Source organism: Nocardia sp. NPDC127579 (assembly GCF_042672005.1).
Taxonomy (GTDB): domain Bacteria; phylum Actinomycetota; class Actinomycetes; order Mycobacteriales; family Mycobacteriaceae; genus Nocardia.
Genome location: NZ_JBHXVZ010000006.1, coordinates 339,659 through 397,329 on the forward strand (window position 1 = coordinate 339,659; position 57,671 = coordinate 397,329).

A 57,671-nucleotide genomic window follows, 5' to 3' on the forward strand; every position below is an offset into this window, starting at 1 on the left:
TTCGACCGGGCTCCGGACGTGGGGGGTGTGTGGAGCGCCACCCGGCGCTACCCGGGGCTGCGGACGCAGAACAGCCGCAACAGCTACCACTTCTCGGACTTCCCCATGCCCGAGGACTATCCGCGCGTCCCCGACGGCGCGCAGATGCAGGCCTACCTCGAACGGTATGTGCAGCAGTTCGGCCTGCGCGCGAACCTGCGCCTGAACACCGAGGTCGTCGCCGCCGATCCGGTCGACAGCGGCTGGCTGCTCGAGGTCCGCGACGAGACCGGAATCCACCGCACCTCCTGCGATCACCTGGTGATCGCCAACGGCGTGTTCAGCGAGCCCGCCATGCCCGATATCCGGGGCGCCGACAAATTCCAGGCGGCCGGCGGATATCTGTGTCACTCCAGCGAGTTCCAGGACGTCGAGTGGGCGCGGGGCCGCAATGTGGTGATCGTCGGCTACGGGCAGTCGGCCTGCGATCTCGCCGAGGCCGTCAGTCATGTGGCCGCGTCGACCACCGTGGTCGCGCGCCGGCTGCTGTGGAAACTGCCGCGCAAGGTGGCGCCCGGGTTCGACTACGAGCGCCTGGTGCTCACCCGGCTGGGTGAAGCGCATTTCCGCTATCACACGCTGGGCTGGTTCGAACGGTTCCTGCATGGGCGTGGAGTTTCGTTCCGGGACAGCAACTTCGATCTGCTGCGTGAGCTCGCCACCAAGAAGACGTTGCTGCGTGAGCTGGACCTGGTGCCCGACACCCGGTTCGAGGAGATCGCGCAGAGCACGTTCGGCCTGGCTACCGAGGGTTTCTACGAGCAGGTCCGCGACGGCCGCATCTACGTCGCGCGCGACACCTCGATCGCCGAAATGTACGGGACGCCGCAGGGGCCGGTGGTGCGGTTGGAGTCCGGTGATCAGTTCGCCGCCGATATCGTGGTGTGCGCCACCGGTTTCCAGCAGCGCGTTCCCTTCCTGACGCCCTACGTGCAGCGGCAGCTGGCCGACGAGGCCGGCAATTTCCGCCTCTACCGGCATATCCTGCCCGTCACCGTGCCGAACCTGACCTTCGCCGGCTACAACTCCTCCACTGTAGCCACCCTCAATGCCGAGGTCGCGGCGCACTGGACTGCCGCCCACTTGAAGGGCGCCGTCCGGCTGCCCGCCCCCGAGGACATGGCCGCTCAGGTCGACGAGCGCCTGCGCTGGATGGATGCGGGCACCGCCGGTCACCACGCCCACGGCACCACCATCACCCCCTTCGCGCTGCACAATATCGACGAACTCCTCGCCGACCTCCATTTCCGTCTTCCCCTGCGCACCCGGCTATCCCAGTGGCTGCGCCCCGTCCGCCCCACCGCCTACCGCGGCCTCGCCGATCACAAACCGAGCCAGGGCAAGCACCCCCGCCCGCCCCGCCCGGCGCAACCCGACCGCCACCACGCCGACCACCACTAGCCGCGCAGTGCTACGGCGTCGACTGTCGCTGGCTGCGTAGCGCTACGGCGTCGACTGTCGCTGGCTGCGTAGCGCCACGATGTCGACCGTCGCTGGCTGCGCAGTGCCACGGCGTCGACTGTCGCTGGCTGCGTAGTGCTACGGCGTCGACTGTCGCTGGCTGCGTAGTGCTACGGCGTCGACTGTCGCTGGCTGCGCAGTGCTACGGCGTCGACTGTCGCTGGCTGCGCAGTGCTACGACGCCGACTATCACTGGCCGCGACCACACGATGCCGACCACCACCGGCCGCGGCTGCCAGCACGCTGACTACTGCTGGTCGGACGGCCGCCAGCGTGCTGACTGCCAGTGGTCGGACGGCGGTGACCGCGCTGACTGCGATGGTCGCCCGGTTGCCGGCGCGCTGACTACTGTGGTCGCCCAGGTGCCACCGCTAGCCGCGCAGCCGCCACCACGCGGTGTCGCACTGGCCGTTGTCGTTCGTGCCGGTCGCGAGGACTATTCCGTCGCCGCGTAATCCGAGGGTGTGCGTGGATCCGGCGGCGACGGCGACGATGTCACGCCACGACGTGACATCGCACTGTCCACGGCTGTTGTCACCGGCGGCGAGGACACGGCCGTGCGCGTCGACGGCGACCGTGTGATAGCTGCCCGCCGATACCGCGACCACGTCGCGCCAACCTGATGTCTCCGCACCGCCGGATGCCGGGTCCCCAGCGGCGAGGACCTGTCCGTCGCCGGTGACGGCGACGGTGTGCAGGTAGCCCGCCGCGACCGCGCGCACGTCGCGCCAGTCCGTGACTCGGCACTGTCCCTTGCGGTCGCTGCCCGTCGCGGTGACCGTGCCGTCCGCGCGCAGCCCGACCGAATGCCAATCCCCGGCGGCGACCGCGGTGATCGCGCTCCAACCGCCGACCTCGCACGCGCCTTCCCGGGCCCGGCCGGCGGCCCGGACCGTGCCCCCCGCGCGGACCGCCAGTGTGCGACGCCATCCGGCGGCGATGCCCGTAACATCGGTCCAGTCGGCGACCTCGCACTGACCATCCCCGTTCCAGCCCACAGCGACGACCGTGCCGTCGCCCCGCAGCCCCACCGTGTGCGAGCAGCCCGTGTTCGAGAAGGTGTGCACGTTCCCCGCGGCCACGGCGATGATGTCGCGCCAGTCGCCGACGCGGCATTCCGGTGCCGTGGGAATCCCAGCCGTCACGACCGATCCGTCGGCGCGCAGGCCAACCGAATGGCGACGGCCCGCGGCGATCACCGAGGCAGCCATCGGTGGTGTCGTGTGGTGATTGTCGAGGCGGCTGGTGGGTGGTGTCGTGTGGTGATTGTCGAGGCGGCTGGTGGGTGGTGTCGCGTGACGATCATCGCGGCGACCCGTGGGTGGTGTCGTGTGGTGATTGCCGCGGCGACCACTGGGCGGCGTCCTGTGGTGATCGCTCAGGCAGCCACGGTTGTCGTTCTCGAAGACACGCGTCGAGTTCACCCATCACCGCGGCGACTTCCCGTCGGCGGTGGCCGACGCGTGGGTACCGCAGCAGCACTCGGATCACCTCTGGGCTGACGGTGTTGAGCACAGCCGCCATCGCCTGCGGATAGGTCAGAGGTTCCACTGCCCGTTGTCGCAGGGCGAGTACGCAATGGGCGGGTCCGCGCAGAATGTGGCCGACCTGCTCGGCGTCGGCGAGCGGGTGCAGATACGCCGAGGCCGCCGCATCACCGGCGGCCACGGCCGCGTGCGCTGCCGGCGGTTCGGCCGTTCTGGCCGCTCGGTGCGCGGCCACTGCGGTGACCCGCAGTTCCTTGGTCCGGCGGCCGCCGTCGGCGAATACCCGTGCCGCGTTCAGCGCGGCGCGCGGTCGGATGTCGGTGGGATGCGCTGCCTCGAACAGCCCGATGACCTGTTCGGCGCAGGCGACGGCGAAGGCGCTGACTGCTCTGAGTTCGTCCGAGGTCAGGACGAAGTCCGGCGGGCGGGGATTCGATGCCATGCCTTGTTATCGTAACGTTGAATCATCGGTGGAAGGTTTGTCGCAAAATGCCCAGTAAAGTTCGATCGGACCTTCAAACCGCTGCGCGATGAGACCGGTCGATCTGGCGCGGGCCGCGGGCGTCTCTCAGCAGGCGGTGCGCAACTACGAGGGCCAGGGCATGATCGCTCCGGCTGCTCGTACCGTCCACGGCTACCGCGTCTACGACCAGCGCCATCTCGATCAGCTACTCGCGTTCGTCGCGCTGTCCCGAGCGGTCGGCCATGCCACCGGCGGTTCGATCATGACGGCCGTGGTCGACGGCCGCACCGACGAGGCACTCGCAGCCCTCGACCGTGCGCACACGCAACTCGTCGCCGACCGGGAAATCCTCGGCCAACTCGACGGCGTCCTACGTACCGCCGCCAACCTGCCACCCGGCCCGCGGCCTTCACCTGCCTCCCTGACCGTCGGTGATCTCGCCCGACACCTCGGCGTCACCACCGCCACACTCAGGAGCTGGGAGCGAGCCGGTGCGCTCCGCCCGCACCGCCACCCCAGCGGCCACCGCGAATACACACCCAGCGACATCGCGGATGCCCGCCTCGTCCATCTCCTCCGCCGAGCCCACTTCCCCCTACCTCGCATCGCCCTGGCGCTCTCCCACATTCACAGCGACGGGCACCCCACGACTGCCCTGCAACAGGTCCAGGACTGGCGCCAACGCCTGAACGACCAGTCCCTCGCGCTCCTGAAAGCCTCCGCCCGACTCGCGAACTGCATCCCGGACGCGATGCCCTGAGCCGATATCCGTCACCGCGAGCGGCGCCGCCGGGCATCGAATGTCCCGTGCCGCACCGGTGGGCCGCATCGAGCATCGATAGTCCCTGCGGCGCAGGTGAATTCGTCGCCGAACTTCATTGCTGCGAGTGTGGGAGCGCCGGGTGGGCGTATCGCGGCGAACACTGCTGGGTTGACGCTGCTCGAACTCGAACATGGATGCGCGCGGGGAGGACGTGCGGCTGCGCGCGATGTGCGGCGGACACCGCTCGGACCGAGCAGCCATGCCGAGATTCGGCGCGCCGACAGGTCGCTCGAGCGAGCCGAATGCTGCCTGGCCGCGCCAGGCATCGATAGTTCCTGCGGCGCAGGTGAATTCGTCGTCCATCGTCGTTGCCACGGAGGTGGACCCATCGGGGCGAATCGCGACAAGCGGTGCTGGGTGGACGCCGTTCGGACCCGAACATGGATGCGCCGCGGGTGGGAGTGCGGCTGCGAGGGACGCGCTAAGGCTGATCAGCCGTGCCGGGGTACCGAGAGCGCCCGAGTGGGTTGCACACCGCGCCGGACGCGTCGGGACGTCGCTTCGTGCCGCCCCCTGGAGGTCATGCAGTGGAACCGCGCAACAAGTCCGTGCTGCTGGGCGGCCGCGCCGAGATCGGCACCGCGACGCACTCCATACTCGGCCGTACGGCAGATCTGGGCGCACACGTCGTCGCGCACGCAGCTCTGGGGTGGGTTCGTCCGGTATCAGGCCGCGAGCGTTGTCACCCCGGGTGCGAAGGCTGATACCGCTTTGTCCGGAGACGACTCGTCACGCGCACAGAGCGCGTCGGATGCCGGCTTCGGCGGGACCGATGCGGTCCTGTCGTCGCGGGTGGCCGTGCCGGTCGTCAGGCAGGTAGCTCACCGGGGCCGCCGATGGGGCGGCCGAAGGGGCCGTGTGGGTTTCGTTTCAGCTCGTCGAGCATGGCTTGGAGTTTGTCGACGTGGGCATTGTCCTCGGCGGTGGGTTGGTCCAGGGCGGTAGGGGATGTGATGTCGGGCTGGGGGCGTGCGGAGGTCAGACCGGAATCGTTGCGGCCGTTGGAGTTCGAGAGTTCGTAACCGGTGTGCGCCGGGGCGAGATGGCCGCTGCCGGTGTGGGTTTGCGGGTCGTGATGGCTGGTGTGGGTTGGTGGGGTGAGGTGGCCGTTGCCGGTGTGGGTTTGCGGCTCGAGGTGGCTGGTGTGGGTTGGCGGGGTGAGGTGGCCGTTGCCCGTGTGGGTTGGCGGGGTGAGGTGGCCGTTGCCCGTGTGGGTTGGTGGGTCGAGTCGGCTGCCGCCGGTGAACTGCGCGTTCGGGGGGCGGTCGCCGGAGGAGGTGAGACTTTCGAGGCGGCCGTTGGAGTTACCGGCGGGACCGGAGATTTCGGGCGCGCCGGTGAAGGTGGTGGCGGGGCGGCCGTTGGGTTGCGCGGGCTGGCTACCGGGAGCGGCAGGCGGCTCCAAGCGCGGTGTGCGCCCGGGAAGTTCGGTGGCGGGCGGTGCGTCCGGATGTTCGGTGCGCGCGCGTAGGGCCGCGTAGTCCATGCCCTGCGGTGCCGTGGTCGGTGCGGCTTCGGTGATCCCGGTCGGCGTGAAAAGCTCACCGCGCGGGGTGATTCCGACCGAATCGAGCCGCTCACCCGTCACCGCGGGCCGCGTCTGCGTCGTCTCCGAGGCGGGTTCGACCCAGTCGTCGAGGGCGGCGGGCACGGTCGGCAGCCGCCGTTCACCCTGCAACGCGGTTTCCGCCACTTGCGCGGTACCGCGCGTGCTGGCGGGTTCGGGCCGATCGACCGCCGGCAGCCGGTTGGCCACCGCCCGCGGCAGGGGCCGCTCCCGCGGTTCCGCGTCGGCGCTCGGCGTCACCCCGCCGCGCTGCGCCACCGGACTACGTTGCGGCAATTCCCGCGGCACCGGCGTCTCGCCGTGCGCCAGTTCCCGCCGCTGGGCCCGTGTCGCGGGCTCGGGTGGCCCGGCCACCTCGCCGTCGCCGGTCAGCGAATGGCCGAATTGCTGCCGCGGACCGACAGTTTCGCGCCGCCCACCTTCCCCCTGGCTGTCCTCGGCCGCCTCCCGGTAAGCAGCCTCGCGCCGTCCGGCGATCTCACCTCGACCGACCGTTTCGCTCGGAGAGCCCCCAGCCTGGCCCTCGAGTGCGTCATGAGCGCTCAGTCCACTGTGACGTGCCACCCCGCTGCGCGCAGCGGGTCCGCCGGACAACTCGTCGTACGCGCCGGTCCAGTTGTGTTCGCCCACTTCATCGCGCGGGTCGGGTCCGTTGCGGTCGCCCGTCCGATTTCGTGGGGTGGGTCCGTTGTGCTGGGTTCGTTCGTTGCGAACGCCGGTCCCGTTGTGGACATCTGCCTCGGTCCGCGGGGCGGGTCCATCGCGCCGAGCCGATTCGTTGCGCACGTCAGGTTCGTTGCGGCGGAACGACTCGTTACGGAATCCCGGCCCGTTCTCGTCGGCAGGCTCGTCGTTTCCACTGCGGTCGCCGAAGTCGCGGTGCCCGTTCGGACTGGTTGGCTCGTTCCGCTTGCCCGTCCCGGTGGAACGGGGCTCTCGGTTGTGTGCGCTGTAGTCGGCCCCGGCTGTGTTGCGCTGCTCGGATCCTCGGCGCTCGGCGAGTTCGTTGCGTGCGCCCGGCGTGCTGTCGTCAGCGACCTTGCCTCGTGCGCCGGTTCCGTCGGGGCCGATCAGTTCATCGTCCTCCCGCTGACCGGGCCCGGTCGACCGGCCGTTCGCGACCGAACCGACCAGCTCGGCGCTGCGTGCGGACGCACCGCGAGCCGATTCACCGTGCTCGGTCGCCCCGCCGCCCCCCAGCGTCTCGTCTCGTACACCGTCGATCCGTGCCCCCAGCTTCGAAATGTCATGGTCGGTACGGAAAGCCCAGGCTTCGAGCTTGGCCAATCGGGTGGCGACCGAGCGTTCGTCGCGTGTGTCCTCGACCCGGGCCGCCACGGCGTCCAATTTGTCGCTGACTTCCCGCAAAATCTCCGCGATGCCCGATATGATCACGCCGATCGATTCGCCGTCACCCTGCTGGCCGTGCTCCATCCGTACCTTCTTCCCCGTCGAGTGCGCGATCATGCCCGTGGCCGGGGCGATTCTATCCGCGAACGCATGCGACTGCGGGGCGAGAGCCCAACCTTGCCTGCCTGCTGGCACTTTCGCGTGCGCGAAGGTTGGTCCGCCGCGTGCCGAGGTCGATTGCGCCGCTGGACTGGGCGATCATCGCTTACCCTCGAGAGACCGAGCGGTTTTGTCTCGGAATCATCACTTCGCCGTTTCGTGCGATTGGCGGCAAGTGTCAATCGGCACGAATTCTGTGGCGATCGTCTCGCATGTCGCTACGAAACCCCTTGTGATGCACCACACATCGGCTGGTTGAGCCGGTTTCCTTGCTTGTGGCGCACCCGGGCGCGGGGTATAGGGGGCTGGCGAGTGCCGAATATCTGACGCACTCTTGATCTATGGATTAGGTCGCAAAGACCAAGCGGTGGTTATGGGCAGGGGTGAGATCGCGTGCGTACCAAGCAGCGTGCGGACAAGGCTTGCGGGCGCCGAGCGGTGCTCGCCGAACTCGGTATCGGCGATGCGCCGGAGGATACCGGCGGACGGTCCGTGGAAACCTCCCGTTACAGCTGCCGCTGCGCGGAATGCGCTGATGCCCAGTGGGATATCCAGCGCCTCAAATACTGGCTGTGTGGCCGGTTGCTCGCCCTGGGCGCCGACGAGGCCGAGGTCGACCGCCGCGTCGGCGATCTCCCGGTGGATGTCTACTACCGGGTCGGCGCTCGCCGATATGCCGTGGAGGTGCGTTCGGGTTCGCTGGATCGCGCCAAGGCGATCGACCACACCCAGCGGTTGCGTGCCGCCGGAATCGACAGCGTCCTGTGGTTGTGTCAGCCCGGTTACTGGGTGGCGCATCTGCCCGCCCTGGGTATCGCGAACTTCGCCCCACCGGCCTGCGATTATCTGATCGAATCCGGCATGCTGACCTGTGACGGCAGTGCTTTGGCCGCGCCGCGTCCGGCTCCGTTCGAGCTGCGTGACTTCCTGGAGGGTTTCCTGTCCGGCAAGATCGTGTGGGGTTACCGCGACGAACTGACCGGAGGCTGGGGGACTGTGACGGACTGGACGCACCATACGCACGCGCAAGCGATGGTGATCGCCCGGCAGCGCCAGGAGTTGGTGAACCAGCGCACGGCACTGGCGCTGTCCCGGAAGTCGGTGCGGGACAAGCAGAAGCAGATCATGAAGCTGACCAGTCGTCTGGAGCGCGCCGAACTCGACGCCGAGGGCCGAGCCGACGCGTTGGCCCAGGTGAATCGCCGGCTGGCCGATCATCACCGGATCGATGCCTCGTTGCGCGCCACCATCAAAGGGCTTCAGGACACCCTGAGCCACTGGCAGCTGGTGACCTATTGCTCGATGATCCTGGTCGTTACCTTTCTGGCGGGTGCGATGGTGGTGCGCTGAGCAGGAACGGCGCTCGTTCCCACCGCCACTCGTTGCGCAGCACGAGGGCGGTGAAATCGAGCGGGTCGAATTCGAGTTCGTCCCGTAGGTGAGCGACAGTGGGCCAGAACACCGGCCCACTGTCGAGTAGGCGCTGTAGTCGTTCCTCGAGCCGCCCGGAGATCTTGCGGTGCAGCAGTTCCGGTATGCCGATATGGCTACCTGTCCACACCAGCCAGCCCCACCCGTGGTCGTGGGCGTAGGCGCGCGCCGCCGCGGCCGCAGCCCGGTTGACCTGGAATCCGACGTGCCCCAGCGGCTGTACGTCGATCAGCGCGACCCGTCCGTCGGTGCAGCGCGCGGCGACGGTGGGGTAGTAGTCCCCGTCGACGGTGATCGGGTGTTCCTGGAAGGTGTCGACCAGGTCGCTGGCGTTCAGCATCTGCAACAGCCGGGCCTGCAACGCCGAATCGAATCGCACGTCCCGCCCCACCTTGCTCAGGTAGAAGCGCCCGCGCCCGTCGTCGTCACCGTCGACGGTGCGTGCCGACCGCGCCGGGAGGGGGGCGGGTTTTCCCGCGCTCCAATCCGCTTGCTCCAGCAGGGTTTTCAACTGACCGGTGGCAGGCTCGGCATCCTGGAGTTTCCCCAGCCGCCGATTCGTCTTCTTCTGCCACGCCATGATCCGCTGCATCACGTAGCCCGCGACCCGTTTCGCGTCCTCGGGCGGATGGCCCGCCAACCGCAGTTTCAGATACGACAGTTCGTTGCCCACCAGATCGGTCTCGGTCGCATACGTTTCCACCAGCAGCGCTCGGGTCAAGGCCGGGTCCCGCGCGTCGAGCGGGTAGCGGCGGGTGAACGCAGCCAGCCGGGACCCGCTCAGGCGCGTCTCGCGCAGCATCTGCCCGACAGTGCGAGTGTGCAACTGCCGCACTCGATCTCGGGCCAGGTCGAAGCGTGCCCCGATGCGGGCGAGTGTTTCCGGGCGGGCGCCGCCGACCCCGAGCCGCAGCGCCACGATGTCGGCGTCGCGTCTGCTGCGTTCGGCCTGGGCTTCGATCACCTCGGCCAGGACCTCGTTGATCTCCTCCAGCCCGAACGACACGTCGAGTTCGAGGTCGTCGGCGAATTCGGGTTCGGCACCCGTCGCGGGTGCTGCCTCAGCCGTCACCGGTGCCCCTTCCTCGATTCCGCCGTTTCTCCGGCAAAGCCTAGTCGCGACCACCGACATGTCCGGTGCGCTACACCATGGCCGCGGGAATCACCGTCGTCAGCCCGCCGTCGACGAGCAACTCGTGTCCGTTGACGTAGCGCGCGTCGCCGGAGGCGAGGAAGGCGACCGCCGCCGCGACCTCCTCCGCCGTGCCGACTCGTCCCAGCGCGACGCTCGATCCGGCCGCCATCCGGATCTCGGGTGAGGTCTCGGCGCGGAACGCGGGTGTGTCGATGTAGCCGGGGCTCACCGCGTTGACCCGGATGCCGCGCGGTGCCAGCTCGGCCGCGAGCGTCCGCGCCAGATTCCCCACCGCCGCTTTGCTCGCGGAATACAGTGCGGCGCCGGGTGATCCGCGATGGTGCGCGAACGATGCGTTGATGATGACGGTCCCGCCGTCGGCCAGTAGCGGCAGCGCCCGCTGGATGGTGAAGAACACCGTCTTGAAGTTGCTGTCGACGACCCGGTAGAACTCGTCCTCGGTCACGGCGCCGACCGGCTGGAACGCTCCGATTCCGGCATTGGCGAACACGATGTCCAGGCGGCCGAATCGTGCGCGGACGATGCTGAACAGGTCGTCCAGGTCGTCGAGGTTCGCGGCGTCGCCCGCCACGCCGACGGCTCGGTCGCCGAGTTCGGCGACCGCCGTCTCGAGTCGCGCCTTGTCTCGGCCGGTGACGATCACCTGCGCGCCGCCGTCGAGCAGCCGGCGCGCGGTGGCCAGGCCCATACCGCTGGTGCCGCCGGTGATCAATGCGATGCGGCCGTCGAAGTCGTTGTGTGTCATGGCTTCAGCGTGCCGAGCCGCGCGGCGGGTAACCAGTGCGCGATTATCGTGGGTGTGCCACCACCAGGCTAGGCGGAGGCGCTGAGCCGGACGGTGTGCAGTCGTTCCAGCCGTTCGCCGGTGCCCGGTTTGGGGTTGTAGACGATCAGCGACCATTCCGTCTGGTGCGCGAGCGTCAATGTCGTTGTCTCGAAATAGAGTTCACCGACTTCGGGATGGCGCAGCGCGTTCACCGCGGGCGCGGGCACGCCCACCTCGTGCCGCTCCCAGAGTTCCGCGAATTCGCTACTGTCCATGCGGAGTTCGCTGACCACCCGATCGAATTCGTTGTCGCCGGGGAAGTGTGCCGCGTCCGCGCGGTAGGCCGCCGCCACCGCCGGGGCCGCGGCCGCCCAGATCTCGCCCATCGCCCGGTAGCGCGGATTCGTGAAGAAGGTCCGCAGGCAATTGTGCGGCCCGGCCCCGAATCCGAACACCATCCGCGCGGTGTCGTTGAACGCCACGATATTCCAGGATCGATCCCGCAGCACCGCCGGCCGCGGCCCCCACGCGTCCAGCAGATTCCGCACCTCATCGGTGAGTTCCTGGTCCGCAACCGGCTGCGTCACCGGTGGATTGAGCCCCGCCAGTAGATACAGGTGCCCCCGCTCGGCCGCACTCAACCGCAGCGCACCCGCGACCGCGTCCAGCACCTGACCCGACACCGTGATATCCCGCCCCTGCTCCAGCCACGTGTACCACGACACCCCCACCCCGGCCAGCATCGCGACCTCTTCCCGCCGCAACCCCGGCGTCCGCCGCCGCCCGGCCCCCACGATCCCGACCTCCTCGGGCGACACCCCCGCCCGCCGGGCCCGCAAAAACTCCTTCAGCTGCTCTCGCCGATGTCCGGTCATACCTGCGCCAACAACCCGCACTTCCCGAATCATCCCGCTGACCTGCGCGAAACCACCCCCGAACGCAAGTAAGGCCCCCTCGAAAGGGGGCCTTACTCGGTACTGGTGGTGCGCGATACTGGGATTGAACTAGTGCCGCACAGTCTCTCTGGCGCAGCGCGCTTGCTGCGTATACACTCTCAAAAATGCTTTTGACCTGCAAGTTTGCATTGCGACAGCGGCCGCCACGATACGACAAATGCCGACATTCAACGGGCAGAGATTGGGCATTTTCGGCCTGATTGGGCACACATTGGGCACGGCAGAGAGAGGTGGAGATGGCACGTAATGACGGTGAATCCAAACGCTCATTCGGCACGCTTCGGCAGTTGAAATCGGGGCGGTGGCAGGCTCGTTATACCGGTCCTGACATGCGGCGATACAAGGCGCCGAAGACATTCGCAACCGAAGATGTAGCGAAGACGTGGCTACGTGGAGTGCATCGCACCATCAGCGAAGGCCTGTGGACACCGCCTGCGGAAGGTGGCCCGGCGAAGCAGGGGTACACCCTGGAGGAGTATGGCAGGGGGAACCCCGAGTTACCCTCTTACGCAGGGGCATCGATCACCGCATAAGAGGGGAACAGCCAGCGGAACGGTGTCCTTCTTAAGAGGGGAGATGGCTACCGCGTAAGAGAGGATCCGGCCGGTTCTTGTCGGTGGCCGATGGTACGAATTCTGTTGTGAGTCAGCCGCACTTGGCGAGGTTGTCGAAGCAGAGCAAACGACATGCCGTGGTACGCGGCCGTGAGGGAGCGGTGCCGCTGTGGGCGTTCAGCGAGGCCGAGTGGGCGGTGATGCTTGAGAACCGGCACAACCTGCAATGCCCGAACCAGGCCGCGAGGTCCGGCTCTTCCCGCGCTCTGGTAAGCACCAGGCACGGCATCTGTGGCTCGGGTCGAAACAGCGCGGCGGATGCGATCACTGGACCGGCGGATCCGATGGCGGCGGGCCGATGACAGCCCGGCACCTGTGGGTGCAAACCAGCGGCGAGTCACATCGCCTGGGAACCGCAGTCGGCCTCTGCGGCGTCAGCAGTTGCTTGGAGCATGATTCGATCGACCGCCAAGCGCTTCTTGGATGCTGGCCTGGACCCTGAGGATCCGGCGGTGTGGGCGGGGCAGCGCCGCATCCAAGATCTTCTGATCTGCCACGGCCTGTGGCTGAAAGGCTGGAACAACCCGCCGCCCTCCTGGCAATCTGGCCCTCACGACTGATTGTCGGCGATTCCGTGTCATTGGTTTGACGACACGTCCCGCTCGACATTTCGGTACTCGGCAGTAGCTAACTAGTCTGGCCTGGTGGACACATTCGCGGGGTACGGGATCAAAGGATTCAGAAGCTTTGGCGGAGAGTCGGTTCAGATCTTCGGTCCGATGAGCCAGATTCACCTGCTAGTAGGAAGAAATAACGTCGGTAAATCCAATGCGCTGTTGGCGATGCGCGAGGTCGTTACTCAGCTAAAAATCGGAACTAATAACCGCCGCAATTCCACGTTAACCGGCATACTTCAAGATGACACCAATTTGCCACGTGGATGGAATCGCGACCAGGACTGCATTGTCACTTTAGGGGTGAGGTCTAGCGACGAGATGCTCAAGCCTGTCGCGCAAAGTCTTCTGTCGCGGAAACAGCGCTCCACCCGAGCCGATATAATTGACATCTTTGAGACGCCTGAATTCTCCCGCGGTTGCGATGGCGTAATTTGGTTCGATTTCGTCGTTAAAAAGAATCCCCAGGGTGAGACGGTCGTCGTGTTATCAGAGGAGCAGTTCTATTCCGCCTTCGACCGGATCGAGGCTAGTCGCGGTTTGACCGATTGGCTTCACAATACCGCGCGTGCGATTACGCATTCTGCAGGCGATCAGGTTCTAAACTATCGAAACATAGTCGGCTTGCTGAAAATTGAACAATACATCCCGGGAGTGGAATGGATAGACGCCATCAGAGAGATAACAGCCAACGACCAGACTGGTGCCGATACGGCATTTCGTAACGGAAGGGGGCTAATTGACGAGTTGGCAAAGTTGCAGAATCCGGAAAATGATGTCTATGATATCAGTAAAGGCCGTTGGTTAGCCTTGACCGCTCTCGTCCGGTCAGTACTTGACGATTCCTCCGCTGAGATCGAGATTCCTAACTCGCGGTCAGATATTTTCGTGAGACTTGACGGAGAACGTCGATCTGTTAGATACCTGGGGACTGGGATTAGCGAATTGATAATTATCGCGGCTATAACCGCGACCAAGAGCGGGAATCTGATATGCATTGAAGAACCCGAGGTTCACCTGCACCCTACGCTCCAGCGAAAACTGCTTGAGTATCTAGCGACGGACACGCAGAATCGATACCTCGTTTCCACGCACTCCGCTGCGCTGCTGAACTCAGAGCTAGCGTCCATCTCTCACGTTCAGACTAAAAGTGGCTGGACCGAGGTCAGCAACATCACAACCCGCACGGGACTCGTTCAAGCAGTCGCCGACCTCGGGAATCGAGCCTCCGATATCGTTCAGTCAAACTACATTATTTGGGTAGAAGGTCCTTCCGATCGGATTTACATCGCACACTGGCTAAAGCTGCATGATCCCCGACTTATCGAGGGCGTCCACTATTCGATCATGTTCTATGGCGGGGCGCTACTCAGCCATCTGACCACTGAAAACGACTCTTCCGTTAGCGACTTTATTGATCTCGCAATGATCAATCGAAATCTCTGTATTGTAATCGATTCAGATAAGGCTTCGGCGAACGCCGCGCTCAATGCTACCAAGCAACGCGTTCTCGCCGAACTAAAGAGCGTCGGCGGCATCGGTTGGGTTACGCATGGATATACGATTGAGAACTATATACCTCGCAAACACCTGGAAGATGCGATCGAATACTCGTATCCTGGCTGCGAGTACACAATTCCTTCCGGGAGCTATAGGTCGCCACTCGGGGCCAAGTTTAGGAATAAGTCGTATAAACCACATAAGGTTACGATTGCGCGAAAGGTGGTCGAATTGAATATATCGCTCGATGATTTGCCGAGCTCCGTTTACGAAAAAGTCCGGAGCATCGCTTATGCGATATGTGTCGCCAACCATGTGCCAACCCTGGAACTCGTCCCACCTGCCCCTTGAGTTCGGTGACGGTCGAGTTCTACCGCACTCGACAGAGCCTGGGGCACAAATCGGTACCAGAAAGGATGCAACCGGTTCGACTCAGCCCGCCGAACGTCGTTCGGGAGCTATCACCTGTGGCGTTCCCGTCTAGTTGCCTGCCGGTGGCATCATGACTGGGCGGTGCCGACCACTGCGTATAGAACAATCTGCGACCAATAGATTATGGTCGATTGCTCGTCGCTGACCGGCCGTTTCGGCTGGTCAGCGCAGCGCTAACGATGATTGATCTCATAATCTGTTGATGTACAGGATTCAAAGCACCCGAACCTGTCGGTTGTGGCCGCCGTGAAACCGCTAGCCCGAGTCGTTCTCGATCAAAGTCAGTCACGACACCGGATACGGGCGCTCGCACCCGGCGGCCCGTCGACTTGCTTGACCAACCAACCTGATGGACAGCACAGCTAGGGCGTTGACTCGACAGCGGGTGGCCAATCCTGTGGTTCAACGTTGACGGGTTTCTGGCTAAGGTCCTGGTCCCAGTCGAATGTCGGTGCCGGAGGCCCCCACTGCTTCGGAGCAGCAAACGAAATGGTGGCGTGACCGAAATCCACTCTATGGAACGACACGTCGCCGGTGAAGGTCGCACCGCCGAATCCTGCGTCGCCGGTTGTCACCGGCGAAGATCGTCTCCCCGAACCAAGCCTTATCGTTGAAGGTCGCGCCGCGGAACTCGGCGGAGTCGGAGAAGGTGGCGCCGCGGAAAGCGGCGGAACCCGAGAAGTCCGCGTGGTTGAAATCGGCGTCGCCGGAGAAATCTGCGCCGTTGAAATCCGTGTCACCGACGAAGGTCGCGCTCCGGAACACGGCTTCGCCGGTGATGGTCGAGTTACGGAACGCGGCGTCGCCGGAGAAATTGGCGCCGCCGAACGCGGCGTCGCCAGAGAAAGTTGTTTTGCTGAAATCTGCGTCGATGGCGAAGGTCGCATCGCCGAACCAGGTGGTGCGGGCGAAGGTTGCGCTTTTGAACCAGGCGGTGCGGGCGAAGGTTGCGCTCCCGAACCAACCGGTGCTGGCGAAGGTCGCGTCGCTGAACCCTGTGTTACCGGAGAACGTCGCGTCATTGAACCAGGCCATGTCGGAGAAAGTCGTGCTACGAAACCAGCCGGTGCGGGTGAAGGTCACGCTGCCGAACCCGGCATGGCCACCGAAGGTGGCGTCGCTGAAATCGGCGTCGCCGGTGAAAGTCGCTTTGCCGAACCCTGCCGTGCTGGTGAAGGTCGAGCCGCAGAACGTGGCCTTGTCGGAGAAGGTCGCGTCGCTGAAATCGGCGTCGCCGGAGAAAATTGCCCCATCGAATCGCGCGGTGCGAGAGAAGGTCACTCCGCTGAAATCGACATTCTGGAGATGTGCACCGCGCAAGTCGTAGTCGTTCGTCGACCAGCTGTACACGGCGCTGGGGCGAAGGCGGTCAACGATGACGCGGACGATGGTGGAGCGGACTTCGCGGTCGTTCTGTCGGTACTCAAGGTGGCGCTCCTCATCGTCAGCGCGGGTGCCGTCCGCGGTCGCTCGATGGTGCTTGAGGACCAGCTTGCTTTCGTGGCTGGCGCCGTGCTCGGGGTGATAGGGGAGTCGGAGATACCCGCACAGCACGTCGACGCACTGCTGGCGACGCAGGCCATCGGATTCGTCGGCCACGCCGGCCATGGCGTAAACCCCGGCAATACGGATCGCAACGTCGGTAGCGCCCAATTGAGCGGCAGCGGCCCCGAAACGTTCGACGAACCGGGATTGTTCGAGATCGCGTTGGCGGCGGTAGGCAATCACCAGGGCCACCACGCCGCCCACGCCAGCGACGACGGTCAACGCGACGCGGGTTACATCGATCTCTGCAGCGGCCTTGGCGGTATCAACGGGGGTGATCCAGCGCAGAAACCCGTAGGCCGCTGCCGCGACGGCAAGGCCAGCCAGCAGCGCGAGCGTGACAGCGAAGAACAAGCCGATCCGGCCCACGCGGCGCCCCAGCATTGCCCTGGAGTCCTCGCTCAGCCGCGCTCGAAGCGCCGCGGTTCTCGAACGTGCCTGTGCGCCAGCGGCGCTCACCCTCCCGGACATCGTTCAGATTCTGCTCGATGCCACGGACCAGCGCGCTGCGGTTGAGAGAATTCCCGGGAAAGCGCTGGGATTCAAGGGATCACCGAGCTGTACGTCATCTCCTGTGGTTGTGGGAGGGCTCAAGCTGGCACGTTGCGCCAAGCGGCCCTCTCAGCATTGGGCACGCGTTGGGCACAAACAAAATCAGCCCCGGTAAAAACCGGGGCTGACCTGTTCGTACAGTGGTGCGCGATACTGGGATTGAACCAGTGACCTCTTCCGTGTCAGGGAAGCGCTCTCCCGCTGAGCTAATCGCGCGAGGTGGAGACGGGAATCGAACCCGTGTGCACGGCTTTGCAGGCCGTTGCCTCACCACTCGGCCACTCCACCGTACAAAAGGGGGAAGGCTATACTGCCCTACCTCTCTCGAGCGGATGACGGGATTCGAACCCGCGACCCTCACCTTGGCAAGGTGATGCGCTACCAGCTGCGCTACATCCGCATGTCCTCTCGGGCGCCTTGCGGCTGTCCCGGTGACGAGAGAGAACATTAGCCGACCATCGCCGAAAGCAACAAATCGCCTGGTCAAACGGGGTAAATGACACTCTTGTAGTTCATCTCCCGGCCACCGCCCGCTCGCCGCCCCGTCGCCGCGCCGCATATCCCCACGTCAACCCGCCGATTTGGTGACTCCCCAGCCCCTCATGCTAAGGTTCCTTCTCGTTCGGACCGCCACAAAAACCGGCCCCGAACACCCCGTCAGGTCCTATAGCTCAGCGGGAGAGCGCTCGCCTCACACGCGAGAGGTCGCTGGTTCGAAACCAGCTAGGACCACCTACCTCGAACCACCGCCCGCTGAAGCGCCGGTGGTTCTTTGCTTCTCGGGGATCTGTGCGGCTGCGCCTGTTTCGGGTTTCTCAGTCATCGAGGTCGGCAGGACATCCCGGGCGGCCGCGTTGGAATCGCTTGCGTCGCAAGTCTGCTCATCGGGGCAATGCCCGCAGGGCGGCGCCGAGGTCGAGGATATCGCGTGGATCGCTGAGCGAACGGCCGGTGACCTCCTCGATCCGGCGCAGTCGATAGCGGACCGAGTTGGGGTGCAGGAACAGCTCCCGGCCGGTGTCGGCGGCGGAGCCGTTCGCGGTGAACCAGACCCGGAGGGTGTGCAGCAGCCGTTCGCGTTCGTCGTGGGGTAGCGACAGTAGCGGCCCCAGCGAAACTCGTGTCATTCGTTCGGCTTCGACCGGTGCGGCCGCGATGAGCATGGCGAGCGGGTCGTCGTCGAAGCGTGCCACACCGCGTGTTCTGTCACGCAGGCCGGTGAGTGCGAGGCGAGCGAAATGCAAGGCCTGCGGTGTGTCGGGCAGCGAATCGTAGGGTGGGCTCACCCCGATGCGGGTGCGGTGGGCGCGTAGTACCCGAAGGGCCGCGGGTTCTCGCGATTCTGGTAGTGCGAGAACGCCGATCTGCTGGCCGGGCAACAGCCGCCATGCGGAGGTGATATGTGCTGCGCGTAAAGCGATTTCGATACCGGGCAGGGCCTCGCGGCCGGTGGTGGGCGACTCGGCGGCGGCGACGACATAGCGGCCGGTGGGTGGCAGGCCGAGGATTCGGGTCGTTTCGCCGAGGGTGGCGGGGTCGGCGATCAAGCCGGTGAACAGGGCTTCCACCAGCACTGAGCGTTCGTGTTCGCGTTGCAGGACGAGTTCGGTGCTGGTTTCGCGGTAGGCGGCCGCGACCGCGACCGCGTACTCGCCCGACAGGGCCCAGACCTCGGCGGCGAGGGCTACGAGCATGGCGTCGGTGACGCCGTGGTGGCGGCGGGAGGCGGACACCAGTTCCGACCACAGGAATTCGAATCCGATGCGGAAGGCATGCAGGGTTTCGGCCAGGGGTACTCCCTGCTGGGCGCGTAGCCGACCGGTCTCCTTCGATGGTTTCGGGTCTACGGGCACGGTGGTGGTGAAGTGCCGCAGCATCAACGTGAGGTTGCGGGTGCAGGAGGTGCGGATGGTGTCGAAGGGAACCTGCGCCTCGTTGCGGTAGCTGTCGAGTTCGGCCAGGAAGCGCTGTGCCAACCGTAGTCCGAGATCGTCGATGTTCTCGAGCAGCAGGCCGGCAACGTCGATGATTTCCTGCGGCGGTGTTGTTCGGGGCATTTCCGCAGGTTACCGGTTCGCCATTGTTGTCGAGAACAGTCGAGGGACCAGTAATGCTGTTCCGGCGCCCATGGGAGCGCGGTCACATCGGTGCGACGATTTCGACGATGTTCTCGACATTGACCGGAAAGATGGCGATGCGTTCTCTGATCATGAATCTGCTGCATTCGGCCCGGCGATTCCCGGATAGGGTCGCGGTGCGGTCGGGCGACACATTTCTCACTTATGCCGAGCTCGAAGCGTGTACCGCTCGGGTTGTCTCGATGTTGCGCGCGGAGGGTGTGTTCCCCGGCAGCCGGGTGGCGATGATGGTGCCCAATGTCGCGGAGTTCGTCGTTCTCTACTACGGGATCCTGCGTGCGGGATGCGTGGTGGTGCCGATGAATCCGCAACTGAAGGCCAGGGAAGTCGCCTATTATCTGGCTGATTCCGGCGCCCAGTTGCTTTTCGACTGGAAGGGCGGGCCGGGCGAGGCGACACAAGGCGCAGCCGGGACCGGGGCCACGGTCCGCACGGTCGATTCGGTGTCCTTCACCGCCTTGCTCGCCCAGCATGCGCCCCACCGTGGCCGTCCATCGGGGGAAGCTGATCAGCTCGCGGTCATCCTCTACACCTCGGGAACCACCGGCCAACCCAAAGGCGCGGCGCTGACGCAGGCCGGACTCGCACACAACGCCGAGGTGTACGCCTCGACAGTGCAGGACCTCCGCTATGACGATGTAGTCCTCGGCTGCCTGCCGCTGTTCCATACCTTCGGCCAGACCTGCGCGCTCAATGCGGCGATCTACTGCGGAGCGGCGCTGACGCTGATCCCGCGTTTCGAGCCGGCAACCGTCTTCGGGGCGATCGCCAGGGACCGGGTCACGGTCTTCGCCGGTGTACCGACCATGTATTCCGCGTTGCTGCACGACGCGGGCGCGGCGAGTGCCGATGTCACGTCGCTGCGGCGTTGTGTATCCGGTGGTGCGTCGCTACCGCTGGAGTTGCTGACCGCCTTCGAGCAGACCTTTCGTTGCGTGATCCTGGAGGGTTACGGACTGTCGGAGACCAGCCCCGTAGTCACCTTCAATCATGCCGGGCAACCACGCAGGCCCGGCTCGATCGGGGTGCCGATCCGCGATGTCGAGGTCGACCTGGTGGACGTGATCGACGGGATCGGTGAGATCGCGGTGCGCGGCCCGAATCTCATGCGCGGCTACTGGAATCGCCCGGAGGCGACCAGGGCGGCGATTCTCGACGGCTGGTTCCGCACCGGTGACCTCGCCCGGTGTGACGCTGATGGCTTCTACTACATCGTCGACCGCAAGAAAGACATGATCATTCGGGGCGGATACAACGTCTACCCTCGCGAAATCGAGGAACTGCTCTACGAACATCCCGAGGTCACCCAAGCCGCAGTGTTCGGCATCGCCGACGATCATCTGGGGGAGGAGATCGTCGCCGCGATCGTCCTGCGCCCCGGCGCGGACATCACCGGCGAGGAACTGCGGAACTTCGTCGGTGACCGGATCGCCGCCTACAAATGCCCTCGTCAGGTCTGGTTGCTCGACGAGCTGCCCACCGGCCCCAGCGGCAAGATCCTCAAGCGCGCGATCACTCGTCCGCGAAGTGCATAGCAGCCCCTCATATTTCGTTCATCGAAGCCGCAGGAGTATTCTCATGTCCACCTTCACCAGCAGCGACGGCACCATCATTCACGTTCGGAAATGGCTGCCAGCCGACCGGGAGCCGATCGGAATCGTGCAGATCGCGCACGGGATGGGTGAATACGCCGCCCGCTACAGCCATCTCGCCGAGAAGCTCGCTGCCCGCGGTTACGCCGTCTATGCCGACGACCATCGTGGCCACGGCCACAGCATTGCCGCTACGCCCGGCGACCTCGGTGCCAACGGGTGGAATCTGTTGGTCGAAGACCTGGTGTCGTTGACAGAGCTGTTGCGCGACAAGCACCCTGGCGTTCCTGTCGTCCTGTTCGGTCACAGCCTTGGGTCCTTCGCGGTTCAGCAGTACATCCTCGAGCACGCGCGGCTGATCGACGACGTCGTGCTGTGTGGAACCACCGCGGTCGACCAGCTGTTCGCCCTGATCACCGCCGCCGGGGGAGATCTGCTCGACCTGTTCAACGCCCGGTTCCAGCCCGTTCGCACCACTGCCGACTGGCTCACCCGGGACCGGGCGCAGGTCGACGCGTACATAGGACATCCCTGGTGCGGGTTCGAGATCGACCCGGAGAATATGGCGCTGCTGGCATCGGTGGCCGCAGACCGACTTTCGGAGCCGAGCGGTGTTCCCCGTGATCTGCCGCTGTATGTGATGGTCGGTGACGAGGATCCTCTGAACGACGGTTTGAGGTTGAGCGATCTATTGGTCAGCAGATACCGCGACGCCGGACTGACCGACATCACCTACCGGGTGTATGCGGGCGCTCGGCACGAGATCTTGAACGAGATCAACCGTGACGAGGTGGAAGCGGACTTGATCGCCTGGATCTCACGCACTGACGGATCGACTGGGCGGGCCCGGGATCGCCTTCCGACCGAGCGATCTACCCTCCTCGATGAGTGATCTCGGCGCGCATCCGTTCGCTCGGAGTCGCGATATCCCAGACCCGGACCACGCCCTGGGCGTCGCGATAGCGCCCGGTGCCGCCGGTGATCGCCATGTCGAGCGGGCTGGCTCCTGCGGTCCAGAGTGCCTGCGTGGTGAGCGATCCCTGTTCGAGTTCGATCGTCAGCACGCACTGGGTGGTGACTTCGTCGCCGTCGATGTGGATGAACTCGCAGGATCCACCTCCGGTGCCGGCCTTGGCGCCGTTGTCGAACAGACTGCCCGAATAGACGTACGCGTCGCCGATACTGTTGCCGGGTTCGCCGTGATCGAGTGCGGTGTATTGCTCGGTCGCGGCGGTGAGTTCGAGAATCTCCTCGGTGGGGCCGTCTGCGCAGCCGCTGAGCAGAAGTACTCCGACGGCTGCCGCGGACGCTATCCGAATCAACTCCGGACCGTATCGTCGACGTCCCAGATCACCTCGGGTGAGCCGGTCAGGGGAGTCGTGTCGAAGTAGCGCACCTCGTAGATTCGCTCGGCGAACTTCCAGCCCTCGGTGGTGCGCCGGTAGCGGTCGTGGAAGAGGGCGTAATTGAAGACGGATCGTCCGTCGTTCAGTCGTCCGAGTTCGCAGATGTATGCCCGCCCGGTGGCGGTGTCGCCGTCGAGCTGGACCGCGCCCGCGTGGGTCGTCTGCACGAAGTACTCCCACTGCCCGGCGTGCAGTTCGGTTCCGGCGCGGATCGCTTCCCGTCCGGATTGTTCGATGTGCACGGCGGGTATTCGGTAGACGCCGTCCTCGGTGTACAGCGACGCGATCCGATCGTTGTCCCGCATCATCGCGGCATCGCTGAATTCGGCTCGTAGCGCCTCGATTTCGACGCGGTCGGCAATGGCCTGCATGTCTCGCACCGGATACTCCGATCCTGGTTGTCGTTTCGGTGTCACCGATTACGACGATCGAGCCGGTGGGTTTGTGAGGTGCGGGGCCGGACGGGTCAGCCCTGCTCCGGCGGCTCCTCGACGATCTTCCTGGCGAGGAACAAGAACGTTTCGGGGGAGAGTTCCAGGCGGATTCGGTTCGCGTCGGGATCCATACGTGCGGTGAGCAATTCGGCGGCCGCGCCGGAGGGGTAGCCGGGTTCGGCAGGGGTTTCCTCGAAGGGGCGTTCGGCGACCGCGGTGATGATGTCGCGTTTGAGCGCGAGGTAGGAGCGATCGGCGGCGGTCTTGGGTTTGATCACCGAGGAATGCCCGCCTTTGAGCATGCCGGTGTCGGGGAAGACCCACAGTGAGGAGCCCGGTTTCACGATGCGATCGCGTTCGCAGCCATAGGCTTTGATCTGCACCGGATAGCTGTGGTCGCCGCGTTCCTTGGCGAACAGGACCCGCTCCAGGACCACCCGCTGTGCCTCGGCGACCGCGGCGTTGAGCGGGGCCAGGGCATGGACGTGCGGATGGAAGCGCAGCAGCAGGCGGCGCACACCGAGGAAGATGTCCGATCCCGCGCTCGGGCAGGCGAACATCACCACCTTGCGCAGTCGCGACAGATCGGTGCCTTTGGCGCGCAGGACCATTCGGGCCAGATAGCGCTGGACCACCAGGCCGCCCTGACTGTGCGAGACCAGGATCACCGAGTTGAAGTCGGCTGCTTCGATCTCCAGGCAGGTCTGCAAGCTGGCCGCGAGCACGTCGAAATCCGGGATCTGCCGTAGCGGGTTGATGCTGAGTTTGGGCGAGTCGTAGCAGAAGTTCAGCAGTGTGAGCCCGGCCAGGTCCGGGTCACCGGCGAGCAGCGCCTGCATCGAATCCCAGGTTTTGGCGGAGGAGAACAGTCCATGTACGAAGACGACGACGGTCTTCTTCATATCAATCCTGTGCGCAGTCGCAGAGCTCGGCCGAGTCGATACAGGTTCAGGGCATGATCCGGATGATCCAGGGGCGTCAGGTCGATTGCCAGCCGGGCGCAGCGGACCGACTCGTCGAGCAGCGGCGCTTCGCCGGACCGGTCGAAGACCAATTGCAGTGCCGCGCCGAGATTGCTCAGATATCTGGCCTGATCGGGGTGATCCGGCTCGTTGACGGCGGTTGCCTCGCGCAGCACCTCGACCGCTTGCCGAAGAGTTCGACTGTCGTTGTCGTGCACGGCCTTTCGCAGGAGTGCGGCTGCGAGGTTGTTGAGCCGGCTGGCTCGGTGCCGATGTCCTTGCTCGGTCGATCGAACGGCGATCTCGAAGACTTGCGCCGCTTCGTCCAGGTGCGCCGCGGACTCGGTTCGCTCGTATAGTGCCAGCAATCCGAGCCCGTAATTGGTGAGATGAACTCCGAGACTCGGATCGGAGTCCGGCACAGCCGCTACCGCTTCCCGGCAGGCCGCGACGGATTCTTCGAGATCGGCCGAATCGCCGCGGGTTTCGAAACGCAGCCGCAGCGCCGCGCCGAGATTCGAGAGATAGCCGGCCCGGTTCGGATCGTCTGCTTCCATGATCGCCGCCCGGCCGACCTCGATCGCTTCGTCCAGGCTCGCCGGCTCACCGGTGCGCTCATAGAGCCGTTGCAGGGCGCCCCCGAGATTGGACAGCAGCCACGCTCGGCCGGGATCCGGGCTCGCTGCCGTACCGATTGCCGCGCGGCTCAACTGGATTGCCTCCTCCAGTGCGGTGAGTGCGCCGGTGCGATCGAATACATGCAGTAGTGCGGTGGCCAGATTGGAGAGATACTCGGGGTCCTCGGCTTCGGTCAGGGCGACCGCTGTGCGCAACAGGTTCACCGCGGTGGACAGTGACTCCGAATCCCCCGACCTCTGGTAGCGATCCAGTAGGTCGATCGCCTGATTGTTCGCCGATGCCGGGAGGCTGCCGGAATCCTGGGGCGGCAAGCCGATCGGGCGTCGCCACCGATGCGGTCGCTTATCGGTGCTCGGGGTGCTGCTACCGGGCTCGACGGCAGCGTCGATGTGCCTGCGCAACAGCAGATCCGGCGTCGTCGGACGGTGATATCGGGCCTCGGGTCCGCCCTCGATCGCCAATCGGTGGTGGACACTGTGCCACAGTTGGTCCAGTGACGCCGACTCTGTCGTCGCCAGTGCGCTGAGCAGCGCCTCGGTGAACGCGGTGTGCGTCGCGCCGCTGTAGGAGGGGACCGAGGCCGTGGACGCGAGCACGGCCAGGCCCGGGGCGTCGCTGTCCAACCATCGGTCCGCCAGCGGGTTGCGGCCGCTGTAACAGGAATCCAAGAGCAGAATCCGGTTCGCCGCCCGGCTCGTTTCGAACACCTCCCGCAGTAGATCCATCGAGAACGCGGTGGATCCGGGGCGATCGGCAATGGTGGAGCCCAGGGCGAGATAGCCGCGGCCGTGCTGGTCGACCACCCCGTGCCCCGCCCAATAGATCAGCAGCACATCGGTCGCCTCATCGGATGCGGCCGCCAGAATCGCCGCCACATCGCTGGAGTTCTCCGGATCGGAGACGACCCGGCACTCGGCTCGATCGAAACTTCCCGACTCCGGATCGGCAAGCGCGCGCTCGAGATCGACCAGGTTCGCCCACACGGCCGGGAGATCGGGCAGTGCGCCGCGATCCCGGTATCGGCCGACACCGATCAGCACTGCCCGCGACCGTGCGCGGTCGGGCAGCCGGCTCACGACCGTCTCGCGTTTTCGCTCACGCCGCCATCGTCCCCGAAAACGTGGCGGCCGGAGGTGAATTCCGCGCCCGAATCGGCGCAGTGGGGTGGCTAGACCCCGAGGGCGGCGGCGAACACTGGCCAGGAATCGTGCACGTCGTCCTGCCAGTAGGGCCAGGCGTGGGTGCCGTTGCGGTGCACGATGGTGGCGGGGATGCCCAGGGCGGCAAGGCGTTCGGTGAGGGCGCCGGTGCAGCCCTGCACGATCGTTTCCATGCTGCCGCCGATCAGCAGGCGGTCCGCGAGGCGGGCGGCGTCGCCGCCGATCGACGGGTCGGTGAGGGTGTCGTGTACGCCGGCCGCGCCGTTGCCGGAGGAGATGTAGAGGGCGGTGCCGCGCAGCCGTTCGGCATTGAGCACCGGATCGTGTGCGGCCCAGGCGGGTGCGCCGATTCCGCCCCACATATTGCCGGCGTTCGCGCCGAACAGCGCGAGCTGAGAGTGCACGTAGGCGCTGGCCAGCGGGTCGCTGGTGCGCGGGCATCCGCTGTAGGAGCCGACGGCCTGGTACAGGCCGGGCGCCTCGATGGCGAGATTCAGCGCGGAGGTCGCCGACATCGAGGTTCCGGCAACGGCATTGCGGCCGGTCATGCCGAAGTGCTCGTTGAGCAGCGGCGGCAGTTCCTCGATCAGGAAGGTGGACCACCGGTTGCGTCCGAGCGCGGGATCCTCGGCCATCCAGTCGGTGTAATAGGAGGCGCGGCCGCCGATCGGCTGGATCACATTGACCGGTTTGTCGGCGAAGAAGCCCGCGACATCGGTGCGGTTGGTCCAGGGGCCGCCGGTCTCGCCGCCGTCGACCGCGTTCAGCAGGTACAGCGCGGGAGCCGTCGGGCCGGGATGCGAGAGCCAGATCGGTACCGCGCGATTCATGGCCGCCGAGTAGACGACCACCTCGAATTGCCGGCCACCGAGCGGGCGGATCTCGAGGATTCCGGATCCCGGCTCGGCCCGTGCCGGGGCAGGCAACAGGACAGCGAATGCGGCGATCAGGGTGATCAGGCAGCGCGAGAGCTGAGGCATGGTGGGAGTATCCTCACTGGGCGGGTTCGTCGGTGGAATGTACGCGCAGATCGGTGATTCGACCGGCCTCCGGCCCGGTGACCGTCAGCCGCTCGGCAATCGCCCAGCGCAGTTTGCGGGGCAGGTTCGGCGCCATCCGGGTGAAGTACGCGTACAGCCACTCGGTGCGGGCGACCAGGAACGGGAAATCGGTGCTCATCATGGGGCGCAGCACCAGCATCGGCACCGGCGCGTCCAGCGGATGGAAGTCGCGATTCCACAGGCCCGGCACCGGGCAGCCCGGATAGAACTGGCCGAGCATCAGCCCGGACCGGACCACCTCGGTCTTGCGATCGAGATGGACGGTGTCGATCAGATCGTGGCGCGTCAACTCCGGAAAGATCGTGACGAGCGTCGAATATCCGGTATCCGGGGCAGTCGCGTGGCAGCGGTACACCTCGAGTGCGTCCTCGACGATGTCGTGCATGCGCTGTGCCGACAGTTCGTCGCCGCCCGCGGCGGCCCCGGCCCAGACGAGCCGCCGGTTCGCGCTCTGCCGTACGAACGGGCACACCGGGCCGGGGCGGCCCAGTTCGGGATGCGGTTGGGGCAGGTGATCGGTCATCCAGCGCAGTAGTGTCTCGGCGGCCGCGCCCTGCCGCGCCCACCGCGCGGGGTCGGCGTACACATTCCACCAGCGCACCCCGGTGCGCGGCCCGATGCTCATTCGGTGTCCACTCGGTCCAGATGCGCGGCCAGGAGCGGGCCGATGACCGCGACGACATCGGCGTTGACCATCTGGGCGTGGATGGTGTCGACGGGATACTCGATGAGTTCACCGGTGACGAACGGCCGCCACAGCTGCGCGTCGAGCAGTTCGGTGACACCGCGCGTGGCCGAGAAATACAGGAGGTCGCCGTCGAACACAGCGGGCCGGTAGCCGTGTGCGAGGCGCACGCCCTCGGCATAGCCGCGATGCAGGCGGGTCAATTGGCCGGCGGTCAGGCCGGAGCCGAAAGAGGCTCCGGCGGAGGCCAATTCGGCTGCCGCCTGGTCGGCGGTCAGGTCTTCGAGGGCGTCGCCGTCCTCGGGTTCGTCGCCGAGCAGATGGGTGAGCAGGTCGCGCATGCGCGGCGTCGGCGGCGCGGGCATGGCGTCGGGGAAGATGACGCTGTCCAGCATGGCCAGCGTCGGCACCCGGGCGCCGCGGGCGCGCAGCCGGACGGCGATCGCATGGGCGATCTGGCCGCCGAGTGACCAGCCGAGCAGATGGTACGGCCCCTCCGGCTGCACGCGCAGGATCTCCTCGACGTAGCCGGCGGCGAGCTCGTCGATGCCGATGTCCGAGCCGGGGTCACCCGTCAGGGCGGTGGCCTGTAGTCCGAAGACGGCGCGATCGGTGAGCTGACGGGCCAATCCCGCATAACACCAGGCCAGTGGGACTGCGGAGTGTACGCAGAACAGGGGCGGGCGTAACCCACTGCGGCGCAGCGGTAGTACGACATCGAGCGCCTCGTCGGAAGCGGCCTCGCCGACGGCCAGGCGGGCCGCCAGCTCCCGCACGGTCGGGGCCGTATAGAGCCAGCGCACCGTTACCGGCAGTCCGGTCGCCGCAGCGAGTTCGGCCGAGAGTGCCACGCCCGTCAGGGAATTGCCGCCCAGTTCGAAGAAGTCGTCGTCGAGACCGGCGCGTGGTGCACCGGTCAGGGTGGAGAAGTGTTCGGCGACGAGGCATTCGAGCTCGGACGCGGGGGGCCGGTAGGGACGCTGGACGAGCGGTGGCGGCGGCAGGGCCGCGCGATCGACCTTGCCGTGCGCGGTGACCGGCAGGCGGTCCAGCTCGACCAGCTGTGCGGGTACCACCGCGGCGGGCAGCGTTTCGCGCAGGCGGCGGATCAGGTCGGCGTGCTCGAGGCGATGGCCCGGTGCGGCGACGATATAGCCGATCAGGCGGGGGCCACCGGGTCCGTCGTGGGCTTCGACCGCGGCGTGGGCGACCTCGGGAAGCGCGATCAGGGCGGTCGTCACCTCCGCGGGCTCGGCGCGCCGGCCGCGCACGTTCAGCTGGTCGTCGGCGCGCGCCAGGAATTCCAGGGCGTCGTCGGCGGTGCTACGCACGAGATCGCCGGTGCGGTAGACGCGTTCGCCGGAGCCGAGAGGATCGGCGACGAAGCGTTGCGCCGTGAGGCCGGGGCGGTCGTGGTACCCGCGAGCCACGCCCGGCCCGCCCAGGTACAGCTCGCCGTGTCCGCAGGGCGGGGCCGGGCGGAGCCGGTTGTCGAGGATCAGGGCGCGGACCTCGGGCAGCACCGGTCCGATCGTCACCGGTCCCGCTGCTGTGAGCTCGGATTGTGTTGCCATGACCGTGGTTTCGGTGGGGCCGTAGCCGTTGAACAGGCGCAGGGCGGGAGTCCAGCGTCCGGCCAGGGCGGTGGGACAGGTTTCGCCGCCCACCACCACGACCCGCAGCCCCGGCACCTGTGCGGGGGTGAGTGTGGCCAGCACCGCGGGTGTGGTCAGGAAATGGGTGATCGACGCCTCGTTCACCAGCGCGGCCAAGCGCGGGCCGGTCAGCACCGACGGTGGCCCGACGATCAGCTCGGCGCCGGCGGCGAAGGCGGCCAGCAATTCGAGCAGATGAGCGTCGAAGGACGGTGCGTGCGCGTGCAGCACGCGTGAATCGTGGTCCACTCCATAGTGTTCGACGATGTGGTCGGTGAGCGGGCCGAGCCCGCGATGGGTGACGACCACGCCCTTCGGGAGGCCGGTGGTGCCCGAGGTGTAGATCAGGTAGGCCGGATGGTCCGGGTGCAGCGCCCGGGTACGTTCGGAATCCTGGATCGGCGCGGCGGACCGTTGCGGGGCCGGGGTGTCCAGGGCCAGCCACGTCGGCCCCGCCGGGAGGCCGGGACGGACGGCGGTCACGGTCAGTCCCCAGCGGGCGCCGGTATCCGTGGCGACGGCGGCCGATCGCCGGGCCGGATCGGTGGGATCGATCGGTGCGAAGGCGGCCCCGGTCTTGGCCACCGCCCACACCGCGAGCACCGACTCCGCCGAGCGTGGCACCGCGACACTGACGAATTCGCCTGGGCCCACGCCTGATTCGATCAGTTCGCGGGCCCAGCGCGAGGACAGCTCGTCCAGTTCCCGGTAGGTCCAGTTGCGCGCACCGTCTCGAAGCGCGACCCGCTGGAGCGCATTGTCGATCAGGGTCCGGCGCAACAGATCCGGAAGTAGCCGACCGGAATCGGCTGCCGCACCGGCCAGCACCGCGCGGTCGGGATCGAAGGCGTGGACCGGCCGGTGCAGATCCGTCAGGAACCGGTCGAAGTAGGCGAGGAACTTCTCGTGATGCCCGGTCAGTGCCGCCTCGGAATACAGTTCCGAATTGCCCTGCATGTCGATGGTGACCGAGTACTCGTCCGGTCCGAGCTGGTAGCCGTTGACCAGCAGATCCTCTACCGGCCCCAGGGCCAGCAGGTGCACCTGCGCGGTGACTGCACCCATGCGCAGCGGCTCGACCGCGCCGAGCATATTCATGACCGGTCCGAAACCGCCACGCGCGGTGTGACTTTCGCCGCGATCCCGCTGCATGTCCTCGTAGCGGTAGCGCTGATGCCGCAGCGCTCCGACCACCCGGGCTCGCACCTGCTCGACCACCTCCGCCGCCGTGGACGCGCGCAGCCCGCGCAGCCGCAGCGGCACCACGTTGGACACCGAGCCCGCCGAGCGGCGCAGGGCCGCCGTGGTCCGCGCCGCCACCGGCAGCGACAGCAGGGTGTCGTCGGTGCCCGTCATGGCGGCCAGGTAGCAGGCGAACGCCGCGATGGCGAGTTCCGGGAACGTGTGCCCGTCCTCCCGCCGGAGCGCGGCGAGCCGTTCGGCGGTGCGCGGCGCGAGTGTGGCCGTGACCCGGTGCGGTGGGCGCGGCCGGATCGGCGGGCGGCCCGCCAGCCGCACCGGCTCGGCCATGCCCGCCAGGTGCTTGGTCCAGTATTCGCGGTCGGCGCGGGCTCGCGGGGAGTCGGTGTAAGCGCGATCGTCGTCCAGCATTTCGGCGATGGTCAACGGCCGGTGCGGGCCCTCGGCCGGGGAATCCGCTGTGCCGGTGTACAACTCGACCGTGCGGCGCAACAGCACGGCGGCACCGAGCCCGTCCAGCACGATGTGATGGCTGCGCAGATACAGCAGATGAAGCTCGGGTCCCACCCGGAAGACGGTCGCGAAGGTCAGGCGATCGGTCGACAGATTCAGCGGCGAGCCGTAATCGGCGGCCATCCACTTCAGCGCGGTCGCGACCGCGTCGGGCCGACCGGTGAAATCCTCCGAACCCATCGGCGCGAACGCCTCCGGGTCCAGAAACTGCTCGGGATATCCGTCCACCCGTCGAAATCGCACCTGCGGCGACTGCAACTCCCGTGCCGCCCGCGCCGCGCAATCCCGCAATCGGCCCACATCCAGCGGGCCGCGCAACTCCAGATACATGGCGACGGTACTCGGAATCTCCGGAAACAACTCCTGCGCCACCCACCAGCGCAACTGCGGCGCGGAAAGGGGGAGTCCGGCTCCGGGCCCGACCGATGACAACCGTGGTTCTCCCTCGGCCCGCGCCAAACGTGCCTCCTTACGCCCCGAGCGCATGATCGAACCGTCCGGTGGGAATGTACTGGGTTCGCTGCCGGGGACGCGGATGAACCGCCGTGGGCCGCTGTGGTGTTTCCGCCCACGATGAGGCGGGCCAGGCGCCGACCTGCGGGGCGGGTGTTACCGGGGCGGCGTGGAATGCCCCTGTTGCTCGGGCCTGCCCGCGCGGACCGTTCCGATCTCGATATCGCCCTGGAACGTGCTGTGCGTCACACGAACCCCGGTCCCGGTGGAGGTGACCTCACGGATCCGCAACGCCGCCCCGGTCACCTGCTCCAGGTCGACGCCGACCGCGGCGCCGGCGGCCGCCTCGTGCGCCCGGACCGCCGCGATCAGCGCCTGCGCCGCGGCCAGCAGGTCGGTGTCACCGTCGGCGCCCGCCCGTTGCAGATCCTCGACCAGCACCGCACGCCGAGGCGCCGAATCGGGTTGGCGCTCGATCGACTCCACCCCTGCGGATCCCACGCGCCCCGTAACCAGTTCTTTCAGCTTCTGATAGGCGTCGACCACCACCTGCTTGGCCGTATCGGAAACCCCCGCCACCGCACCCACCGCGACCGCCTCGGCCACGATCTCGGGCACCGACTCCAACATGACATCCCCTCCCGCCGCATTCAGCCGAATGTTCTGCCTCGCACTGTAGCCCGATCGGCCCACCCCCACCCCGAACTTGCCGAAACCGACGAAGGCCGGCGGTGCCGGCTGAGCCGGATCACCGCGGTCGCGAAGCCGTAGCGCCGCGGAACACGATGTGCAGAATCGAAGTATGCGCATCGAGGTGCTCGGACCGCTGCGGGTGGTGGACGGCGACCGGGTCGTCGGTGTGGGCGGGGTGCGTTCGCGAGCATTGCTGGCGCGGCTGGCGCTGGCGGGGTCCGCTGTCTCGGCGCACGCGCTGGTGGCGGCCGTCTGGCCCGAGCAGAGTCCGAAACATCCTGAGGCCGCGCTGCATTCGCTGGTGTCTCGGCTACGGCGGGCGCTGCCCGATTCGGCGGAATTGCGCGCGGAGACCGCGGGCTATCGGCTGGATGTACCGGCGGAGACGATCGACGCCGTGCGATTCGAGCGTTCGGCCGATCGAGGTCGACGCGCGTTGCGTGCCGGTCGGCTGGGTGTGGCGGAAGAACTGCTGACCGAGGCACTGGATCTATGGCGCGGCGAGCCGCTGGCCGATCTGGCGCACCTGTCGTTCGCGGCGGCGGCCGCTGCGCGCTGGACGGAGATCCGGTTGGGCGCGGTCGAGGATCGGATCGAGGCGATGCTGGCCGGGCCGACCGGGCACACCGGCCTGTGCACCGAGCTGAACCAGTTGCTCGCCGACCACCCGCTGCGCGAACGCTTGCGCGAACTGCTCATCCGCGCGTTGATCGCCGACGGCGAACAGACCGCAGCGCTGTCGGCCTACGAGGACTACCGCGCCGCACTCGCCACGGACCTGGGCGCCGATCCGGGCCCGGAACTGCGTCGACTTCATCTGCGGCTGCTGCGCGGCGACACCGAGCGGGTCGCCGGGAACGTGCGTGCGCCGCTGACCAGCTTCTTCGGGCGCGCGGTAGATCGGCGGCAGGTCGTCCGGCGGTTGCGCGACGAACGCCTCGTCACTCTGGTCGGGCCCGGAGGGGTGGGGAAGACTCGTCTCGCCACGGAAGTCGGTGCGGACCTGGCCGTTCCGGTTTGGCTGGTGGAGCTCGCGGCCTCGGCCCGCCCGGACGATCTGCCCCGGACGGTGGCGGCCGCACTCGGCCTCCGGGAATCCGCCGACGCGACAGCAGGTCTGGTCGAGTTCCTGGCATCCGCGCAGACCGTGCTGATCTTCGATGGTTGTGAGCATGTGATCGACCACGCCGCACAGCTCGCCGCCGAGCTCCTCGGCCGCTGCCCGCGGGTGCGGATCCTCGCCACCAGCCGGGAACCGCTCGGCATCAGCGGTGAGACGCTGTATCCGGTATCACCGCTGGCACCGGGCCCGGCGGTCCGGCTGTTCACCGAGCGCGCCCGCGCGGTCCAGCCCGCGTTCGTAGCCACCGACACGGTCGACCGGATCTGCCGCCGCCTGGACTGCCTGCCCCTGGCCATAGAGTTGGCCGCCGTGCGTCTGCGCTCGATGTCGATCGATGCGCTCGCGGCCGGGCTCGATGACCGATTCCGGCTGCTGACCGGCGGCAGCCGCACGGCACCGCCCCGGCACCGGACCCTGCGGGCCGTGGTGGCGTGGAGCTGGGATCTGCTGACCGACACCGAACGTGCGGCCGCGGATCGGCTGGCCGTCTTCCCGGCGAGCTTCACCAGTGCGGCAGCCGAATCTATCTGTGTACCAAAGGAAGACCTCTACGCACTGGTCGACAAATCCTTGCTGGACTACGTGGACGGCCGCTACCGGATGCTCGACACGGTCCGCGAATTCGGCCTCGATCGGCTGACCACCGCGGGGACGTTGGCCGCGGCCCGCGCCGCCCACGCGACCTGCTTTCTCGAGCTGGCCGAACGCGCGGAGCCATATCTGCGCGGCACGGAACAACTCTCGTGGCTGACCTGTCTGGCCGGCGAACGGCACCAGTTCGACGCGGCGCTCGCATTCAGCAGGGACACCGCGGATTCGGTGACGGCGGTCCGATTGGGCGCGGCGCTCGGCCAGTTCTGGGCCGTTCACGGAGATCACGCCGAAGCCGCCGGGCTGCTCAGCGAGATCCTGTGCATGCCAGGGGAGGTAGCGCCGGACACACGGCTGCGCGCTACCGCCGGCTACCTGCTCAACGCGCTGTTCGCGGGCAGTCTCGGCACGATCTCGGTGCCGCGCCCGGTCCGGGCCTGCGATCCGGTGTCGGCCTTCGTGTTCGCCCTGCTCGCCCTGGCCGACGGCGCGCTCGACGACGGTATCGACGTATTGGAACCCCATCTACGACACCATGATCCATGGACTCGCGGCATGCTCTGGTTCATTCGCGCGCTGCTGCGCGGAGCGGCGGGGCGCGACAGCCGCGGCGACCTCATCGCGGCCGTCGACTGCTTTCGGGTCTGCGGGGAGCGCTGGGCCTGGTCGCTGTCGTTGATGTCGCTGGCACACGTGTCCAGCACCGCCGGCGACGCGGACGCGGCCAAGGCCATGCTGGACGAGGCCGCGCGACTGTCCCGGGAACTGGGCACCCATGACGGGCAGCGCGCCTGGCTGGCCATGGTCCGTATCGACGCCGGAGATGTCGAGACCGCGCGCACGGAGTTGACCGACCTGCTCGCCTGCGACGCCGCGTCACACGAGTACGCGCTCGCACACATCTCGCTCGCCGATCTGGCCCGCTACGAGGGTGATCTCGACGCGGCGCGAATCCATCTCGGCAGCGTCGCCGACGCCGCGCAACCCCCCGAGCGCGCCCTCTATGCGGCCGGCGCCGGGTATCTAGCGGCGGCCACCGGTGAATTCGATACTGCCGCACGCTATCTCGGCGAGGCACGGGATATCGCCTGCACACTGCCCGATCTGCCGATGTTGGCGCATGTGGCGGTCGGCCTGGCCGATCTCGCGCATCGCGGCGGCCGGCCCGCCCAGGCGTCGGAGATCCTCGGCGTCGCGCACGCACTGCGAGGCGGGCCCAACTCGGGCCATCCCGATGTCGCGCGATTGACTCGCGCGCTGCGCGAATTCCGCGCCGACTACCGGCGCGGCAGTGCTCTCGATCCGGCCGATGCGCTCGAACGGGTCCGGATGTTCTAGCCACGACCGGCTTCGGCTCGTTCGGCCAGGAACTCGTTGCGGCAGCCGCCGCAGCAGAACGCGAACAGTTCGCCGTCGAGGTCCACCGTGACGGTGTCGTCGCGCAAGGGGACCAGCACGCCACACAGTGGATCCCGCAGGGCCCGCCCGGCCGCGGCCTCCTCCTGATAGGGGGCACTGAGCATCTCGACGAGATCCTGCGACCGAGCGGCCTTGCCGAGCATTCCGACACTGCCCTCCGAGATCCCGATGACCTGTACCTGGACGGTCGGCCGCTGGTAGGGCAGGTCGCGATCCTCGAACTCCTCGGCGAGAATACGAGTCGCGTACGAGATCACCGTCTCGCTCATGTCCTTGCGCCACGGCCCCGGTACGAAGACCCGCACCAGGCAGTGCGGCGGGTCCTCCTCGGTGAGCAGTCGTTCCCCGGCAACCCATACCGGGGGCCGGTGCACCACCACTTGAAACATCGACGCGAACACCGCGGCCGACCGCGGCGCCATCGCGTGACCGCCCGCTTCCGGATCGTGCGCGCCCAATTCGTGAATCGTGCCCAGCCGCCGCGCGACTCGTCGCTGCTGCGCCGAGTCGAGCGCTCCCTCGGACACGAACAGTTCGATGAACATCATCGTCGATCACCTCCACCGGCACTCTCCCGCGCCGGTCTGCCGAAACGCTGTCGAAGCGCTGTCAGCACGGAGCGCCCCTGGATTCACGGTATGTAGCCCCTCGGTTGTCAGGTTTCGTATTCTTCGGTGGATCGCGTTCTAGGTCGAAGGGGTGACTGGATGCCCGCGCACGATGCGCCGTTCGGAGTCGAACGGGTGGTCCCGGACGAGAGCTGGGGCGGGAATCTGCAGCGAATACTGGGGACTGTTCGTGAGGAAGCGGTGGTGGCGGTATCCGCACCTCGGCGGATGAAGCGGTATTACCAGTCCGAGGCGCTCGTGTTGCGCGACCTGCTCGATGCCGGTAGACGGGTTCGGGTGCTCTATTCGCGGGATTACGCGGTGTCCCGGGTGCCCGACCCGGGCCCGTTCTCGACGCTGATGGCGGCGCATACCAAGGTCACGGGCATCGATTTCCCGAACACGATCATCGTCGATCGCCGGATGGCGGTGGTGTGGAGCGCGGCTCGGTCGGACGCGGTCCTGGTTCGGGAACCGTCGCTGCTGCGGGCGCTGTACCAATTCACCACGACGACATGGGATTCGGCGACGCTGCTGGCACGGCAGCCGCGATTGGACGCGATGTCGGCAGCCGTGGTGCAGGCACTGGGGGCGGGATTGACCGACGAGGCGGCAGCCAAGCGGTTGTCGGTTTCGCTGCGCACGTATCGGCGTCATGTCGCGCTGCTCATGGCGCGGCTGGGTGTACGGACTCGTTTCCAGCTCGGGGCGCGGATCGCGCAGATCTGGCAGGAACCTGCCGACCTCGTTCCCGTAGAGCCGATTTCGTAGTTCGGCTCCGTAGGTTTCCGGCATGGCCTTCAATGTCGCTGACCTCTTCGAACACGCCGTCGACGCGGTGGGGGACCGGATCGCGATCATCTGCGGTGATCGCCAGGTCACCTATCGCGAACTCGATTCTCGCGCCAACCGATTGGCGCATCATCTCGCCGCACACGGTGTCGGCCGTGGCGACCATGTCGGGGTGTATTCCCGCAATTCCATCGAAGCGGTCGAAGCCATGCTCGCCGCCTACAAACTGCGCGCGGTTTCGGTGAGCGTCAACTACCGCTATACCGCCGAGGAAGTCCGCTACATCGTGGACAACGCCGATCTCGTCGCACTCGTGCACGAGCGCCGGTACTCCGATGTCGTCGCGGCGGTCGCGCCGCACACCCCGAAACTGACCGGCATAGTCGTCGTCGACGACGGCTCGGAGCTCGCCTACGACCACGGCGTCGACTACGCCGCCGCGCTCGACGCGCAGTCACCCGCCCGCGATTTCGACGCACGCAGCTCCGATGACCTCTACCTCCTCTACACCGGCGGCACCACCGGCTTTCCGAAAGGAGTGATGTGGCGGCACGAGGATGTCTGGCGGGCGCTCGGCGGTGGCATCAACCATGTGACCGGCGAATATGTCCGGGACGAATGGCAATTGGCCGAACAGGCGGCACAATCGCCGGTCGGTGTGGTGCTGGCGCCGCTGTCTCCGCTCATCCACGGCGCGGCGCAGTGGGCGACGTTCATCGGCTTGAACTCCGGCGGCACACTGGTTTTCGTGCCGCAGTTCGACGCCGACGAGGTGTGGCGGCTCGTCGAGCAGCATCGGATCAACGCGTTCACCGTCGTCGGTGACGCGATGGCCAAGCCGTTGCTGGACGCCTACCGGGCCGGTGACTACGACGCCTCGTCCGTCTGGTCCATCAGCAGTCACGCCGCGCTGTTCTCGCACGCGCTGAAACAGCAGTACGTCGAGTTGTTCCCGACGGTGTTCATCACCGATGTGGTCGGCTCCTCCGAAAGCGGCGGTACCGGGCTCGGGGTGGTCACCAAGGACGCCGATCATTCGCAGGGACCGCGGGTGCGGGTCAACGCCCACACCGTCCTGGTCGACGCGGACGGCGAACTGGTCGAGCGGCGGCCGGGGGCGGTCGGGCGGATGGCTCGCACCGGCCATATCCCGCTCGGCTACTACAAGGATCCGGAGAAGTCCGCGACCATTTTCGTCGAGATCGCCGGAACGCGATACGTGGTGCCCGGTGACTACGCCCGCTATGAAGCCGACGGCACGGTCACGCTGCTCGGCCGTGGCTCGGAGTGCATCAATACCGGTGGTGAGAAGGTGTTTCCCGAGGAGGTGGAGGGCGCGCTGAAGTCGCATCCCGAGGTGGTCGACGCCCTGGTGATCGGTGTCGCGGACGAGCGCTTCGGCGCGGCGGTGGCGGCGCTGGTGCAGCCGCGGGCGGGCTCGATCGATCCGGCGGAGCTCGACGCCCACGTCCGGACGATGGTGGCCGGTTACAAAGCGCCCCGTACCTACTGGCTGGTCGCGGAGATGACGCGGCAGCCCAGTGGCAAAGCCGACTATCCGGCGGCGAAGAAGTACGCCGCCGAACATGCGGCGCAAGCCTGTCCGGTGCGGTCAACGACCCTGTAGGTCAGGGTATTTGGTGCTTTCGGCGGCCCCGTCCGGTGTGTGGACTACCTTACTTCGCATGGGGCGGCGTAATGGGACGAGTGGATTGGCGACGGACCAGACCTTGTTGCATCGGTTCGTCATCGGGCAGTTGGCGGCGGCCGGACTGGATCGGGAACGCCTGATCCGGGAGTGCGGTGTGCCCGAGTGGGCGCTGACCGGGCCCGGGGTGTTCGTGCCCAGCGCGACCTTCGCGCGCCTGTGGGAGGTCGCGGCGGACTGGCTGGATGATCCCGCGGTGGGGCTGCGGATCGGCGCCCGCTACCAGTTCAGGACCACCCAGCTGTTCGACTACCTGTTCGCCAGCGCCCCGACGGTCGGCGCGGGCCTGGCGACCTGCGGTCCCTACATCAGCGCGGTCACCACCAACCACCGCTTCGACCTGGTAGACGCGCCCGATGGCGGTGCGACGCTGCGGCTGGACATGCTCGACAGCGAAGGCCGGGCGCGCGATCTGACCCACGCGTGGGGCCTGTCGGCGGTGCTGACCCGTGCCCGCGACCTGGTCGACGCGCCGCTGGACCCGGTCCGGGTGTCGCTGCGCCAGGCCGCGCCCCGCGATCTCACCGCCTATCGGGCGGTATTCCCTGGCGCGCGCATCGATTTCGGCGCGGCGGAGGATTCGATGACCTTCCATGCCGCGGATATGGACCTGCCGCTCAGAACGGCCGATCCGGTGCTGGCAGGGGTGTTGCAGCCGCTCGCGGCCGCGCTGCCACCGCCGCCGCCGCGGTCGCTGGCCTGGCCGGAGCGGGTGGCGGTCGCCATCGCGGCGGAGCTGGACCGCGGCGAGGTGTCGTTGCAGGCCGTGGCCCGTCGGCTCATCACCAGTCCGCGCACGTTACAGCGCCGACTCGCCGAATCGGGAACGACGTGGCGACTGGAATTGGATCGGGCGCGCCGTGCCCGGCTGGCCCTGGCCGCCACGGGCGGCCCGCTGAGCCGGGCCGACCAGGCGCGATTACTCGGATACAGCGACAGTGGTTCATGGCGCCGGACGGCGCTGCGCTGGGCGGTGGCGACCGACGCGCCCACCAGAGCCCGCTCACATCCGCAGGTGACTGGCCGCGATATTCCAGAAGAGGTTCCGTTCGAGCTGAGTGAAGTCCCAGCTCTCAACGATTTCGTGTGATTTGGCGACGATGCCGGGGATGTCGAAGTCGTCCGCTGTCGCGGCTCCCGTGGATTCGAGCGCTGCGACGACGAAGCGGATCGCGTTCTCACGCGTGCTGGACACGACACCTCCGGGGTGCTCGATGGACCCGACCTGACGACTCGCACGCGTCCTGACGACGCGGCTGACACACTTTCCCGGTCAGTGTCGGTCGAGCACCACGCTCGCGCCAAGGGCGAAACGTGCCAATGACGGTGAAACGCGCCTACTCTGGCGTGCCGCCGCGGCGGTGGTGCGCACTACGGTACCCGCCGGTCGGCGTGTCTCCGGGGTTTGCTGAAAAGTGGCCAGTACTGTCCGCGAAATGCGCCGAGTGCTGCTCGTCCTGGCCGCCGTTGGTGTCTTCTCGGGGTCGGTTCAGGCCCCCGCTCCCGCCGATCCCGGAGGCTGGCAGCGGGCGCTGGAGGAGATCGTCGCGCTCGGCGCGGCCGGAGTGCAGGCTCACGTCCAGACGCCCGCGGGTGCCTGGGACGGGTCGGCGGGCGTCGTGCAGCTGGGGCGGCCGGAGCCGGTGCCGCCGGGTGGACGGTTCCGGATCGGCAGCATCACCAAGACGATCACCGCGACGGCGCTGCTGCAGCTGGTCGGCGACGGGCGGATCGGGCTCGACGATCCGGTCGCGCGCTGGCTGCCGGAATTCGGTGTCGACCCCCGGATCACCGTGCGCATGATTCTCGGGCAGACCAGTGGACTGCTCGACTACCTCAACGGCGGAGCCGGATACGCGCCGCTGGTGGGCAATTCGATCGACGATATCCGGCGCAGCTGGCAGCCCGCCGATTTCGTGCGCTGGGCGACCGGGAAACCGCTGCTGTTCGAGCCCGGTGGCGGCTGGGCGTACTCGAACACCAACTACATCGTCGCAGGCATGCTGATCGAACGGGTGACGGGGCTGCCGTACCACTTCCACGTCTACACGCGAATCACCTTGCCGCTGCTCATGCTTCGCACCGGCGTGCCGAACACCTTCGACCGGATTCTCGGACCGCACGCGCACGGCTACTACGATTACGGCGGCGGCCTGATCGATGTCACCGACCAGAATCCGTCCTATGTGTGGGCGGCGGGCGGCATCGTCTCCTCCACCGGCGATCTGTACACCTTTCTGACCGGCCTGCTGGACGGCCGGCTGCTGCCGCCGCACCTGCTGGGCGAGATGCGGGCCTTCCGGCACGTGAACGATTCCTACAGTTACGGTCTCGGTCTCTACGAGTTCCGGCTCGGCGACGGCTGCCTGGGATACGGGCACAACGGCTATGTCAACGGCTTCGGTTCGCTGGCGCTGCGCAGTCCGGACGGGCGCTACGGCGTCACGCTGTCGGTCACCGAATCCGCCGACAACCGCTATACCGCCGCCCTGGACCGTTTCGTCGAGAACGTCATGTGCACGCCCTGACCTCCGCGGACGTGTCGGTGCCCGGTGCGAGACTCACGGCATGCGATGGGCGGTGGCGGAGACGGCGGAGGGGGTTCGGTTGTGCCCGCTGGATTCCGCGGGGCGGCCCGCGGGGCCGGTGGAGCGGGAATCCTCGCTGAGCGCGGCGGTGCGCGCGCGGCCGCAGGTGCAGCGGTGGGTGTGGCGCTCGACCGCGGAGATGTATCGCCGGCTGCTCGCGGACGGGGTACGGGTGCCGCGCTGCTACGACGTGGAGGCGGCGGAGTCGCTGCTGATCGGGCATCTGGAGGGACAGGCGGGCCAGCCGCGGTCGCTGGCGGCGGCGTGGGCCCGGTTGCATCGCCGGCCGGTGCCGCCGGACGCGCCCGCGCGCGCCGCGGAGACCCAGCCGTCGCTGTTCGACTCCGGGCCGGCGCCGTTGCCGCACGGTGTCGACGAGTTCACCGCGCTGCTGGCGGTGTACGCGGATCAGGTCGCGCGCACCGCGACCACGCGACATCCGGAGCGGATGCGGCTGCTGCTGGCCGCGGAGTCGGCGGGCATGCTGGTCGCCGCGGAGCTGGGGCGCGCCGGAATCCCGTGGCGCGCCGACGTGCACCGGGAACTGCTGGCGGAGCTGCTCGGCGAACGGATCGCGGGCGGGGAACCGCGCCGCATGGTGGAGCTGGCGCAGGAGGTGTCGCGGGCCTTCGGTGCGCGGGTGCGGCCGGATCTGCCCGCCGAGGTCATCAAAGCGTTCGGGCGGGCGGGCATTTCGCTGTCCTCGACCCGCAAGTGGGAATTGCGGGAGATCGATCATCCGGCGGTCGCGCCGCTGCTGGCCTACAAGTCGCTGTATCGCCTCTACACCGCGAACGGCTGGTCCTGGCTCGAGCAGTGGGTGCACGAGGGCCGCTTCCGGCCCGAGTATCAGCCCGGCGGCACGGTCACCGGGCGCTGGACCACCAATGGCGGTGGCGCGCTACAGATTCCGAAGATTGTGCGGCAGGCGATCCGCGCCGAGCCGGGCTGGCGGCTGGTGGTCGCCGACGCCGCCCAGATGGAACCGCGCATCCTGGCCGCGATCTCCCGCGATCCGGGGTTGATGGAGGTGGCCGGACGCGGCGAGGACATGTACGCGGATCTGGCGGTCCGCGCCTTCGGCGGTGACCGGGCCCAGGCCAAGCTCGCCATGCTCGGCGCCATCTACGGTCAGACTTCCGGTGACGCGCTCACCCACGTGGCCGAACTGCGCCGCCGCTATCCGGCCGCCATGGCCTATGTCGACGACGCGGCGGCCGCCGGCGAACAGGGCCGGCTGGTGCGCACCTGGCTGGGCCGCACCTGCCCGCCCGCCACCGCCGCCTCGTTCGACCCGGAGGCCGGTACGACGCCCGCCGCCCGCGCCCGTGGGCGCTTCACCCGCAATTTCGTCGTCCAGGGCAGCGCCGCCGAATGGGCGCTGCTGGTGCTGGCCGGTCTGCGCAACAGCATCGCCGATGCCGGGTTGCGCGCCGAGCTCGTCTTCTTCCAGCACGACGAGGTGATCGTGCACTGCCCGGCCGAGGAAGCCGAGACGGTGGCCGCGGCGATCGCCTCGGCCGGTACGGTCGCGGGCCGAATCGCCTTCGGCGCCACCCCGGTTCGGTTCCCGTTCAGCACCGCGGTGGTCGAATGCTACGGCGACGCCAAATGATCCGGGCCCGCGAAATCCGCTGATTCGCGCCGCGCTCGCGCCCGGCGGCCCACAATGGGTGCCCCGGGTGCGCAACCGCGAGGGTAGCGGCGGCCGAATCGGGAATAGCCGAGACAGAGGGCCGGACGGCGAGGTTATGAGGTGATCCGGATGCTGAACCAGCCTCGGCCGGTGACGCGCATGTGGCGATTGCGTCCGTGGAACACCAATCCGCTGATGCGCGCGTCGGACCGCTGCGAGATCCTGGTCCGGATCGTGGCCGTGCTGCTGGTGCTGCTCGCGGTGCCGGTGGCCGGCGCCGCGGGCACGGCGAGCTACGACAATGCCGCGACCCGGATCGCCGCCGAGAACGCCACCAAGATGGCGGCGCCCGCGATCGTGGTCGAATCCCCGGCGCCGCTGCCCGCCCCGCTGAACCGGTCCGGGGACAGTCTGGATCTCTACACCGCGCCGGTGCGCTGGACCTGGCAGGATCGTCCCGGCACCGGGACCGTCGAGGTGCCGGGCACCGCCGCGCCGGGCGACGAGGTGCGGGTCTGGCTCGGCCCGGACGGCAATCCGGTGCCCGCGCCGCTGCCGTCCAGCAGCGCCGCCACCGCGGGCATCGGGACCGCCCTGACCATGCTGTGCGCGCTCTGGGGCGCGGCGTTGGCGCTGGTGTGCGGCACCGCGTGGCTGCTCGGGGCCCGTCGCGGCGCGACCTGGGCGCGTGAGTGGCGCGCGATCGATCACCGGATCGGCGGCGAGGACCGGCGATAGCGCGACCCCCGGGAAATGTGACCTGCGACCTCACGGGTGGGTGGCGGGCCACAGTGAAAATGCGGCCCTGATTAGCATCGATGGCGCGAACGTATCGACGAACCCCGAGGATCTGTGTTGACTACCGAACAGCTCGATCGCTGGAACGCCCAGGAAGCCGCCGCCGAGGCGATGATTCCCCTCATCGGCACGCTGTACCGGGGGAAGGGTGTGACGATCCTGCTGCACAGCCGGCCGCTGGTGAACAAGTCGGTGATCAGCATCCTGCGCACGCACCGCTTCGCGCGTCAGATCGAGGGTGAAGAGCTGTCGGTGGACGAGACCCTGCCCTTCCTACAGGTGCTCGCCGAGCTGGATCTGGGCCCGTGCAAGATCGATCTCGGCCAGCTCGCCATGGGCTACCGCATCGACAACCGCGGCCTGTCGGTGCGCGAGTACGCCGAGACCGTGCTCAGCGAGGTGCTCGACGGCAACAAGGCGCAGTCGGCGGGTCCGCGCGATGTGGTGCTCTACGGCTTCGGCCGGATCGGCCGCCTGGTCACCCGCCTGCTGATCGAGAAGGCCGGCTCCGGCAACGGCTTGAACCTGCGGGCCGTGGTGGTGCGCAAGGGCGGCGCGGACGATCTGATCAAGCGAGCCTCGCTGCTGCGCCGCGACTCGGTGCACGGCAAGTTCAACGGCACCATCAAGGTCGATGTCGAGAACGAGACGATCACCGCCAACGGCAACGTGATCCGGTTCATCTACAGCAACGACCCCACCACCATCGACTACACCGAGTACGGGATCAACGACGCGATCCTGATCGACAACACCGGCAAGTGGCGCGACCGCACCGGCCTGGAGCAGCATCTGCGCCCGGGCATCGCCAAGGTGGTGCTGACCGCGCCGGGCAAGGGCGATGTCCCGAATATCGTGCACGGCGTCAATCACCGTGATCAGGATGTGTCGCAGCGGATCTTCTCCTGCGCCTCCTGCACCACCAACGCGATCGTGCCGCCGCTGAAGGCGATGGAGGACGAGTACGGCATCATCCGCGGCCACGTGGAGACGGTGCACTCGTTCACCAACGACCAGAATCTGCTCGACAACTACCACAAGGCCGATCGCCGCGGCCGGTCCGCGCCGTTCAACCTGGTGCTCACCGAGACCGGAGCCGCGTCGGCGGTGGCCAAGGCGATGCCGGACTTCCAGGCCAAGATCACCGGTAACTCGATTCGCGTTCCCACGCCGGATGTCTCGATGGCGATCCTGAATCTGCAGTTGAAGCAGGAGACCACCAAGGCCGACGTGCTGGCCTACCTGCGTCAGGTGTCGCTGTCGGGTCCGATGAGCCGCAACCTGGACTACACCGCCGCCACCGACGCGGTGTCCAGCGATTTCATCGGTTCGCGCGCGGCGTCGATCATCGACGCCAACGCGACCATCGTCGAGGGTGACACCGCGATCCTCTACGTCTGGTACGACAACGAATTCGGTTACTCCTGCCAGGTGGTGCGCACCGTGCAGTACATCTCGGGTATCGAGTACCCGACCTACCCGCAGCTGGACAGCATCGGCGCCGATCGCGTGCTGACCGGCGCCGAAGCGTAGCTCACTGCGCCGTCGGGACCCAGGCCCCCTGCTCGTGGAGCAGGGGGCCTTCGCGGTGGCGGGAGGGCTGATGCCAGCGGAATTCGTCGGTGGGGGTCAGTTCGGTGGTGGCGACGGACATGCGCTCGCCGGGCAGTAGCCGGTCCGCGGGGGCGAGTGCGGTGGCGCGGTCCAGGAATTCCGCGCGCAGGCGGTCGAGTTCGCTGTTCGGGAACAGGGTCGGTTCGCAGTACTTCTCGACCGCGGTCTGCCAGATGTCGGCGGCCGGGCTCGGGAGGCCGAGAGTGACCTCCTCCCAATGGATCACCGTCATGCCGGCCGGGCGCAGCAGGGCGTCGACGGAGTCCCGGGTGCACGGGTCGGCGCGGTGGTGCTCGGGTGGCAGCGCGTCGAACAGGGGCCGGGTGACGGTGAAGAACAGGTCGTAGCCGCTGCCCAGTTCCGGGCGGGCGGGCATCGAGGCCACGAAGCGGCCGTTGGGTGCGAGGACCCGGGCGGTTTCGGCGACGACCGGACCGGCTTCGGGCAACTGCGCCAGCGCCATGTGCGAGATCACCGCGTCGAAGGAGTCGTCGGCGAAGGGTAGTTCCTCGGCGCGACCGAGATACAGCGCGGCATCGGCCAGTTCCGGTCGGCTGTGCGCCACCGCCAGTTCGTGCTCCGACATGTCAACGCCCGCAAGATGTTTCGCGCCGCGAGCGGCGAGCAGGGCGAGTAGCGCGCCGTCGCCGCAGCCGATATCGAGGAAGCGCTGCGCGCCCGCGGCCCGCTCGGCCAGCAGGTGATAGCTGGCCCGGCCGTCCGGCAGCGGGTTGGTCTGGACGCCGGGCTGGGTTGCGCACGCTGACTCCATGCGGACAATCTATCGTGCCCGGCCGTCGAACAGTATTGCCACGGTGCGGATTTCAGCTACACCTAACATTCGCGCCCGCGGCCGTCCATCCGGTGCGGCGGTCCGGTGGCATCTGGCTGCCGCCGTCGGAGCCGGTCGGCGGGGCGAATCTCTCGTTATGGCAGCGGTATCCGTGCCGAGGTCACCGTTTCGTCAGGAAACAGGAACGTCAGCAATTTTCGGGAACACCTCATTCGAGCCGGGCGCGACCCGGAAGCACGAAAATTAAGAAGTACCATTATGCGTAGAGCAACGGCGCTCTTCGCCGCTTTACTGTTGGCCATCCTCATTTCCCTTATCGACCTCGCCGCGCCGAAGGCGAATGCCGATCCCTGCACCGGGGATTGGGCCATCGGCATCGGCGGCCTGGGGGACAACACATCGTCGGTGTTCGTCCCCTTCGTTCATCAACCCGTCGGCTACAACTCCGCTGACGCGCTGTCCGGTCTGAACGAACTCCACCGGCTGTTCTGGTCGCATCGCGACCAGTGCCCGGGCGATCATATCCGGCTGATCGGGCACAGCCAGGGCGCGGCCATCGTGCACGCCTGGGTGACCGCGAATCAGCATGTCGGCAATGCCAATGCCATTCTGCTGGCCGACCCCAAGCGGGCTCCCGGTCCCGGCTGGGGCGGTGTGTCCTCGACGCCGGGCAGCGGGCTCGTCGGTTATCCGCTGGCGGGCGTGGACGATTGGTTCGGCCCGTTCCCGACCCTGACCGTCTGCAATCGCGACGATCAGATCTGCGACACCTCCGCGGGCTGGTGGGGTTATCTGTTCGGCGGTGCGCACAGCCGATACGATTTCAACGTCTGGAATTACGGCGCCTGGGATTCCGGCGTCTGGTACCGGTAACCGGTGCGTAGGAGAGGGCCGGTACCCGTGCGGTACCGGCCCTCTTCGACTGAATTCATGCCCCGGGGAGGTGCATACGGCCACGTCGGCGAAGGTGACCTGACACGTGGCGGCGGTAGGGCCGCGGAATTGATCCGCAAATCGTGGCGACCTCACTCCGAACACCTGAATCTTCCGCTGCCGGACGAGTGTTCAGCCATTGTCGGATGCCGAGCGAATTATCACTTTCCGGTGCAAAAGTAATCGAGCTGTCCAGGGTGCTTGCCGCCGAAATTACCCAGCTGCGCCGAACCAGCGGCGCAGGTGCGCGTCCAGCTCCGCCTGTTCGTCCCCGAGCCAGGCCACATAGCCGTCCGGGCGCAGCAGCACGGCGGGCGCGTCCACCTCGGCCGCCGGATCGACGACGCGCTCGACCCGATCCGACCACCCCGCCGCCGACAGCCCGCCAGTGCGGTCCAGCAGCAGACCCTTTCCGCCGCGCAGGATTTCGAAGAGCCGGCCCGAGCCCACCGGAATATCCCGCAGCCGGCGGCCGAGCAGGGCGGGGCCGGGGCCGAGGTCGTAGCGGACCCCGATCGCGGTCACCTGCTCGGTGAGCAGGCGGCTCACCGCCTCGATCTCCATCAGCTCGGCGACGAGGTCGCGCACCGCCCGCGGGCCCGGTTCGGGGAGCAGCATCTGCATCTGGGCGCGGGTGGTGCCGAGCACGTGGGCCGCGACCGGCCGCCGCTCCGCCTCGTAGGTGTCCAGCAGGTCCGCGGGCGCCCACCCGTGCACGGTGGCCGCGAGCTTCCAGCCCAGATTGCAGGCATCCTGGATGCCGAGATTGAGGCCCTGTCCGCCGACCGGCGGATGGACGTGCGCCGCGTCGCCCGCCAGCAGCACACGCCCGGTCCGATACTGTTCGGCCAGCCGGGTGGCGTCGCCGAAGCGCGACAGCCAGCGTGGCGAGTGCGCGCCGAGATCGGTGCCCGCGGTGGCCTTGAGCTGCCGGGTGAACTCCTCGAAGGTGGGCGGGGCCGACCGGTCCTGCGCCACCTCGGCGGCGGGTGTCAGCACCCGGTAGCCGCCGGACGCGAGTGGCATTGCGCCGAAACGTAATTGGGTCTTGCGCACCTCGGTGTTGACGGCGGTGACGGTATCCGGGTCGGCGGTCAGCTCCATCTCGCCCAGCAGGGTGTCGACGTGGCTCGGTTCGCCGGGGAAGCCGATGCTCAGCAGCGTGCGCACCGTACTGCGGCCGCCGTCGCAGCCGACCAGGTACCGCGCCCGCAGCCGGGTGCCGTCGGCCAGTTCGGCGGTCACGCCCTGCTCGTCCTGGGTCACCTCGGTGACCGCCTGACCGCGCCGGATCTCCGTGCCGACCTCGAGGGCGTGTTCGAGCAGCAGCCGGTCGGTGATGTTCTGCGGAATGGCGAGCGTGTAGGGGTGCGCGGTGTCCAGATCGGCCGGTGGCGGCTTCGGAATTCCGGCGAAGAAGCCGCCGACCGGATGTTTGGTCCCGTGTTCGAGGAATCGCTCGAGCAGTCCCCGCTGATCCAGGAGCTCGATACTGCGCACGTGCAGGCCCAGCGACCGCACGATCGGAGTCGGCTCGCTGTCTCGTTCGATCACCACGGTCCGCACCCCGTACAGCCGTAATTCGGCGGCCAGCATGGTCCCCGTCGGCCCGCCACCAACGATGATCACATCGATCATGAGCAATCCCACTTCCCTGTGATCCCGCGTTTCCGCAGGTAATCGGCTTCCGGCCGACGATTGTGCGCCATACCCGGGGCCTTGCCGCAAGCCCCCGGGTGCGCGTTATGGTGAAAGGGGAAGGGATCGGAGTTCAGCGCGGGGGCTGGTTCATATCTCGATTCGTGGTGGGGATCTCGATACTGATCGGCATCCGGAGCTCGGCCAGGTAGACGAGCGCGGCCTGGCGCAGGAACTCGTCGAAGAGCCAGTAGGCGTCGGGGGCCAGCGGCACGACCGGCAGCAGGCCCTCGCGCACGGCGATGAACGGGCCCCAGCTCAGGCGCAACAGCGGATCCCAGACCGGTTCGCGGGCGATGGCCAGGCCGTCGGCGATCGGGTCGCCGAGCAGGAAGCGGGTGAAGGCGCCCAGCACCGGCTTGGTCAGGATGGCCAGATCGAGCTGGGCGCCCAGGCGCAGCAGCCGGTCGGCGAGCCGGGCGCCCTCGGGGGTGGCGGCCAGGATCGGGTCCAGCACCTGCGCCGCTTGGGACTCGGCCTCCGGCCAGCTCGCCGGAATGTACTCGTCGCGCACGCCGAGCATGTGCGCGGCCACCTGCCAGGAGTGCAGGAACGCCTCGGATTCGGGCGCCGGGATCGGCACGCGCCAGGCGGTGAGATGCCGCATGACGGTGGTGGGCAGGCTGTGCCAGGTCACCATGATGTCGTTCTGGCTGATCGGGATGTCCTCGTCGGCGACGAAGGCCCAGTGCGGCGACTGCGGGAGCAGATGGCGCACCGCCGCGTGCACCAGCCGGGTCTTGACACAGGTGACCACCATTTCGCCGTCGGGGGCGTAGGCGTTGTGGGTACCGATGTCATAGCCCAGTTTCGCGGTCTTGGAGATGCGGTCCTTGAGGTCGTGGCCGCCCTGGGAGTAGTAGACCGCGCGGGCCTCCTTGGGGATGACGGTGCTCATCATGCCGCTGGCCAGCCCGTACAGGACCCCGAGGTACAGGCCGCGCTTCTTGTTGAATTCGACCGCGGTGGCGAGTTTGCCCTGGTCGGCCCATTGGGGCAGGCGGCGGGCGTATTCCATGAACTCGTGCAGGTCCGCGGGTAGGCCGGCGGGCAGGGGCTGGCCGTTTCTGGTCCAGGTCCGCAGCAGGGCGTTGACCCGGGGGACTTCGCCGCGTTCGATCACCCCGGCGACCACCGGGTCGGCTTCGGGGTCCCACACGGTCAGGGGGTCGGCGCCGTCGCCGTCGCCGGCGACCGATCCCTGCGGCGACCAGGTCCATGGTTCGGCTCGGGCGGGTGCGATGGCGCCGAAGGCGCCGAGCGCGCCCAGGGCGCCACCGACTTTGAACGCGTCGCGTCTGCTGAATCCATCCACCGTCGCCACTCCTCATCGAGCTTGTTCTGCGAAGAATTCTTAGTAACTTAACTCGAGGATGGACAGGTGTCCGGGCTTTGGTCGATATTGGTGTCAAGCCGACTTGAGAGCTGAAAGATCGGTAACAACATCATGATTCGGCGGCGGCAGCGGCATGTAAGACGGCCTCCGCGGCTTTCTAGTTCTATTAGAATTGCTGGACACTTACGAAAGGCGCTCGCGAAAACGGTACGCGCACGGCACTATTCGAGGCTGTGCCACACACACTCGCCGACGTCCTGCCCTCCGTCGCCGCCTCCTTCGGGCTGCCCGCCGCCGATCCGCTCGGCATCGCACCCAACCGGGACATGGTGGTATTGCTCATCGACGGTCTCGGCGCCGAACTGCTGACCCGCCACCGCGCGGTCGCGCCCACACTCGCCGCGCACGTGGTCGCGACCCTGGCCACCGGCTTCCCGGCGACCACCGCCACCAGCCTGGCCAGCCTCGCGCTCGGCGCGCCGTGCGCTACGCACGGCATCATCGGCTACTCCTTCGCCCTGCCCGACACCGGCTCGCACCGACTGTTCAACTCGCTGCGCTGGCGCTTCGACGGCGCCACCGGCCCGGACGCGCGCGCGGATCTGCCGCCCGAACAGGTGCAACCGCATCGGAGCCGGTTGCAGGACCTCGCCGCGCACGGCGTCGATGTGCACTATGTCGTCCCCGCCTATCAGCGGACCTCCGGTCTGACCCGCGCGGTGTTCCGGGCCGTCGGCACCGTGCACCCGGCCACCACCCTGGACCAGGTGCGGGACGGAATCCTCGCGGTCGCGAATCATTCCGGCACCGGCTCACGATTCGCCTACGCCTACTTCCCGGATCTCGACGGGATGGGCCACCTGCACGGTCCCGGCTCCCAGCCGTGGCTGGCGGTGTTGCGCGACCTCGAAGCCGTCGTGGCCGACCTGCTGAGCGCACTGCCCGGCACCTGCACCCTGCTCATCACCGGCGACCACGGAATGATCCACGCGGACACCGTGATCGACCTCGACGCACGGCCCCGGCTGCACCAGGAGGTCCGGCTGATCGCGGGCGAAGCGCGCGCTCGCCACGTGTACCTCGAGCGGCCCGACGCGCTCGCCGACGTCCAGGCCGCCTGGACCGCCGAACTGACCGGCCATGCCCGCGTGGTCAGCCGGGAACAGGCGCTCGACGAACACTGGTTCGGGCCGACGCCGCCAGAACCGGTCATCGCGCACCGGATCGGCGACCTGCTGGCGGTCGCCGAGGGGCGCAGTGTGCTCTACTGCCCGCAGCGCGAACCGCTGGAGTCCTCGCTGGTCGGCCACCACGGCGCCTGGACCGCCGACGAACAGTTGGTCCCGCTGATCAGCAGTCGTCCCACAGCGTCGTGATCCACCGCCGGGTGTCCGCGGGATCGATGACATCGTCGAGTTCGAGGACCGCCGCGGCATTGAGCGCTGTGCTGTTGGCGTAGGCGAAGTGCACCATCGCCTGGAAGGTGCGCTCGCGCTCGGCCGGATCCGCGATGGCTTCCAGTTGCTTGCGGAAGCCCAGCCGCACAGCGCCTTCCAGACCCATGCCGCCGATTTCGCCGGTCGGCCAGGCGATCACGAAGCGCGGACTGCGGAACGAACCGGCCGCCATCGCCTGCGCGCCGAGCCCGTAACCCTTGCGCAGGACGACGGTGCCCAGCGGCACCGTCAAGGCGGCGCTGTCGATGAACAGCCGCGCGAACTTGGTCACCGTGGCCTCGCGCTCGGCCTCCGGGCCCACCATGAAACCCGGTGTGTCACACAGGGAGACGATCGGCAGGTCATGCGCGTCGCACAGGCGCAGGAAGGCGCTGAGCTTCTCGGCGGCCGGTGCGTCGATCGCGCCGCCGAGATGGTGGCCGTTGTTGGCGATCAGGCCGAGCGGGCGGCCCTGCACCCGCACCAGCGCGGTCACGATGCCGACACCCCAGTCGGCGCGCACCTCCAGCACGGAGTCCACGTCGACGATCGCCTCGATCGCGGCGCGCACCTCGTAGGCGCGTAACCGGTTCTCCGGCACCACATGCCGGGCCAGCCGCGGGTCCGGTGCGGTCCAGTCGGCCGGGGCCGGTCGGAAGTAGGCCAGGTAGCGGCGGGCGATCGCGACCGCGTCCGCCTCGTCGCGGGCCACGATGTGCACCACGCCGTTGCGCCGCTGCACCTCGACCGGGCCGATGTCCTCCGGCGCGTACACGCCGAGCCCGCCGCCCTCGATCATGGCGGGGCCGCCCATGCCGATATTCGCGTCCGGCGTGGCGATCACGACATCGCAGATACCGAGCAGGGCGGCGTTTCCCGCGAAGCAGCGGCCCGAGACGATGCCGATCAGCGGGACGCGTCCGGACAGCGCGCCCATGGCGCGGAAGGTGGTCACCTCGAGGCCCGAGACGCCGTGATAGTCGGTGTCGCCGGGCCGCCCGCCGCCGCCCTCGGTGAAGAACACCACCGGCAGCCGCTGCTCGTGCGCGAGTTCCAGGATCCGGTCGGTCTTCTCGTGATTGCGCATGCCCTGGGTGCCGGCCAGCACCGTGTAGTCGTAGGACAGCACGGCGGCGCGCCGGGATTCGATGGTGGCGACACCGGCGATCAGGCCGTCGGCCGGTGTGTTCGCCCGCAGATCGTTGTCGTTACGGCGCCCGCGCTGTGCGGCGATGGCCAGGGCGCCGTACTCCCGGAAGCTGCCCGCGTCGACCAGATCGGCGATGTTCTCGCGCGCGGTCCGGCGGCCCAGGCGGTGGCGTCTGGCCACGGCGTCCGGGCGGGCGGCGTCCTGGCCGATGCGGTGGCGTTCGAGCACCTCCGCGAGGTCCGGGCGGAGCGCGTCGAGGTCGAGTTCGACAGTCTCGGTGGTGGTTTCGCCGTGCTCGGCGGCCGTCCAGGTGAGCAGTAGCGTGTCCTGGTCGACAACGGTGCCCGTCTCGACCAGGGTGCGAGCTACCAGCAGTGGGGCCTCGGCCCGCACCACGTGCTGCATCTTCATCGCCTCCAGCACCGCGACTTCGCCGCCGGCCGGGACCACGGTCCCGGGTGCGGCGAGGGCGACCACCGTGCCGCTCATGGGGGAGCGCACGGCAGGCTCGTCGTCGAGAACAGCTGTTTCCGGCGAGGTTTCGCCGACGGTCGCCGCTCGCGCGCCGGAGTCGGGTTCGTTGTCGTGCGGTGTGATGGTGTGCGGTGTTCTCGACTCGTCGGCAGATCGTGCCCCGTCGGGGAGGGGCGTGGTTTCGGGTGATGCGGCCCGCAGCTGTTCGGCGTGCTGCTCGAACCAGGTGGTGGAGACCGGACCGGTATCGGCGAGTGCGGCCAATACGGCGCGTAGGAGTGGCGCGTTGGTGTCGACACCGGAGACCACGAGTTCGGCCAGGGCGTCCGAACAGCGTTGCAGGGCAGCGGAATAGGACGGTGCGCGCGCGATCACCTTCGCCAGCAGGGCATCGAAGTCGGGGGTGATTCGGGTGCCCGGGCGGGCGTGCGTGTCGACGCGCACGCCCGCGCCGGTCGGTGCAGCGAAGTGGACCAGTGTGCCGGTGCTGGGCAGTAGATCGCCTGTGGCGGCGAGGTGTTCGGCGTTCACTCGGGCTTGGACGGCGAATCCGCGCGAAGCCGATGCGGGAAGGCCGAGTTCGCCGATGGTCGCGCCACGCGCCAGAGCCAATTGCACCGCAACCAGATCCAGCCCGGTCGTTTCCTCGGTCACCGTGTGCTCGACCTGGAGGCGTGGATTCACCTCCAGGAACCAGGCGTCCTGGCCGGTGACCAGGAACTCGACGGTGGCCAGGCCACGCAGTCCGACCGACTCGACCAGCCGCGCCGCATCATGGTGCAGCCGATTCCGCAGTCCAGCATCGAGATTCGGTGCGGGAGCGATCTCGATCAGCTTCTGCCGCCGCCGCTGCACCCCGCAATCGCGATCACCCACCGCGACGGCCTGCGTCCCGTCCCCGACCACCTGCACCTCGATATGGCGCGCGTCGGCCGCCAGCGCCTCCGCATACAGCGTGCCGTCGCCGCAACTCGCCAGCGCTTCCGCTCGGCACCGCGCGACCGCCTCCGCCACTTCTCCCGATTCCCGGACGATTCGCTGCCCACGCCCGCCACCCCCGTGTGCGGCCTTGACCATCACCCCACCCGGATGCGCCTCGAGCAACGCGGCGATCGCAGCCAGCTCCGGATCGGCCGTATTCGTCACCGACTGGCCGTGAACCGCGTCGGTGGTCGCGTCGGCGTGCGTCGTCTTCACGGCCACCTCCGAGACCATTGCGTGGGCATCCTGTTCGGCCCGGGTCGTATACGGAGTCGGCGTAGCGCTGGTGGTGATCCGTTCACCGTTGGTCGCGGCGGGGGTGAGGTCTGTCGTCGAAGCCGGTGTGGCAGCGGTCGCGGGGTACGCGGTGGTGGCGGGCAGGACCGGCAGTCCCGCCGCGGTGGCGGCGGCGCGGGCGGCGAGTTTGTCGCCGAAGGTGCGCAGCACGTGCGGGGCGGGACCGACGAAGACCAGGTCGGCGGCCGCGCAGGCGGCGGCGAATTCGGCGTTCTCGCTGAGGAATCCGTAGCCGGGATGTACCAGGGCACCGGGGCCTGCGGTCCGGGCGGCCGCGAGCACGGCCGCGATGTCCAGGTAGGCGGCGGCGCCGGTACCGGGCAGCGGCACGACCTGGTCGGCGAGGTGGGCGGCGAGCGTCGGCTGCTCCGGTGCGGTGCACAGCGCGTAGGTCGTGGCGCCTTGCTCGCGGGCGGTGCGCAGTACTCGGACGGCGATTTCGCCGCGATTGGCGATGACTACCTTCACGCGGCACAGTCTGCTTTGACATTGGCGTCAATGTCAATGGACGGCTAGGCTGCTCTCGTGACACAGGCCTGGGCGGTGCGGGATGCCCGCGAGCGCACGCAGACCGCGCGGCACCGCGCCCTGCTCGACGCCGCGGCACGGGTGTTCGCGGCCCGCGGATACGAGGACACCACCGTCGCGGCGATCACCGCGGAGGCCGGAGTATCCCGGGCGACGCTGTATGTCTACTTCGCCTCGAAGGAAGAGATCTTCCACGCCCTGGCCGAACGCGTCCGCGACGATTTCCTGGCCGCCCAGGAATTCGACAGCACCGACGACGATCCGCGCGCCGCGCTCGCCGCCACCGTCCATGCCTACGCCGCCGCGGTTCTCGCTGCCGGCCCGCTGCTCCGCCTGATCGATCAGCGCGGCGCGGTCGATCCGCGCCTCGCCGCGCTCGCCACCGAGATCAACGAACGCCCCCTGCGCCGCTTCACCCGCTACCTCGATCGCCAGGCCCGCGCCGGCACCATCACCCCCACCGCCTCCCATCGCGTGCTCGCCGAAACCATCGGTTACACCGTCACCCACGGCATGCTCGCCCGCCGTGACGCCCCACCGGCCACCCGCACCGCCTTCCTGGACGACCTGGTCCGCGTCAGCGAAACCCTTCTGGGTCTGAGTGATTAGCCGATGCGCCACCGACTCGCGCCGGTGACACTCACGGCCTGAGCACGAACCGCTACCGGAGCCATGCGCTTGCGGGAACCCGCCCGAATGCGTTACCTGCGGCCATGAATCGCTGCTAGGGCGCGGATTACGTTGTGCGCCCGCGAGGTTCAGCGGCGAACGGCGCCGCTGTCCTGGGGCAGTTCCTGCGGGGGAGTGGTGCGGGGCTGGTGGGGGTTCGGGGAACGGTCGGGCTGGTCGCGGTAGCTGCGGGCGACCAGGGCCGAGCGCAGGTACCAGAGGCCGCTGGCCTGGCTGGGATCCAGGCCGGTGATGGCGGCGATGCGCTTGAGGCGGTAGTCGACGGTGTTGGTGTGCACGTGCAGCGCGTGGGCGGTGCGCTGGCGATTGAGATTGTTGCTGATGTGCAGGTGCAGGGTGCCGAGCAGTTCCGGATGCGCGTCGAGCGGATCCAGCAGCGTGCACAGTTGTTCGCGGCCGGGACCGGGCCGGGTGAGCTGGAATTCGAGGGCGAGGTCGTCGAAGCGGTAGAGGCCGCGTTCGAGTCGCAGCCGCTGCACCATGTCCAGCAGTTGATGGGCCTGGTCGGCGGCGCCCGGGATGTCGGCGGTGGCGGCGGTGACCAGCGCCGCGGTCACCGGCACCTGCCCGGCCTGCGACAGGGTGGCGACGAGGCGGGCCAGATCCACGGTGCCGGTATCGGGTACGAGCAGAGTGCCGCCGTCCACGCTGAGCAGCGACAGCACGGTGTCGCCCGCGGCGCTCAGCGCGGCCTGCACCCGGCGCAGTTTGCGCCGCGCGACCACGGTGCGGTCCACGCCGGGATGCGCTTCCTCCGGATGCGGCGGGATCGACAGCGCCAGCACGTGATACCGGTCGGCGATCTCGATCCCGGATTCGCGCGCCATGGTCGAGGTGGGGTGCCCGGCCAGCAGTGCGGAGGTCATGGTGTGCACGCCGTGATGGTGCTCGCGGACCACCGAACGCAGTTCTCGCACATAGGCTTTGGAGACCGCGGTGGTCATGGTGTCGAGCAGGTCGACCACGATGCGCGCCCCGCCGATCAGGTCGTCGTAGTCGCCGCGGCGCAGTACCAGCAGTTGCGGGTCGTCGTCGTGACTGTGGCCGGTGGCCGTGCTGGAGACGACCAGGTCCAGCCCGATCCGGAAGCCTTCGTGCATGGCGCGGTGCACGGTGTCGATCGGCACGCCTTCGCGCGCCCACTGTGCGGCGGTGTGCTCGAGCCGGCGGATCTTCTCGGGGGCGTCGGTGCCGTCGATCATGCTGACCGCCAGTTCCAGGCATACGCGGGTGATCGAGGTGACGTCGCCGTCCAGGGATTCGCCGGGCAGCGTGCGGCAGGGGGCCACCGTTTCCAGGAAGCGGCCGACCATCTCCCGCGATAGGGCACGGACATTGCGCAGCGGCTCTGCCAACGTGGTCGCCGGGCGGGTCGGGCCCGGGGTGTGCGACGTGTCCACGGTCATCGGTGACCTCTCTTCCGAACTTTGCCAGAGCGTTAGGTGTTACTCGCTCTAGCAGAAACCGTAAACTGTAATCCGACTCACCTTCTACTCCTCTTCGGAATCTTGGCCGTGCGGTCGGATTACCCGCTATCACCTGGGAAAACAGTTCACGTGGCGGTGGTCGGAGGAGTGGTGGAAGGGGCGATTGCTGGGGTGGCGCTCACTTTTTACGCAACGTTCGATATGCGCTCGGATTCCGTCCATGCCGTGATCATGCGCGCGGTCATCCGAATCGACTCCCGGCGGGCCTGTGGATCGACCTCCAGTGCCGCCGAGCGCAGCACCGCGGCGAAACAGGTGTTGATCAGCACGAAGGTCATCACGTCGTACTCGTGGTCGTCGCCCGGGCCGAGGATCTGGATCACCATGACCTTGACCAGCAGCCGCAGCCGGGGCTCGAATTCGGGAATGCCGCTGCTGTAGAACTGCACGCCCTCCACCAGGGCGCGCACCAGCCGGGCCTGGGTCGCCAGTTCCTCGGCGAGTACCTCGAGAATGCCGGTGATCATGTCCAGGGTGGACTGGTTCGACAACCCGAAGACCTGCTGGGTGAAGCGCTGCTCGATGGTTTCCAGCAGGCGGCGCAGCAGTTCCTCGACGATCACGCCGCGGTCGGAGAAGTAGCGGTAGACAGTGCCGATGCTGACGCCGGCCTCGGCGGCGATCCGGTTGGTGGAGGTATTGGGGATACCGCGTTCGCCGAACAACGTGGCGGCGGTGTCCAGAATGTGTTCCCGCGTCGCTTTCGCGCGTTCCTGGGCCGGGCGACGCCGCTGACCCGCCGTTTTGGACGACATCGAGACTCTCCTGCGGGCTCGGGAAAAGTGAGCGGCGCTCAGCTTAGTCCTGTGATCGGTCACCGCGTGGGCGAATTCCTGATCACGGTGTGCTGTCATGAGGTGAAATGTGGTGATTTCAGGGAGGTGTCATGACCGGTCGAGTCCCGAAGGGGCGGATCGTGCGCGGCGGGCGGATCGGCAAACTGGTAGCCGGTCAGGTCGTGCGCGGGGTCGGAACCCGACTGTCGATGATCGGGCGGCCGGAGCAGGCGCGTGAACTGCTGGCCGAACGCTCGACGCTACAGGCGGCGCAGCAACTGGTCACCGTGCTGGGCGGGCTCAAGGGCGCGGCCATGAAGGTCGGGCAGATGCTCTCGGTGCTCGATGTCGACCTGATGCCCGAATCACACCGGGAGTTGTTCCGGGTCAAGCTCGCCGAGTTGCGCGATCAGGCGCCGGAGGTGCCCTTCGCGGCCATGCGCACCGTGATCGAGGGTGATCTGGGGCCGCTGGCACGACATTTCGCGGATTTCGACGAGAACGCCATCGCGGCCGCCTCGATCGGTCAGGTCTACCGGGCCCGGCTGCACGACGGCCGCGAGGTCGCGGTGAAGGTGAAATATCCCGGCGTCGACGACGCCGTCGAGGCGGATATGCGCAATCTCGCATTGTTCAGCCGACTGTGGAAGTCGGTGCTGCCCAGTGCCGCCGACACCGAGGTACTCGAGGAGATCGCCCGCAATATCGG

At 67.7% G+C, this 57,671-nt stretch carries 41 protein-coding genes and 4 tRNA genes (2 of these 45 running past the window's edge); 19 read left to right on the top strand and 26 right to left on the bottom strand.

Annotated features, from left to right (window positions below; translation table 11 throughout):
• Nucleotides 1–1,440 carry the 3' portion of a flavin-containing monooxygenase gene (locus ACFVMC_RS22175; protein ID WP_379212990.1) on the top strand. It extends 96 nt beyond the left edge of the window, so 1,440 of the gene's 1,536 nt are visible here — the last part of the coding sequence; its start codon lies off the left edge, out of view; the stop codon is at nt 1,438–1,440.
• Between the two features lie 431 nt (nt 1,441–1,871).
• On the opposite strand, the gene ACFVMC_RS22180 is transcribed toward ACFVMC_RS22175, so the two are convergent.
• Together ACFVMC_RS22180 and ACFVMC_RS22185 are read right to left on the bottom strand one after the other, a co-directional pair.
• Nucleotides 1,872–2,711 carry an RCC1 domain-containing protein gene (locus ACFVMC_RS22180; protein ID WP_379212992.1) on the bottom strand — a complete coding sequence of 280 codons (840 nt, stop codon included), beginning with the start codon at nt 2,709–2,711 and terminating at the stop codon, nt 1,872–1,874.
• A gap of 91 nt (nt 2,712–2,802) precedes the next feature.
• On the bottom strand, nt 2,803–3,429 hold the full coding sequence (locus ACFVMC_RS22185) for a putative immunity protein (RefSeq protein WP_379212994.1): 627 nt from the start codon (nt 3,427–3,429) through the stop codon (nt 2,803–2,805).
• An 88-nt stretch (nt 3,430–3,517) separates the two neighbouring features.
• On the opposite strand from ACFVMC_RS22185, the gene ACFVMC_RS22190 reads away from it, so the two are divergent.
• A complete protein-coding gene (locus ACFVMC_RS22190) occupies nt 3,518–4,210 on the top strand; it encodes a MerR family transcriptional regulator (protein ID WP_379212996.1) in 693 nt (230 codons plus the stop codon).
• Nucleotides 4,211–5,081: 871 nt separating this feature from the next.
• Here the strand turns inward: ACFVMC_RS22190 and ACFVMC_RS22195 are convergent.
• Nucleotides 5,082–7,274 (bottom strand): hypothetical protein, encoded by a 2,193-nt coding sequence (locus ACFVMC_RS22195; RefSeq protein WP_379212998.1) that lies wholly within the window; start codon nt 7,272–7,274, stop codon nt 5,082–5,084.
• A gap of 468 nt (nt 7,275–7,742) precedes the next feature.
• Between ACFVMC_RS22195 and ACFVMC_RS22200 the strand changes: the two genes are divergently transcribed.
• On the top strand, nt 7,743–8,699 hold the full coding sequence (locus ACFVMC_RS22200; RefSeq protein ID WP_379213000.1) for a hypothetical protein: 957 nt from the start codon (nt 7,743–7,745) through the stop codon (nt 8,697–8,699).
• On the opposite strand, the gene ACFVMC_RS22205 is transcribed toward ACFVMC_RS22200, so the two are convergent.
• The 3 genes from ACFVMC_RS22205 to ACFVMC_RS22215 form a co-directional block, all read right to left on the bottom strand.
• Nucleotides 8,665–9,852 carry a hypothetical protein gene (locus ACFVMC_RS22205; RefSeq protein WP_379213001.1) on the bottom strand — a complete coding sequence of 396 codons (1,188 nt, stop codon included), beginning with the start codon at nt 9,850–9,852 and terminating at the stop codon, nt 8,665–8,667. The two genes, ACFVMC_RS22200 and ACFVMC_RS22205, sit on opposite strands and share 35 nt — an antisense overlap.
• Before the next feature lie 70 nt (nt 9,853–9,922).
• Complete coding sequence (locus ACFVMC_RS22210) at nt 9,923–10,681, bottom strand: glucose 1-dehydrogenase (protein WP_379213003.1); 759 nt, start codon at nt 10,679–10,681, stop codon at nt 9,923–9,925.
• Between the two features lie 68 nt (nt 10,682–10,749).
• Nucleotides 10,750–11,577 carry a helix-turn-helix transcriptional regulator gene (locus ACFVMC_RS22215; protein WP_379213005.1) on the bottom strand — a complete coding sequence of 276 codons (828 nt, stop codon included), beginning with the start codon at nt 11,575–11,577 and terminating at the stop codon, nt 10,750–10,752.
• A gap of 1,339 nt (nt 11,578–12,916) precedes the next feature.
• Here ACFVMC_RS22215 and ACFVMC_RS22220 point away from each other — a divergent pair.
• Nucleotides 12,917–14,737, top strand: a complete 1,821-nt coding sequence (locus ACFVMC_RS22220) for an AAA family ATPase (protein ID WP_379213007.1) — start codon at nt 12,917–12,919, stop codon at nt 14,735–14,737.
• Between the two features lie 594 nt (nt 14,738–15,331).
• Here the strand turns inward: ACFVMC_RS22220 and ACFVMC_RS22225 are convergent.
• From ACFVMC_RS22225 to ACFVMC_RS22240, 4 genes are all read right to left on the bottom strand, one after another.
• Nucleotides 15,332–16,834 carry a pentapeptide repeat-containing protein gene (locus ACFVMC_RS22225; protein WP_379213009.1) on the bottom strand — a complete coding sequence of 501 codons (1,503 nt, stop codon included), beginning with the start codon at nt 16,832–16,834 and terminating at the stop codon, nt 15,332–15,334.
• Nucleotides 16,835–17,056: 222 nt separating this feature from the next.
• Nucleotides 17,057–17,131 (bottom strand) — tRNA-Val (locus tag ACFVMC_RS22230).
• A gap of 1 nt (nt 17,132) precedes the next feature.
• A tRNA-Cys gene (locus tag ACFVMC_RS22235) sits at nt 17,133–17,203 on the bottom strand.
• 39 nt (nt 17,204–17,242) lie between these two features.
• Nucleotides 17,243–17,315, bottom strand: a tRNA-Gly gene (locus ACFVMC_RS22240).
• A 260-nt stretch (nt 17,316–17,575) separates the two neighbouring features.
• On the opposite strand from ACFVMC_RS22240, the gene ACFVMC_RS22245 reads away from it, so the two are divergent.
• Nucleotides 17,576–17,647 (top strand) — tRNA-Val (locus ACFVMC_RS22245).
• A gap of 149 nt (nt 17,648–17,796) precedes the next feature.
• Here ACFVMC_RS22245 and ACFVMC_RS22250 read toward each other — a convergent pair.
• Complete coding sequence (locus tag ACFVMC_RS22250) at nt 17,797–18,972, bottom strand: PucR family transcriptional regulator (protein WP_379213011.1); 1,176 nt, start codon at nt 18,970–18,972, stop codon at nt 17,797–17,799.
• A gap of 137 nt (nt 18,973–19,109) precedes the next feature.
• Here ACFVMC_RS22250 and ACFVMC_RS22255 point away from each other — a divergent pair, with 137 nt between their 5' ends.
• A complete protein-coding gene (locus ACFVMC_RS22255; RefSeq protein ID WP_379213280.1) occupies nt 19,110–20,588 on the top strand; it encodes a long-chain fatty acid--CoA ligase in 1,479 nt (492 codons plus the stop codon).
• A gap of 43 nt (nt 20,589–20,631) precedes the next feature.
• On the top strand, nt 20,632–21,537 hold the full coding sequence (locus ACFVMC_RS22260; RefSeq protein ID WP_379213013.1) for an alpha/beta fold hydrolase: 906 nt from the start codon (nt 20,632–20,634) through the stop codon (nt 21,535–21,537).
• Here the strand turns inward: ACFVMC_RS22260 and ACFVMC_RS22265 are convergent.
• The 8 genes from ACFVMC_RS22265 to ACFVMC_RS22300 all read right to left on the bottom strand — a co-directional run bounded on the left by ACFVMC_RS22265 (nt 21,518) and on the right by ACFVMC_RS22300 (nt 31,443).
• On the bottom strand, nt 21,518–21,967 hold the full coding sequence (locus ACFVMC_RS22265) for a hypothetical protein (RefSeq protein WP_379213015.1): 450 nt from the start codon (nt 21,965–21,967) through the stop codon (nt 21,518–21,520). The genes ACFVMC_RS22260 and ACFVMC_RS22265 overlap by 20 nt on opposite strands.
• On the bottom strand, nt 21,964–22,422 hold the full coding sequence (locus ACFVMC_RS22270; RefSeq protein WP_379213281.1) for a nuclear transport factor 2 family protein: 459 nt from the start codon (nt 22,420–22,422) through the stop codon (nt 21,964–21,966). The genes ACFVMC_RS22265 and ACFVMC_RS22270 overlap by 4 nt, the downstream gene beginning before the upstream one ends.
• 95 nt (nt 22,423–22,517) lie before the next feature.
• Nucleotides 22,518–23,387: an esterase/lipase family protein gene (locus ACFVMC_RS22275; RefSeq protein ID WP_379213017.1), complete on the bottom strand. Its 870-nt coding sequence runs from the start codon at nt 23,385–23,387 to the stop codon at nt 22,518–22,520.
• The gene (locus tag ACFVMC_RS22280; protein WP_379213018.1) at nt 23,384–25,126 is read right to left on the bottom strand and encodes a tetratricopeptide repeat protein; all 1,743 of its coding nucleotides are present in this window, start codon (nt 25,124–25,126) and stop codon (nt 23,384–23,386) included. Before ACFVMC_RS22280 ends, ACFVMC_RS22275 begins: the two co-directional genes overlap by 4 nt.
• Nucleotides 25,127–25,254: 128 nt before the next feature.
• Nucleotides 25,255–26,226, bottom strand: a complete 972-nt coding sequence (locus ACFVMC_RS22285) for an alpha/beta hydrolase (RefSeq protein WP_379213020.1) — start codon at nt 26,224–26,226, stop codon at nt 25,255–25,257.
• A 13-nt stretch (nt 26,227–26,239) separates the two neighbouring features.
• Entirely contained in the window at nt 26,240–26,932 is a 693-nt protein-coding gene (locus tag ACFVMC_RS22290; RefSeq protein WP_379213022.1) for a DUF6875 domain-containing protein, read from the bottom strand.
• The gene (locus tag ACFVMC_RS22295) at nt 26,929–30,792 is read right to left on the bottom strand and encodes an amino acid adenylation domain-containing protein (RefSeq protein WP_379213024.1); all 3,864 of its coding nucleotides are present in this window, start codon (nt 30,790–30,792) and stop codon (nt 26,929–26,931) included. The genes ACFVMC_RS22290 and ACFVMC_RS22295 overlap by 4 nt, the downstream gene beginning before the upstream one ends.
• A 177-nt stretch (nt 30,793–30,969) precedes the next feature.
• Entirely contained in the window at nt 30,970–31,443 is a 474-nt protein-coding gene (locus ACFVMC_RS22300) for a hypothetical protein (RefSeq protein ID WP_379213026.1), read from the bottom strand.
• Between the two features lie 172 nt (nt 31,444–31,615).
• Here ACFVMC_RS22300 and ACFVMC_RS22305 point away from each other — a divergent pair, with 172 nt between their 5' ends.
• A complete protein-coding gene (locus tag ACFVMC_RS22305; RefSeq protein ID WP_379213028.1) occupies nt 31,616–34,558 on the top strand; it encodes a BTAD domain-containing putative transcriptional regulator in 2,943 nt (980 codons plus the stop codon).
• On the opposite strand, the gene ACFVMC_RS22310 is transcribed toward ACFVMC_RS22305, so the two are convergent.
• A complete protein-coding gene (locus tag ACFVMC_RS22310) occupies nt 34,555–35,187 on the bottom strand; it encodes a hypothetical protein (RefSeq protein WP_379213030.1) in 633 nt (210 codons plus the stop codon). The two genes, ACFVMC_RS22305 and ACFVMC_RS22310, sit on opposite strands and share 4 nt — an antisense overlap.
• A gap of 159 nt (nt 35,188–35,346) precedes the next feature.
• Between ACFVMC_RS22310 and ACFVMC_RS22315 the strand changes: the two genes are divergently transcribed.
• From ACFVMC_RS22315 to ACFVMC_RS22345, 7 genes are all read left to right on the top strand, one after another.
• A complete protein-coding gene (locus ACFVMC_RS22315; RefSeq protein WP_379213032.1) occupies nt 35,347–36,018 on the top strand; it encodes a hypothetical protein in 672 nt (223 codons plus the stop codon).
• A gap of 22 nt (nt 36,019–36,040) precedes the next feature.
• Nucleotides 36,041–37,666: an acyl-CoA synthetase gene (locus tag ACFVMC_RS22320; RefSeq protein ID WP_379213034.1), complete on the top strand. Its 1,626-nt coding sequence runs from the start codon at nt 36,041–36,043 to the stop codon at nt 37,664–37,666.
• 58 nt (nt 37,667–37,724) lie between these two features.
• On the top strand, nt 37,725–38,837 hold the full coding sequence (locus ACFVMC_RS22325) for an AraC family transcriptional regulator (protein ID WP_379213035.1): 1,113 nt from the start codon (nt 37,725–37,727) through the stop codon (nt 38,835–38,837).
• Nucleotides 38,838–39,183: 346 nt separating this feature from the next.
• On the top strand, nt 39,184–40,275 hold the full coding sequence (locus ACFVMC_RS22330; protein WP_379213037.1) for a serine hydrolase domain-containing protein: 1,092 nt from the start codon (nt 39,184–39,186) through the stop codon (nt 40,273–40,275).
• A gap of 40 nt (nt 40,276–40,315) precedes the next feature.
• Entirely contained in the window at nt 40,316–41,950 is a 1,635-nt protein-coding gene (locus ACFVMC_RS22335; protein ID WP_379213038.1) for a bifunctional 3'-5' exonuclease/DNA polymerase, read from the top strand.
• Nucleotides 41,951–42,100: 150 nt separating this feature from the next.
• Nucleotides 42,101–42,709 carry a hypothetical protein gene (locus ACFVMC_RS22340; protein ID WP_379213040.1) on the top strand — a complete coding sequence of 203 codons (609 nt, stop codon included), beginning with the start codon at nt 42,101–42,103 and terminating at the stop codon, nt 42,707–42,709.
• Nucleotides 42,710–42,880: 171 nt separating this feature from the next.
• Nucleotides 42,881–44,302, top strand: a complete 1,422-nt coding sequence (locus tag ACFVMC_RS22345; protein ID WP_379213283.1) for a glyceraldehyde-3-phosphate dehydrogenase — start codon at nt 42,881–42,883, stop codon at nt 44,300–44,302.
• Nucleotide 44,303: 1 nt separating this feature from the next.
• Here the strand turns inward: ACFVMC_RS22345 and ACFVMC_RS22350 are convergent, their stop codons facing one another.
• On the bottom strand, nt 44,304–45,155 hold the full coding sequence (locus ACFVMC_RS22350; protein ID WP_379213041.1) for a class I SAM-dependent methyltransferase: 852 nt from the start codon (nt 45,153–45,155) through the stop codon (nt 44,304–44,306).
• Nucleotides 45,156–45,434: 279 nt separating this feature from the next.
• Here ACFVMC_RS22350 and ACFVMC_RS22355 point away from each other — a divergent pair, with 279 nt between their 5' ends.
• Entirely contained in the window at nt 45,435–46,049 is a 615-nt protein-coding gene (locus tag ACFVMC_RS22355) for a cutinase family protein (protein WP_379213043.1), read from the top strand.
• 273 nt (nt 46,050–46,322) lie between these two features.
• Here the strand turns inward: ACFVMC_RS22355 and rox are convergent, their stop codons facing one another.
• Together rox and ACFVMC_RS22365 are read right to left on the bottom strand one after the other, a co-directional pair.
• Nucleotides 46,323–47,747 (bottom strand): rifampin monooxygenase, encoded by a 1,425-nt coding sequence (gene rox, locus ACFVMC_RS22360; protein ID WP_379213045.1) that lies wholly within the window; start codon nt 47,745–47,747, stop codon nt 46,323–46,325.
• A gap of 133 nt (nt 47,748–47,880) precedes the next feature.
• Complete coding sequence (locus ACFVMC_RS22365) at nt 47,881–49,122, bottom strand: oxygenase MpaB family protein (RefSeq protein WP_379213047.1); 1,242 nt, start codon at nt 49,120–49,122, stop codon at nt 47,881–47,883.
• Between the two features lie 254 nt (nt 49,123–49,376).
• Between ACFVMC_RS22365 and ACFVMC_RS22370 the strand changes: the two genes are divergently transcribed.
• Nucleotides 49,377–50,519: an alkaline phosphatase family protein gene (locus tag ACFVMC_RS22370; protein ID WP_379213049.1), complete on the top strand. Its 1,143-nt coding sequence runs from the start codon at nt 49,377–49,379 to the stop codon at nt 50,517–50,519.
• Here the strand turns inward: ACFVMC_RS22370 and ACFVMC_RS22375 are convergent.
• A complete protein-coding gene (locus ACFVMC_RS22375; protein WP_379213051.1) occupies nt 50,494–53,949 on the bottom strand; it encodes a carboxyl transferase domain-containing protein in 3,456 nt (1,151 codons plus the stop codon). The genes ACFVMC_RS22370 and ACFVMC_RS22375 overlap by 26 nt on opposite strands.
• Nucleotides 53,950–54,006: 57 nt before the next feature.
• Between ACFVMC_RS22375 and ACFVMC_RS22380 the strand changes: the two genes are divergently transcribed.
• Nucleotides 54,007–54,618 (top strand): TetR/AcrR family transcriptional regulator, encoded by a 612-nt coding sequence (locus ACFVMC_RS22380; RefSeq protein ID WP_379213053.1) that lies wholly within the window; start codon nt 54,007–54,009, stop codon nt 54,616–54,618.
• Between the two features lie 149 nt (nt 54,619–54,767).
• On the opposite strand, the gene ACFVMC_RS22385 is transcribed toward ACFVMC_RS22380, so the two are convergent.
• A complete protein-coding gene (locus ACFVMC_RS22385) occupies nt 54,768–56,105 on the bottom strand; it encodes a PucR family transcriptional regulator (protein ID WP_379213055.1) in 1,338 nt (445 codons plus the stop codon).
• A gap of 206 nt (nt 56,106–56,311) precedes the next feature.
• Complete coding sequence (locus tag ACFVMC_RS22390; RefSeq protein ID WP_379213057.1) at nt 56,312–56,941, bottom strand: TetR/AcrR family transcriptional regulator; 630 nt, start codon at nt 56,939–56,941, stop codon at nt 56,312–56,314.
• Between the two features lie 131 nt (nt 56,942–57,072).
• Here ACFVMC_RS22390 and ACFVMC_RS22395 point away from each other — a divergent pair, with 131 nt between their 5' ends.
• On the top strand, nt 57,073–57,671 hold the 5' end (the start) of the coding sequence (locus ACFVMC_RS22395) for an ABC1 kinase family protein (RefSeq protein ID WP_379213059.1). Its footprint extends 766 nt past the window's final position; only the first 599 of its 1,365 coding nucleotides appear in the window; it begins with the start codon at nt 57,073–57,075; its stop codon lies beyond the right edge, outside the window.

Excerpts from the sequence above, each read along its gene's own strand:
- ACFVMC_RS22180 (WP_379212992.1), bottom strand. The coding sequence starts at position 2,711 with ATGGCTGCCTCGGTGATCGCCGCGGGCCGTCGCCATTCGGTTGGCCTG.
- ACFVMC_RS22185 (WP_379212994.1), bottom strand. The coding sequence starts at position 3,429 with ATGGCATCGAATCCCCGCCCGCCGGACTTCGTCCTGACCTCGGACGAA.
- ACFVMC_RS22190 (WP_379212996.1), top strand. The coding sequence starts at position 3,518 with ATGAGACCGGTCGATCTGGCGCGGGCCGCGGGCGTCTCTCAGCAGGCG.
- ACFVMC_RS22195 (WP_379212998.1), bottom strand. The coding sequence starts at position 7,274 with ATGGAGCACGGCCAGCAGGGTGACGGCGAATCGATCGGCGTGATCATA.
- ACFVMC_RS22210 (WP_379213003.1), bottom strand. The coding sequence starts at position 10,681 with ATGACACACAACGACTTCGACGGCCGCATCGCATTGATCACCGGCGGC.
- ACFVMC_RS22215 (WP_379213005.1), bottom strand. The coding sequence starts at position 11,577 with ATGACCGGACATCGGCGAGAGCAGCTGAAGGAGTTTTTGCGGGCCCGG.
- ACFVMC_RS22225 (WP_379213009.1), bottom strand. The coding sequence starts at position 16,834 with ATGTCCGGGAGGGTGAGCGCCGCTGGCGCACAGGCACGTTCGAGAACC.
- ACFVMC_RS22250 (WP_379213011.1), bottom strand. The coding sequence starts at position 18,972 with ATGCCCCGAACAACACCGCCGCAGGAAATCATCGACGTTGCCGGCCTG.
- ACFVMC_RS22255 (WP_379213280.1), top strand. The coding sequence starts at position 19,110 with ATGCGTTCTCTGATCATGAATCTGCTGCATTCGGCCCGGCGATTCCCG.
- ACFVMC_RS22260 (WP_379213013.1), top strand. The coding sequence starts at position 20,632 with ATGTCCACCTTCACCAGCAGCGACGGCACCATCATTCACGTTCGGAAA.
- ACFVMC_RS22270 (WP_379213281.1), bottom strand. The coding sequence starts at position 22,422 with ATGCAGGCCATTGCCGACCGCGTCGAAATCGAGGCGCTACGAGCCGAA.
- ACFVMC_RS22275 (WP_379213017.1), bottom strand. The coding sequence starts at position 23,387 with ATGAAGAAGACCGTCGTCGTCTTCGTACATGGACTGTTCTCCTCCGCC.
- ACFVMC_RS22285 (WP_379213020.1), bottom strand. The coding sequence starts at position 26,226 with ATGCCTCAGCTCTCGCGCTGCCTGATCACCCTGATCGCCGCATTCGCT.
- ACFVMC_RS22290 (WP_379213022.1), bottom strand. The coding sequence starts at position 26,932 with ATGAGCATCGGGCCGCGCACCGGGGTGCGCTGGTGGAATGTGTACGCC.
- ACFVMC_RS22300 (WP_379213026.1), bottom strand. The coding sequence starts at position 31,443 with ATGTTGGAGTCGGTGCCCGAGATCGTGGCCGAGGCGGTCGCGGTGGGT.
- ACFVMC_RS22305 (WP_379213028.1), top strand. The coding sequence starts at position 31,616 with ATGCGCATCGAGGTGCTCGGACCGCTGCGGGTGGTGGACGGCGACCGG.
- ACFVMC_RS22310 (WP_379213030.1), bottom strand. The coding sequence starts at position 35,187 with ATGATGTTCATCGAACTGTTCGTGTCCGAGGGAGCGCTCGACTCGGCG.
- ACFVMC_RS22315 (WP_379213032.1), top strand. The coding sequence starts at position 35,347 with ATGCCCGCGCACGATGCGCCGTTCGGAGTCGAACGGGTGGTCCCGGAC.
- ACFVMC_RS22320 (WP_379213034.1), top strand. The coding sequence starts at position 36,041 with ATGGCCTTCAATGTCGCTGACCTCTTCGAACACGCCGTCGACGCGGTG.
- ACFVMC_RS22325 (WP_379213035.1), top strand. The coding sequence starts at position 37,725 with ATGGGGCGGCGTAATGGGACGAGTGGATTGGCGACGGACCAGACCTTG.
- ACFVMC_RS22330 (WP_379213037.1), top strand. The coding sequence starts at position 39,184 with ATGCGCCGAGTGCTGCTCGTCCTGGCCGCCGTTGGTGTCTTCTCGGGG.
- ACFVMC_RS22335 (WP_379213038.1), top strand. The coding sequence starts at position 40,316 with ATGCGATGGGCGGTGGCGGAGACGGCGGAGGGGGTTCGGTTGTGCCCG.
- ACFVMC_RS22340 (WP_379213040.1), top strand. The coding sequence starts at position 42,101 with ATGCTGAACCAGCCTCGGCCGGTGACGCGCATGTGGCGATTGCGTCCG.
- ACFVMC_RS22345 (WP_379213283.1), top strand. The coding sequence starts at position 42,881 with ATGATTCCCCTCATCGGCACGCTGTACCGGGGGAAGGGTGTGACGATC.
- ACFVMC_RS22350 (WP_379213041.1), bottom strand. The coding sequence starts at position 45,155 with ATGGAGTCAGCGTGCGCAACCCAGCCCGGCGTCCAGACCAACCCGCTG.
- ACFVMC_RS22355 (WP_379213043.1), top strand. The coding sequence starts at position 45,435 with ATGCGTAGAGCAACGGCGCTCTTCGCCGCTTTACTGTTGGCCATCCTC.
- rox (WP_379213045.1), bottom strand. The coding sequence starts at position 47,747 with ATGATCGATGTGATCATCGTTGGTGGCGGGCCGACGGGGACCATGCTG.
- ACFVMC_RS22385 (WP_379213055.1), bottom strand. The coding sequence starts at position 56,105 with ATGACCGTGGACACGTCGCACACCCCGGGCCCGACCCGCCCGGCGACC.
- ACFVMC_RS22390 (WP_379213057.1), bottom strand. The coding sequence starts at position 56,941 with ATGTCGTCCAAAACGGCGGGTCAGCGGCGTCGCCCGGCCCAGGAACGC.